Raw genomic sequence first — 57671 nt, forward strand, 5'->3', positions numbered from 1 at the left:
AGCGACCACAACCTGCGCCTTGATACGCAGCGCCTGGCTGGCCGCATTTTAGAGGTTGTTCAAAAAAATAATATTTTCTTAAAGGTATATAATGAAGCCTACAAAAATAATTTAGAATATATTCAGGAACTCCATGGCAACAGGGGCCCGCCAACCAAAGTAGAGAAACGCTTTGCCCGCACTAACCCCATTGCCCGCGGCCTTACCCCCGATGGAGATATTAACTGGCTCATCTCCGCTAAATTCAGAAAGTTCTCGCCCAAAGTGCTCGCCTCCATTAAAGAACACGAATCCGGACGCACGGAACTACAAGGTTTAATCAGGCAGTATAATCAATCCCGGCAGAAAAAAATTTCTCCTATAACGAAAGCCTTTTCTAAAGTATTTAATCCGCAAAGCCTAATTATCTCATCATCCGTTATTTTTATCTTAGCTTGTTTAGGTATAATAATCGGCAAACTTAATGCTATGGGATTATTTGTTATCTCAATATTAATGGTGGGGATGGTTACGACAGCCCCCTTGATGCCTTCCCGCGATTGGATGGAATGTTCCCGGCAAATTGAAGCATGGGTAGGTATCAATACCGCTGAAACTAGAAGTTTGATTATATCCATGTTCAATGACCCTGACCGTACGGTAAGATTAGCGGCAGTTAACGCCTTTAATAAAATTAAAGACGAGCGGGCTGGCTTTGGGTTGTGTCAAATTATAAAAGACACCGATGAATATTTTCAAGTGAGGGCAGCGGCTATATGTGCATTGGGCAATAATGCCCAAAAAATAGACGGCCGGGCCAAAGAAGCACTTGAGGCAGCAGTATTGGGCGGTTCTTTAATCGCAGAAAAGATTGCTATTGCCCTTAGGCAGATAGGCGACCCGGAGGGTTTAGTTATACTTAAAAAAATATCTATACCAGCAAATGAAGATAGATTAAAAAGGCTGGTTAAATTCGCCAGAGATAAATTGGAAGGGAAGTCTATTGAGGATAAGCTTATAGCTTTTGCCCAAAAGTGCACAGGTAAAGATTTGGTTACTACCACAGCCAGCGAGTTATTAGGAGAAGATTCCAACGACCTCTATATATTTCCGGGAGATTTTATTATACCCGGGTTGAATATAACTCCAGAGGGGGGTTATGATCCTGACTTGTATGTCGGTAGGCGCCAAATTAGTGATGGCCTAAAGATTGTTTATGAGATGATTCTCGCAGCAAAAGAAGGCAAGATTGTCGGGCAACGTTATTATCAATTCGAGTTTGCTGGTGATGGGCAGCCACCCTTGGTAAGGTTTAATTTTATAGTTGTGGATGAGGCTTATAGGCGCCAAGGCATAGGGAGAATACTGATGGATTTGTCCGTTGAGAAGGCGCTTGCATTAGGATGCACAGAAGAAGCGGATTCTGGCGTGGCTAATACGTCATCAGCCGAGGGTCTTCATAAGAAATTGTATGGTATGAATTCAATTCCTTTGGGAGAATTTACCTTTCCTTTAAAGTTAATTCAAAACAATATAAGAAAAAATTTTAGGGAGGTAGCGGCGAGAGAATGGCAGATGAGTGGTAATCCCGCACTTTTTATCCTCGAGAGTATGCCTAAGGTAGAGGAATTCGTCAAAGAATACCCGGATAAGGTACTTAAGATATCCAAGGCATTTTCGCAGCGATTGGGCATAAGCGGCTTAGACGTCGAATGCGCCATAGCCAATTTTCTACGGTATTTCGTGTTTACGTGCCGGTTTACCGATATCTATAAGGGTTCTTTGGAAGGGGTGCTTGATGCCCTTATTGCTTATTCGGATCCGGTATTGCGAGAAATGGTAGATATATTCGGCGAGCACTTTAATTGGCAGCAACACCATGTGGAGAGTTATTTCCTAAGATTCATCGAAACCGAGCAGGCGCGAGATTTTATCGCGAAGATCAAAGAGATAATCGCGCAAAAAAGGAAAAATAAAGAGGCGACCATAAACATCCTTATTCCCGCTTGTGCTTTCGGCCAGGAGATGATTACTTGGGCCTGGTACCTCAAGCAGAATATCGACCCTTCGGTTTTGAAAGAATTTACCTTTATATTCATCGGAATAGATAAGGAAGAAGTAGTGAAAGTAGCTAAAAGGAAAATGGAGTCAGGGTTCGATATTCTTTCGGCGTTGAAGGTCGATATGAGGGTAGACCAGTCAAAAAAACAGATAAAGAAAATCCTGGATTTAAAGGACGAGGTTAACAGTAATCTTGCCTATTACCGCAAGAAGATAGATTTTGTTGCGGACACACTTCCTTCCGATAAGTTCAAGAGGATGCTTCAGGGCGCGGATCTGGTGATCATCAATAATCTGTGGGAATATCTGAATTACGAACAGAAATGGGAGTTCGCAAAGATGCTACGCGCAGCGTTAAAACCTCGCGGGCATTTGCGTATTGTAGGCAACGACCTTGCAGAAGGCAGTTTCCGGTGGTTAGTCACTATTCCTGCTCAAAGCGTTGAGTCCAAGCAGGGGCCTCCGGTTTTTTGTTTTACCGGAGGTATTGTTGAGTTGGGAATTTTAACTTTATTAGCGCAGTCATTGGAGTTACCTTGGACACTTACCGTTAGCGCTGGTATTCTTGTAGTAATAGGAGGCTTATTCGCCTTCAAAAATAGGCATCGGATAATGGCTAAATTGAGAGAAAAATTCAAACGCCAAAAATCTTCTCCCCCAACGAAAGCGGTTGTTAGGCAAGAAAGAGAAGATTACTTCCCCAGCGAAACTCTTGCTCTAATTAATAAAGGTTTGCGAGACCCATCGGTTCGCAGGGAATTAAAAGAGGCTTTAAAGAAAAAGGATGCTCGTCAGAATTGTATTTATCCGGGCGACAGATGGGAGGCTTATTTAAATGGAGTTAAAGGCAGGATAATCAGTTTTCAAGTAATTTATCCTCTGCAGGGATTACCTCAGGTAATTATAGGGGAAGACAAATATATTATAGCCGGCCCTTCAGAATTAGAACAAGCAATAATTGCCGAAGCGAAAGGAGAAACTACGCTCCGGTTTACTTCCAAGGTTCCTTTAGGCGGCCCTTTAAACCTTAAAGACATTTCAGTTTATAATACAGCCTCAAAGGAGGTTTTGGATTTGGCTTCTTTCCTTAATACATTCGCTCCCGCGCCGAGTGCCGCAAAGGGTGAACTGAGCCCTATAGAGAGCATAATGAATGCCAAGCCGCGCGGTGTAATAACGAGAGATAGAGTAGGCGAATTCTATCCTCGCCGCTTAAACATTTATTCGTATTGCATTAATCAGCGCTGGTTGATTACAGGTTATAACGGGAAATATTTTCCCGGGGAAGAGCCCCTGGTTTTTTATAAGGTTATTTCAGGGGACGTATCAGACATATTTTCTTTCCATAAACTCGCAGAATTAATTTCTAACTGCGCATATAGTGAACCAAAAAGAGACGGGGAGAGGGTTGCGCAACTATACCTTACAGAAAGAAACGATGGATTGTTGTTTATCCCTAGAAAAGAAATCGATTGGCTTAATGCCCGCGGAGCCCTTTTAGAAGGATATTTACTCCTTCAGGAAGCACATCCACTTAAGCAGGGACCAATAAGAGAATCATTCGGGCACTATTTTATTATTAAAGGAGCCAAGAATTATAAAATTGAAAAAGATAGGAAAAAGAAGGTTATCTCGCGGTACGAGCGGAAGGCACCCATAGAAAATAATCCCACTATGACCCATAAAGGCGCTATGGTTTCGGCCATAGTTACTATAATTCTTGCAGCGTTTGGTTTCCGCTTAGGCCTGCCGCAGAAATTTATTTTATCCGGGGAAATAGTGGGCGCATTATTTTATGCTACAAGCTGCATAGTTAAGGTATATGAGCTCGCCTTAGGTGCGCATCCAACCCGGGCCGGGCCGGAAGGAGTTATCGCTACACCGGAAGAATTCTATGTGTTAGAGGCAATAAAAGCACGCATCAAAGAATCCGGTTCTTCCTTGACTAAAGCCTTGTTCTGTTTCTCCGCTTTACCTTTATATATTCTTTGTCCTTTTATCTCTATCCACGAAATTATCGGGCACAAAATCCTAAGGATCTCAAAGAACCAAGACTGCTTTGCCTATATTCTTCAGTGGTTATTGAGTTTTGCCCTTATCTTCCTATTCATCAGTGAGTTACCTTTAGCGATTGGGGCGGGCGTGGGCTTTATATTTGTAGGAATGGCTTACTCCGGGCTATTCGGGCTGCCCCGCCACAAAGAATTATTAGGGCATTTATCCCAGATTAAGGGATTCAGGAATAAGGATTTCTCTTATGACAGATTACGGGAGAAAGTGCGCTTCCTGCTTTTATATAAAGGTAAATCAGAAAATATAGTCCATACCTTTGTTTTTGAAGCAACAAAAACGATGGCAGGCGCTGTATTACGGGGCGAGAAATGCCGAAGCCAGGTTTTAGGGCTGGCAGGCGCGATATCCGGCCTTTATGAAATAGTTATAAAAAGAGGGACTACTCTTGAGAGCGTCAACTTAGGAAGGCTTTTGGCAGTGCCGGAGTTTGTATGCGATAACGGCGTGGTTTTAAAAGAGTTTGACGCAATGAGCAGCAATACGGCCTTTGAATTTAAATTCCATCTTAGTTTGCGTAAACTTTATCAGCAGGTAATAGGCGTGGATTCGGCGTGCCTGCCCCATCTGAAAGTATTGACTGTTTATCCCAGATTCAGCGGAATAAGAAATTTAGTGTATTTCGGAGAAGCTGATAACGGCTATGTAGTTAGGGCAATAAATGATTTTGTTAAAGCCAGGCCTCAGTTCGCGCGAAAGCTAACGGTTACCCAAAAAGGAGGCGTGTCTATAAAATTAAGCTTGCCTGAGATAAAAGAATTCCTCTTTTGCGAATCTACCTTGGCGCTCGCCCGGCGAGAGGAGAAAGCATACAAACAAAAATTATTTACGGATAATTTTAAGATGTATCGCCAGGAGATGGAAAAAATAATAGATGACAAAAAAGGACAACTCCAAGGGAAAAAGTTTGATGTGATTATTGCGGTAAGCAATTCTAGAATAAGCAGAGCTTCTCTAAATACTGTTTTACCCGAGGAAAGAATAATTTCTCTTAGAGACATCCTAATAAAAGAACTTGGGCAAGGTATCCGCCAGGGCCTAAGATTTATGGATTTAGGAACCGGTGATGGAGGATTTTGCTGTGAATTTAAGCTTTTTCTTCACCATAAACTTGGTATACCTCTTAATAGTATAGCCGGTATCGGCGTTAATGATAATACTAAAGATGGTATTGACCCGGGGTTTAAAGATGATGGCGCAAACTTGTTATTTATTATCAGTAAGGTAGAAGATTTGCCGGAACAGGCTCCGTATCTGCAAGATAAGTCCATAGACATTATTACTATCAATGCGCCGTGCTTAACCAACAATAGCATCAACTTTCCTCTTTGGTTAGAGGCGGCAAAGCGTTATTTAAAAGATAGCGGCCTGGTTCTTATAAGGCTTTGTTTGTGGTTACCTGGCTCCGACCAGGATGTTCCTGAAGAAGCCGGGCTTGGGCTAGCTCTGGAAGAATTAAAAATCTTAGAAAGCGCTTTAAATAAAGATTCCGGGCTTATTTACCAAAAATTCGCACAACTTGATTCGCCGGATTACCCGCGGGGCCAATATTGGTTAGGCCCGCTTGTGCTGGTTAAAAAAGCTTCAGCGCCTTTTAAAGAATGGTATCCAACGGGAAGCATTCAAAACTGCACCCCGAAGGATTTGATTAAATACGGCTCTAAATTAATCCTAAAAGGCTTAATCAGAAAAGGCAATATAAGGGGCGGTTTGTTCTTGGAATATCTTGCGATGCGGATTATTCTTGCTTTTATCAAGGAATACGGCTTGATTAACGGCCCTCCTTTTTGGATGTTCACCCGGTCTGTTGCTAATAAGGAGATTGCCAGTATTAAGGAATTAGAAGAATTTGAACCTGCCGCAAAACACCTGCCCATAGAACTCCAAAATTCCATTGTTTTTGACCACGAAGAAGCCCATCGCCAGGGGAAAAATGAAGAAGAGGCATGCTTAGCCCAAACCCAGAGATGGCGGCAGGCAGGTATAGAGGTTATAAAGCTTTCATTCCCGTCGTTAGATAAACCTGTGTTGGCTATTTTTGATGTGCATGGAGTCTTACTTCAGCCGACATGGAGGCAAGAATATGCCTTGGCTTATTGCCGGCTTACGGGAAGAACTGAAGATAAAGGGGGGATTAGGTGGGTTAATCAAAATGTGATTCATGCCTCAGGGGAAGAGGTTATTCGTTTGTTATCTCAAGCATCCGGGAGAATAGAGAAAGAGGCTTTGGAGTGCCTTGCTCAAGCACGAATAGATTCAAGGAGAACTAGTGTCCCTCTGGCTATGCCCGGTGTCTTGGAACTTATTAGGGCGCTTTATGAGAGAGGCATACCCATTGTGATTACGAGCGGCTCAGAACATTCTCTGGTTATTCGTCAGCTTAAAGAGCGCGGTTTCCTTGAGTTTATTCCTGAAGAGATGGTTATCTGCGCAGACGATATTTCGCTTTCTACGCCAAGCAGAAATGGCAAATCGCGATACCGGGATTTGGTTATAGAAAGCCTTAGGCACCATTTCCCGGGATATACATTTTTGTTTTTTAACGATTGGGTTGAGGGCATTAAGGCAGTGAAGGAATCAGGCGGCATAATTTTAGGTTTGCCTCAAGGAAAAGGCCGAGAGAGAACGTTTAATCGCGAGGCGTTAATTAAAGAAGGAGCTGACATTATTCTTGATGGCTGGCGCAACTGGCAGGGCCTTTTAGAGATATTGCGCCTTCAAGGAGAAGCCCAGAAGCCTTTTAGGCAAAAGGATAGGATAGAGGCCAGGATTTATTCTGATACCCCAGCGCTTTTAGAAAGGTTTAATTCGCTTTTAAATATTAAGAAAAGCCTCTCAGAACAGAGCTTAAGACGGATGTTTCCTGAGATCTACGGTTATTTATACCAGCGCTCTGAAGAGATGAATTTTGATGCCGAGAAAGCGCCCTTTGCAGGGGAAAGGAATCTTTCGCTAACGAAGCATATTCTTGAACGTGGTTTTGGCAGAAAACTTTTAGGCTTAGAAACAAAAGACATAAAACTCTTCCAGGATGAACCCGGTATTTCCAAGGAAGAGTTTAAAAAACTTTGCAGCATAGTCAGGTTTCTTAAAGAAAATAATCTTCTTGCTCATCTACGCGCGGCCTTCCTCTACCATGATGCGGCTAAAGCCGGCCTTCCTGAATTGAGGAAGGAATGGCAGAAAATCGAAGGGATAGATTTTAGGATTCCCAATAAAGCAGCCGGCCTTATCTTGCGCAATAAAGTTTCTTCCGGCAGTTGGCAGAAAGGCCTTTTTGAAAATATTGAGTTGTTTAGACAGCATCCTTACAGCCAAATTCTCAATGAGTTCTTTTACCGTCTCATTGAGATGCGCGGATTCCCCGGGCAATGGGTAAGAGGAGAGGTATCTTACGATGTTTTTGTTGATTTTACAAATTGGGTCCGGGCAAATTTATCCGCTTTGTCCGAGGCAATTGGCTGTAAAGATCAAATAAGCGCTGCCGGAATAATAGCCGGTATCGTTTATCTCTTTAATTTCCTGGATACCGCTAGCCTTCGTGAAGGATTGATGACCACTCGTCTCAACAGGCAATTTGAGGAATTCTTTATGGATATGTACCGGGTGATTAAGCCCGAAGGAACAGAGTTTAAAACAAACTGGCAGGATATTCTTATTGCGCGCTGGGGGGACCTTGCTTCTGTTGAGGCACAAAAGAAATATCTAAAGGACCGCTTAGGGCGTTTCCGCCAGGAAAGAAGAGATTTGGGCGAGCCTCTGCATGAGATAGGGCGGGTTATAGATAATTTGAGCCTTGATGCCGCCAGTGTTCTCTTTAGCGACTTACAACATTTCCAAGGTTGGTATGTGGAAAGCGCCACTTTTGGATTACGGGCTGAGACTCAAGTAAAGGTTATTGCGCTTGCTTTAAATATGGCTAAGAGAAACAAAGTGAATATAAACGAACCTTTCCACATTAGTTTCTTTGATTTTATGCATATACTCTCCAGCGGCCGGCACCAATTTGATTTATATAAAATCAGGATTATTGAGTTCCTATTACGCGATATAAAGTTAGAAGACTTAATTTTAAATCCGCAGGCCTGCGCGGCTTTTGACCCGGAAACTTTAACCCAAGGCCAGGAACCTACATTTGGGTGCGTAGAAATGGCCATAGAGGGCAGGAAAGCTATTTCTTTTGATTTTAACTTTAGCGAGGAAACAACCAGCCTCTTGGCCCTGGTGCATAAATATGAATTAAGGGACTCTATTAAATTCCAGCAGGCGCTAAAAATGCTGTTAGACCTGTATGGAATTCGTATAGACGGGTTTGACCGGGTTAGTAACGAACTTCTTTATTTACAGGCAATGGAATCTGCCATGCCTGATAAGGCTCGGCTTTTAAATCACGGTAAAGGTAAAGTTTGGGTTGATGTTGGCCCCGGAGCTGGAGGGACGCTGGAGATAGCCGAAGGGTTAAAGAAATCCAGAGGGATAGAAAGAATAGTGGCGATAGAGAAGTCCCAGGCAGCATTTGAGAAGTTACAGCAACAAATAGCCACGAAACATCTTTCTGCCCAGGCGGTAAAAGACGAAGCAGCTAATCTTTCTCGCATCCTAAGGGAAATGGATATTCCGGCAGTAGATACAATTATATTCTGCTCGATACTGCATGAAATATTTAGTTATCCGGGCAAAGACGGTAGAAACTTTAATATTGAGTCGGTAAAGGATGCTTTACGGGCAGCCCTTTTGTCTTTGTCCAGTGGTGGGCGCATTCTTATCCGGGATTGGCCTATGCCGGAAGATGGCGAGGGAATACAGATAGTTGAGTTAAGAGGTAAAAATAATAAAGAAGCATTTGATTACTTTATTCAGAATTTTAAAGGTAGGGATTTATCAGGGGCCTATGAAATTATTGAGGAAAATTTAAAGAATGAGATATGGAAGATAAAAATGTTGCGTAAAGACGCGATGGAGTTTCTCTTTAAGTTAAGCTGGTGCTATCGCCCCGAATACAGCCCCATCAGTTTAACATATGAGGTAAGAGAGCAATACGGTGTGTTTACTCGAAGCGGGTATATTAAATTGTTTAATGATATAGCCCAAGAGCTAGGAATTACCGTAAAAGAAGTCCCCCTGGCTTTAGAAGAAGAGTCTTATTTACAGCGGGGTTACGTTGATAACTTGAAAGGCAAGGCGCGGCTTTTGAATCTGGAAGGAAAAGAAGTCCCGCTTCCTGACAGCAATATGATGATTGTCATAGAGAAAGTTACCGCGGTAGAACCCTCCGGCGCGCGGGAGGATAGAGCACAGAATGAGGAAGGTTTAATCAATAGAGTAAGTAATTTTATCCGGGGCATAAACCCCGCCTTGCAGAAGATTCTAAGAGAACACGAAGCTGGGTATGACGGCAGAATTCCAGAAACTAAATTATACAAATACCCCTTTGTCTGTGAGTTTGCTTCACAAGTTGAGAAAGAACTATTGATTAAGAAGTTTGGCAATTTAATAAAAGTTAGGGTAGTACAGGGAGAAAAAAGAACTCTTTCTCAATCTCACCCTTTCGATCCTCACTGGTGGATTGAGATAGATTTCAGTAATGTAACATATTACCTAAGTTTTACAGATACCCAGTATTATCCTTTTGAGGACGGAATCAAATGTTTTTCTTCTAAGGAGTTTGATTTTTACACTAATCCTGTATTCTTAGAGAAAATTGACAATATACTCATAGAAAATCTGGTGAGATTTGAAGCAATCGGCGAAGATTTCTATACAAGGGAGATGCTCGATATAAAAAATAGAGATATTCCTGGTTATCAGATACCCATTTTACCAGAAATTTTAGAGCAGCTTAAGGCAGGCGGTTATGATATTGACGATGAAAATAATGGGGAAAATAATAGTGGCAAGTCCACTTTTAGTGACGGCAACGCTATGTGTATTCTTCTTCCTATTTTAGCAGGGCTGGGTGCGGGTGGCGTTGTGGGGGCTGCGGTTTTTGCAGTTTCCTCGTGGGTAATGCCGGTAATTCTAGTTGGAATTGCTGCTTTAGCTATAACATGGATATTTGGTCACAAAAATGAGGAGAATAACAACCTTCTTATACTTTTTAGCCTTCCTATAATTTCACTTTTGCTTTTATATTTAACCGGGCATATTCTTAGTAATCACCTAGATTTACAGGTTTTTATTACTCCTTTTGCCTCCGGAGCGCCCATATTATTAAGTTTGGCCTTGCCCATTATTCTACCCGAAGATAATAATAAGGAGAATACCCTGAAGCGCCAAATCCTTACTTTAGCGGCTCAAGGATACGGGAATAAAAAGATTGCCCAAGAAATAGGGTTATCTGCGGTAGAAGTAAATAAGGCAATGCATGCTTGGTATTTAGAATATAATATTCCCAGCAGAAAGAAGGAAAATCGGAAAAAATTAGTTTTAGCGGTAAAGAAGGCAGGTGAATTATCAGACGACTTGGAATTTAACCCGCTTACTCAACGTGAGACCCTGGTATTAAAACTTGTTGCTCAAGGTAAATCTAATCAGGGAATCTCCGAGGTCCTAACTATTTCCAAAACAGCTGTGCACGGGCATATATCATGTATTTATAGCGCATTACGCAAAATAGGCTTTGATGCCAGAGGCCAGTTTAAGCGGCTACTGATGGTAAAGTTCGCCCAAGACAAAGGGTTTATTCCCCCCGGTATAGACATTACCAAATTAATAATAGATAGCTACGGTAAACGTAAAGTTCGTGTTGTTGAGTTAATTGCTGAAGGTAAGAACTATAAGGAGATCAGTATTAAACTAACAATGCCGATAGGCCAAGTGAGAAGCGAGGTATCGAAGCTATACCAACTATCTGGTGTTCGCGGCCCATTAGAGCTGGTAGAATGGGCAATAAAAGAAGGAATAATCTCTTCCCAGAAGTATAACCTGGAAGCTATTAAGCGTAAATTTAGGAATCCCCTTAAGCCGCGAGAAATAGACACATTGAATCTAATGGCTCAAGGTAAAACTAACTCCGAGATTGCCGAAGGTTTACAGATTGGCCTTGCTACAATTGAAGATTATGTAGGCACTATTTTTGGTAAACTCAAAGTCGATGGCAAATCCCCTGATGCCCGGCTCATAGCTGTAAGAAAGGCTATGCAAAAAGGCTTCATTACTTTACAGGACACGTTTGAATTAGAAATAGGATTAAAGAACCCTTTAACAAATCGGGAAATGGAAGTGTTAATTTCGGCTGCCGACGGCCTTTCAGAGGAAGAGATTTCTGAAAAGATCGGAATCCAGAAGCGTAAGGTGCGCGAATACCTAAAGAGTGCAAGGCGCGCATTAGGTTTAACAGACGAAACCCCCAATCTTAGGGTAATTGCGATAATCCTATTCTTAGCTATCAGTAATCCGGGATTAAAACCGCAGGAGATAACACAATTCCTGATTACAGGCCAGCCAAAATTGAGTTTAGGAAGAATTTGGTTTACCAAGCCCGAAGTGCAATTATATACTTTTGAAGGCCGAAGAGTTATGCTCCGTATTCCAAAGGAGGCTGTTAATAAGGATGTCAATCTGGAATTATTTAAATTTAACGGAGATTTCCGGGGTTTCTTAATCCGGGAATTAAACAAAGGCAAACCCGGAAAGCTTTTAGATAGCTGTGTCTTATTCAAAGGGGCATTCCTGAAGACACCCGAGCGAATCCCTACTGTTTTACTCGGTAAGTTTCAAGAAGCTCAATTGATTGCTTTTGACTACAGAGAATTACTAAAAAAGCTGCAGGCTATTCAGAAAATCCCCTATCCTGAACGGGATAATATCGCAGAGATTTTGTTTTATGCCGGGAAGCTGTATCCGCGAGAGATGGCAGAGCGCCTTAGTATGTTAGAAAAAAAAGTCGATCCAGCTAAAAGGTATAGCCCCGGGGTAAACAGGATACTTAAGCAACTCAGCGAAAGTGTTAAAACAGAGCTATTTGCAATAGATTCAGAACAGATTCGTCAGGCTTTGAAGGCTTATGCTAGCGGCGTAAAATCTACTAAAGATGAGCAATTAGTATACTTATTATTTAAAGCTGTAAATAGCAATGATAATGTTGTAACTCTTGCCAGGACCATTAAGAGAATTATTCGAAAGGATAGAGATTTTCGGCAAGAATTCGCTCAATTTACATGCAGAAAAGGATTAGACAATCCTAACGTCCGCAGGTTATTAAGTTTGATATATCCAGAAAATTCTTTGCTTGGGGTTAAGAATGGGTTTAAATCCTGCGGCAATGCGTTAGGAGTCGGCACTATTTTTTGCCTGGCTTTTGCTATCCTGGGTTCAGCCCTGCTTGTTTTACATTCCCTGCCTGCCGCAGAGGCAGGCATGGCTGGCGGGGGGCAAATATTTAAATGTATTGCCGGGGCTTCTACCTTGGGTCTTATATTGTCAGTTGATGGGGACACGGGATGGGCCTATAGCGGGGCCAGATGGCTTGAGGGCACACTCGAAAAGAGGCTCGGAATCAAATATTCATCCGGGCTCAGAAAAATAGGGGAGTGCCTTAGGCGTTGGAAAGATAATACTTTATCTCTTGAAGAATCAGAGCTGCTTATAGAGTTTTACGAAATATTTAAGCAAGATATGCAATCCCTCACTGGAATTACTGAAAACGAAAGGAAAAACAAGGGGATAAGAAGCAATGATGCGCAACACCAATTAGATATTATAGCCTTGCTTTTACAGGGGATGCCGGTTGCTCAAATAAAAGATGCAAGAGGCATTTGGTATGCCCGCTCGCGCCCGACAGTCTATAAACTTAGAGATGAAGCCTTGGCGAGGCTGTTCTACGGAAAAAGATTAAACAGGACAAGGGAATTTTTAATCAGGATAGGAAAGCTGCGCCAGGCGTCTTCCATGTCTTCGGAGGAGTTTCTCAGCGAGGCTGTTAGAGCAATAAAGATGGATAAAATCGCTTTGGCCGATGGTATCTCTTTATCAGAAATAAGCCTGCCTGATAATTGGGATTGGAAGAAAAAGAGTATTTTAGAGTTAGGCTCTGGCTTAGGTTACAATGCCTTTTATGCCTATTATCAAGGCGCTAAAGAAATACGCGGATTGGATATCTCGATACGGGCAATAAGATTAGCCGGGGAGTTATCTAAATATCTTGATGATGCAGAGGTTAAAAGGGCTATTTTTAGCGATTCTCCCGACGACATCGTCCAAAGGGCCAGCGATATAAAAAGGGAGGCAGAAAAACAAACGGCTAATATAACTTTACACCGGCCAGAAAATTTGGCCTTTCGGCAGCACGATATCACCACGCGCCTGCCCTATGGGAATAACTCATTTGATATGGTTAACGCAACATTCATATTACATCGCTTAAGTAAAGAAGGGCAGGAATTTGCCATTGAGGAGATGTTGAGAGTTATTAAAGCCAATGGCCTTGTGCACGCTACTCTTTTGACAAGCCGCGAGATAAAAGAATTGTTTGTAAAGGCAGCAGAGATTTTACAGCAGGAAGAAAAAATGCCTGTCTCTTATGATATTAGTATTTCTGGCAAAGGCACAGGATGGTTGGTTAAGGTAAAAAAGGCAGAAGTAGGATTAACAGAGGAAAGCAGGGAAGGCACGCTTGCCGAGGCGTTACGGGATCTTGTTGATATGCCCCTAACCAGCGCTGAGTTACGGGAAAAAAGAGGCGTACACAAGAAAACCGGGAAATTCTTCCACATCAGCGTATTCCACAAAGAGCTCAATGGCTTAATGAAGTTTGGCTTGGTGGAGTTAAAAGACGGAGAGTATTTCTTGACTGAAGTCATAGCGCGGGCTCCGCCGGAAGCAAGAAGAAAAATTGTTGAAACCCTCATTAAAGAAATTCCCGAACTCAGCCGCGCAAGCCTTTCTAAATTCTCTCCCGAAGAAATCGAGCGGATAAAAGGCAACATAAAGCAGGCCTTACAAAAATTTTTCATTGCCTGGAAGCTTAGCTTATTTGAGGCTTACCCGGCCCCGCTGACGCCAAAAGGCAATGCTGCCTTGTCAGAGGTAAAACAAAGGCTTAATTCTAAGGCATTAACCCCTGAAGATAAAGAAGAGATTCTTAAGCTTTTGAGTAACCCTCCCTTTGAGTGGTTTGAGGGATATTTTAAAGGAATAGATAAACAAAAAGTGTTGGAGTGCCTTTTTAAATATTTATCGAACTTTAAGGTAAGTGTCACCGAGGGCTGTTCAGTGCAATGCGATTATTGTATGCGGGCAGCAGGAACAAAAGTCTCCTATATGCCTTGGCCTTGGGTTTATGAATTAATAAAGTTTTCGGCAGAATATAGAGAGTTTCTTAAAAATAACCGCGATAATCTGCCCCTTTATCGTAATGAAGAAGAATTAAGTTCGTTTGGCAGCTGGTTTGATAATGACCCTATGCGTGATTACTATGACCCGATTTACGATAAAGATTACGCTGACATTATTTCTGAGGTAATAAAAAATAATGCTGTGTCTTACGAGGGTGTACACGCTCCTACGTCGGGTTGGGAGATCGGTTCAATAGGCGAACGCGCGATGCGCAAGCTCATAGGAATAAAACACGAATATTCTTACCTTATGATTCATATCAGCTTTAACATAAGCGCGGAGAAAGAGTGGTTTAGAAGAATAGGGCGCGAAGAATATATCCGCCATATGAAGGCAGCGTATGATTTGGCACGGGAAGTACGTCTGATATTTGAAGCGAGTTTTGAAGTGGGGGGTTTTGAGTATTGGTCAACCGGCCCTGTGGACGCAGAATTAATACAAGCAATAGTAGGGAAACTCCTTCCGCATCATTTAGAGTTGATATCCCAGGAGTGCAAACCAGAAAGAGTGGGCAGGGCCATCCAATTCCCCGAAGAAAAAACGCGAAAGTATATAAAAGAGAAGCCGGTTATTCTTTTTCGGCCAAACATAGACATCATCGTTTTCGAGCACGACAAAAAAGGCCGAATAAGCAAGGAATCTTTATTGCCGGTTTTGAGCAAACAAAGCCAACCTGAAAGCATGGTATCTAAACGCGTCAATCTAAACCCTGATATTTCCCTGGATGGCCCAGAAACGCAAAAACGGGATAGGGTAAATGAAGAATTTTTGTTGAGGCTATCTCCACACCTAAAAGAGGCGTTAAGAATCCTTGAGGATTTAAGAAGGGAAGGGATTGTGCAGCATTATTATCTTGCCGGCAGTTTAGCCAGAGGAGATTTTAAAATTCCGCCTAAGGATGTTGATTTTGCCATTAGTTTGACGGTGCGCGGGTTTAATGAGTGGCTTACCTATCAAGATAGGGTAATAGAAGGCCTGGAAGACTTAAGAAGGAAAACAGGAATAAATTTTGTAATTTCATCTACTGAGCCGTATGGCCAGCTATATAAAGTTGGCGAATCGGGTATTGAGCCGGAAGATATATTGCGGCCGGATATAATAGAGAAGACAGAGGACGGCAAGGAATGCATTCTTATTGATTTAGGCGGTGCTTATAAGTATATCTTCACTAAAAATGATTTCTTTGTCGAATTGTATCGCAAGATCCGCGATTATAATAAGAAGAGGCAATCTACTCAACCCCAAAAAATAATTGGCCCTGGCGCCCCGCACATCTCAAATATTTTACTAATTCTGGTTTCTGCGGCTATAATCTGGTCGTTTATCAATGGCCATTGGCAGGCAGGTTTAACTGCTGCATTTATTCCATCTTTTATGGGCGGCCTGGGCGCATCTAACCCGCTTGAATACGCAAACAGGGTTAAAGAAAAGGCGGAAGAGCTTTTACAAAAGAAAAACGCCGCAGAATTACCTGAAATGGAAGTAAGGGCGTATGAAGAGATATTAGAATATCTTCAGTTAGCAATCGCGGGAGATGAGTTTGTAGATGGCAGCACAACAGAAGGCTATGAAGATATTATAGAAAGTGGAAAATATGACGATAAATTGAAGGATGAAGCAAGGCGTAATTTAAAATCAGTTTACATGGAGATGATTGAGATTTACCAAAAATTATCCCGCCTGACAGGCGAGGATTATATTGATGCAATACTCGGTTCTTATAATGAGGCAATAAGGTATAATCCCAAAGATTTGGAACTACACGCAGGATTAGCAAAATATTGCTTAAAGAATGGCCTGCTCTCCACTCTATCCGAAGCAATAAAATACCTTTCCCAGACTATTGAGGGGCAATTGAAATTAGCCCGGGTTTATTCAGATTCAGAAATGTATGAAAGCGCAAAAAATGAAGCCTTTGGAGTTTTAAGCCGCGAGCCGGACAATACTGATGCTCTCGCTCGTTTATTATTTCTCTATAATGTCATAGGCGATATGGATAGGGACAGGGTTATTGCTGCGGCAGAGTATATTATAGACAATGCCTCTTTGAAAAAAAAGAAAGATGTTTCTAACGCTCTATGGCGGAGTTTTAATAACGTCCAAGAAGCATTGTTAAGAAGTGAAAAACTGGAAAACATATTAAAGAAGGCAATAGCGGCTTATCCACATCTGGGTGATAGATTTGGGAGGTTCCTGGTAGTATTGGGAATGAACACAAAAGAAGAGATTGGGCAGTTGCAAGAAACCCAACTCGGCATAAATAAAAAAATCACAGCTTATCAACAGAAAATAGCATCTCAGATTAATCTTAAGTCAACCTGGCAGGGAAGGGAAAAATTTGTAATCGGAGTTTATAGGCAGGCCTTAGCCGATGGCATCATAGGCTCTGCCGAGATTCTAATTTATTTTTTCCGCGCCTCTTATTCTATTAACTATCCCCTTTATTTTATTTTGAAGGAAATAGAACCTCGCCTTCAACAAAGGCTTAGCCTCGGCGAAGCGGAAAAAACAAAACTTTTGCGCCAGTTGATAGAAGAAGAAACAAGAAATCATCAGTCTAAATTAAGCAATGAGGAGAAGGATGAGCTATGGGCAATCTCTAGTGTAATAGGAGGGGAATTTGGTGATGCCTGGTTGGAATGGATTGAAAGAATCTTTACCATCGTTTTACCATTTTTATTTTTAGGTTTAACTATTTGGCAGATGTTTCAGGGAGGGGGGATTCCAGGCGCGCCTTTGGTTGCCTTAGGAGTTATTCCTGCTATACGGCCACTTCCTGATTTAGTAAAAAATTTACGTCAAGGCCTTAAACCTTTACCTAACGACAGCACAGTTTATCTGCCTGAGGGGAATATTGCCAAGAAAAAAAGAGGGCATAAGATAGGGATTATAGTTGCCACAGACGGTAAGAAAAAAATTAAATGGCATGCGAAAGAGCGTAACTTGCTTTTAAGAAACGAGGCAAACAAGAAAGAGTTAATGATTACAGTCTTGCTTAAAAGCCTTAAGTTTAGGCCTATAGATACAATCTGGGTTGGCGATACAGAATATGCCTTAATTCAAGATAGGGCTGATAAGAGAAATGTTTTTATGAGAAAGATAAAGAATGAGAGTAAGGACGGCAGCTTAATTTTTGATGGGAAAGAGGCGTATCAGTTAAGAAAAGGCGCGCGGGCAAGACTAATAATTAGCCTTGAGCAATTAAAAGAGAATCCGGATGTAAAGAAATTTTACGGTAACGAACAGCAACAAAAAAATCTCCCGGGAAAAATCACTGAGGATGAGGCGCATTTCAGGGATTATTCCGAGGATTTGCTGGAGAAGAACCTGGAGCTTTTTGTGCTTCTTTCCAAGAGGATGATGTTAGAAGGTAAGGAGAAAGAAGAGACGGCGCAAAGAAGGGAAGAGCTCGTAGGAGAACTCTTAGATTGCGCTATTAAGTACCATATTCAGAGGTTTAAGAATGATAAAACCAAAGTCAGGGTAGCCAAAATAAATAGAATGATTTTAGAAGCAGTGCAGCTGATTAACGCGGATAATGAAGTGGCAGCCCATGCAACTTTATATGGCGCAATAAACAGGATTAATGATATTCGCATAGAGTTGCTGAAAGCGCGGCTTAAGAAGAGAAGAGGGTATGGGCCAAAATTATGGTGGGATAGCAGCGCGGTATGTATTTCTCAACAGAGGTATATCGTCCCAGAGGGCGGTAGGAGGCCTATGTTAGGAATAGCCGTAATAAAGTATAGAACGCTCTGGGAGGCAATTAGGGGGACAGTTGAACAGGTTAATTCCGAGGCAATAGAGAAACGCTGGGCCGCTAAGAGCATAGAATTGGTTTCCGCAGCGCTTAATTTGATGGAGAGAGTCAAATCAATTCAGGATGGTGTTCCTGAAATAAAATTAAGCCAGCAGGAGCGCGAGGAGATAAAAGCAAAACTTAATAGTATGCTTAGCGCAATCGGCCAAGTGCGGGTTGAGGAGAAGAGGGCCGTGAGGCTTCTAATAAAAGCGGCCCTGGAGATAATATCATTGGGAGACAGGCATAATCTGACTGCCGAAGCATTTTTAATCATAGCTAGATACTATCTGCAAGAGAGGGAGGAAGATACCGAGGCAATGATTAAATCGCTTAAGACTGTAAGCACCGAAGGATTAAGAGGCATGGCAAGGACCAGAGACAATTATGTATTAGAGGCTAGTGGAGAAATTATTGATTTAATAAATAAGGATAAGTTAGGGGCTGCCTGCAACGAAATTAATAAAATGATGCGGCAATACGGCCTTACCCAAGAGCCCGAATATTTAATCCATAAGATACTCAATCCCGCCTTAAGGTTTCTTAACGCCAAGAAAAAAGCCGAAGCAATTTCTTTAATGGGATCCGTTAAGAAGAAAGCCAAACTTTCGGTAATCCTACAAACGATATTAGCTGAATACCGCAAGAGGTTAACCGATATTCTACTGGACAGAGAAATTTCCGCAGAGGAGAGAGATGTTTTATTAAAGGAGGTATTTTCGGCGGTTCTCGAAGATATTCGTTCTTCTGGCAAGGAGTTATCTGAAGAAGGAGTTGCTATATTATGGGCAAGGGCATATCAGGCCGTAAATATAGCTCCTCGGGTTCCTGGCGCCAGGAATAGAACCGAGAAAGTAACTAACAAAACCTTTGAAGCTGCCCAAAGATATATCCGCCTCTTAGGGCTCCTGGGAGATGATTCTATAGAAGAAATCCTTAAGAAAGGATGGATTTATAAGCCAGAGTTTAAAAATATGAGAGTATTTTTAAAAAGAGTGCAGATACAGATAAAGGAAAGAATGAAAATAAGTCCCGAGACCGCGGCAGAGGTTAGTTTGAGAATACGCTTGATACCAGATGATTTCTTGTGTTTAGCTGAAATATTAGCCAAAGAAAAAGAACTTAAGCTTGATGTTGAGCAAATGGAGCTACTTAGGGGTTGTGTTTGGGTTGATACAAATTGTCCTTCCAAAAATACCGGCACTCATACGGGCGCAGAAAGGGCTTTTAAGTCTGACCCTAAGGAGAGTTTACCGGAATCATATTCAAGCCGTAGCACACACGCACATTTTCCGCAGGATCCTCTTGACAGCCCCTTTACTTATAGCAGAGGTGCACATTATTTTACCGGAAGTATAGTTGGCAGTGCAGGCGTTATGGTTGACTCTACTAACAACATAGGGAGTCCCCAAGGTGAATTTGATCTCGCGATAAAAAAGGCAGGCTTGTCTAAGACAGCCAAGGGTAGGTTTAAGCCTGTATTGTTTATAACGAGAAAAAGGCATAGGCTTATCTTTTATCAGAAAGGGCAGAGGCTCCCTATCCAGGATATTATTGTTTTATTTAGAGGTTGCCGGGCTAAAGAAGGCAATAATAGGTCATTCGGCTGGAAAAATATTAAAGAGAATATTCGGGCGCGTTGGGAGAAAAAAGGAAAGGCGATATTCGGCGCTAAATTCTCAGGCAGCCAGCTCATAAATGAGCAAGAGGTCCTGGAGAAGATCGCTAAGACATTGGAAGCGGGTGAACAGATCAGGGAGAATTTCTCAGAAGAGAGGGCATGCACCCATTATATATTAAAGGACGCAGAAGAGGGGAAGTTATATGATGTTATTACCGGTACTTTAGGCGATGTGGTAAGAATTGACGAACTTCGGATTGACTACTATCCAGCGTATATTTTCTATATTCAGTCCGGTATTGGTGATTTCTGGTTAGCCAAGTATTTAATAGGTATCCTTCAAGAAGGCAAATTAAAGATTGGCCCAAAATATTATCCCCGTCCAGGTTACCAAAGAATAAGAGTTAATGACTTGGCCCGAGGCAAGGCGCTCAAAGGCGTAAAGATAGAGAGAAAAATCTTCTTTGAAAAAGCAAAGGGACTAATATACATCATAGATGCAAAAGAAGGCGATTGTTTAGTAGTTGACGTAAAGGGGCATTACTATGCTTATTGGTACAGGATAAAAACCGGGGATTTTATAGACAGAGACGAATATTTGGAGATAACAGAAATTGTTAATTCCGGCGCAACGCAGCGCCAAAATACCGGCACTCATTTTGGCGACGAGGAGACTTATGACCCTGATTTCAGGCCGTTTATTATTAAGGGTAAGAGGATGAATTTCGATGAAGCGCATAAGGCATTTGTTAAACAATATATACACAGCCCGGATACCTTAGTAATCAGGCTGCAAAACGGCATCTTAACGCAAATCAACCCTAACGCTCCGCCTCAGGAAATACCCGCAATAATTAGCAAACCCATTCTAAAACTAGAAAAACCCCTCGTTTCCGGTAGATTGATTCGTTTCTGTATATTTCAAGGAAAAGCCAAAGACTACATATACGGGATTAATCCCTATTCTTTATTAGATGCGCAAGGCAGGGCAGTCTACGCCGAGGCAGGAAGCGGAGGCAAAAATGAAATAGGCCAATACCACAATATCATTTCTATATACCTCAGCCGGGAACTCTTCATGATTTTATCTACTGAAGCCATGGTGGAAAGGCTTTCTGAAGAGCTAAGACACGCCATAAAAAAGGTTGAGCAGAATAACCATACTCAGGAGAAATTTGATAATGACCCGGGGAGGCAAAAGAAATTAGACTCTATACAGTCTCGAATGAAAGGCATAGGCCCGATTTCGCCTTTCTCAAGGGAAGAATTAATCAAGAGAATGGAAATCACACCTACAAAATCAGATAGGTTGTATGATTTGCGAAAGTATAGCACAGCCGTAGATTATTTAAGGAGAGATGAAGAGCAAATCAGAGGTTTCTTAAAAGCTAAACATTCATTAGAACCCTGCACTTTGGCAGGGATTATTCAGGCGTTATCTTCAGATTTCGCCATCATTCAGAATGAGGCGGAATTAGAAGAGGCAATCAAGAGGCTTATTTTAAAAGGTAATCAGATAAGCTGGGTTGAAGGCAAAAGAGTAATCTGGAATGAGCCTTATGGCCAGCCTGTCAGCGCTAAAGAGAAAGCTAAGAAAAATTCAGCGGATGAAAGTACAGGAAGTGACGTAGAACCTAAAATACCAAAAAAGAGCTACGTTTTTGAAATAGGAGAGAAGGGGGCTATTACCCTATCTTTACCTGGTGCAAGGGAAAGGGTAACTTTCTCATCCCAAGAAAGAGCCATATTAATTGCTTACGGATATACTGATGGAGAATTAATGAACGAAACCGATATTAATAACTCTAACTGGGTTAAATCCTACATAGGAAGTATTATTAGTAAAATAGAGGCGATCGCTGAGTTGAAATTCAAAGCGCCAAAAGGAGATATACCAGGTGCATTAAAGGAAGCAAGGCGCCTCTATCGTGAAACAATAGAGGGCGACTTAATAAATGAAGGATATCCAGAGCCCATCGCTATTGTGGCAGCCAGGGAGAAGAGCCCGCGGGGATTAGCAGAAAGCCTGAAAAGCCAGATGCAAAGGGAGTCAACGCCTTACGGCGTGATTTTAGATAAGGCGCCTCAACAGGCAAAGGGTGCCTTGCGCGAATTTTTACTCGCGTTCTTAGAGAATAAGAATCCTGACTACATCCAATTTTTTGAAGGTTTGACAAAAACAGCCACTCCTAAAGCTATGACTGATGAGGTACGCAAAATTTATTCGACCGATTCGGAAATATTGAAAGAGTTTTTAGAAAAAGAAACCACAGGCCAATTTAGAGAATTAGTTAAAAATGTTGTTCGCCCGAATCTTCCTCAAGGGTTAATTTCATTAGTCCTGATACTCTTTCTTTCTGTAAGCCTCTTCTTTAGCGCTTGCAAGCCAGTCGGCCCACCAGCAGTTTCTAATAATCCTACCTCAACGCCTCCTGTTGTATCTACGCCCAACGAGCCGGAAATATCTTTAACTGATGCCCAGGAATGCAATAGTAAAGGTGTTGATTTGGTTGAGGCCAGAGATTATAAGAATGCAAAGAGATATTTTGAGAAGGCCATTGAACTCGACCCTAATTTTGCCGAGGCATACGCAAATATAGGAACGCTCTACGGTGAATCAACGGAATATGAGATGGCTATTGAATATCTCAATAAAGCAGTTTATCTGGATCCTAATTCAGCCGTTGCCTACGCAAACTTGGGCAAGGCCTGGCTAAACTTAGCGAAATTTCCGGGAGATGTCAATCATGCGGTAAAATATCTTACCAGGGCCATAGAATTAGACCCTCGATATAAGGATGCCTATTACGATTTAGCTATTGCTTATAGGATAATAAAAGATTATGACCGGGCAGAGGGAGTTTTGCTTAAGTTAATTGAGAATAGGCCCGATGATGCCAATGCCTACAAGAATTTGGGCGCGGTATATGTTAAGAAAGGCGATTTTCAGCGTATCGAAGTAGGCGATTTTATTCAGGCAGTAGAAGATTATAAAAAGGCAATAGAGTATTTCCAGAAGGCAGCGGACCTCGATCCAAATTTACGGGATATTGTAGAATATAATATCAAGCAAATTAGGGAATCGATAAATTTAATGTGCCCCCAGGCGCATAATCCGATAGACTCATTACCGCTTGCCTTGATGGCGGCTGGCGTTGTTCCTCTGGGAGTAAGAGGAGGGAAAAAGAAAAGAAAAGAAAAAATCATTGGCGAGAGAGAAGAAAGATTCTTTGTTTTTCAAGGCGAACTTAGCAGATTTATCCGAATAAGCGCCGAGAAATTTAAGGCGATAATCTTGGAATTACAGCCATATAAGCCACTGGTTGAAGAACAAAGAAAAGAAATCGGGGAATTCTTAGAAGCCTTAGGAGAAATTGGCAGTTTAAGAGAAGATTATTTGATGGAGGAAGATTATCCTTATATCTGCGATGGTTATGCGAAGAGAATGGTAGGGATTCTAAGAAGATACGGGCTGAGTGCTGAAGAGGAAGCCCGGCAATGGCCGGAATTAAAGCCGATTATGGAAGAGTTTGTAAAGAAGTTTGGAGAAAAGATTGAAGTTTATTCTGAACACCATTTTGTCCGGTGCAGAATTGCCGGGTACGATTTCATTCTTGATATTACTGCTGACCAGTTTGAAATAAGAGACCTGACAGGTAGATACCAGCAATTAGGCATTGTGGTTTTGCCATCGGTCATTGCTCAGAGAAATCCTGCAAGATTCTGGATGTATAATTGCAAGTTATCTGAATCATTTGCCGAAGTTCTTGAAAAAGACAGGCCGATTATGCTTGAAGCGTTTTGTGATATCCTAAGAGTCCTTAACGAAGGGGCAAAAGCGAGGTTATCTACAATTTTGTGGCCTGCAGTTAGAGCTTCAATTAATAAATTAAATCAGAGGGAATTACCCAATGAAAAGGAAATTTTTCCGAACCAAGTTAGAGAATATCCAGGTGACCCATGGGGCATCCTGCCTAATAAAGGCTCGACAGCGGATTTCTTGAAGGATTTATGGAAATTTAGAGATATCCTGAAAGATTATCCGATAATTCCTGCTCAGCGGGGTCAAATAGAAATTGCCAATAGCGAAACAATAATATGGAGGCGGTTGCATAAAACAAGAGGGGCTCCGCAAGGCTTGCCTTTTAGCCGCGAAACTTTAAGGCAAGAAATACTCGCCGCCCAAATATTAGGTTTTCTCGACGAAAACCATAAAATTACCCCTAAGCTCCTGAATCTCACCCATGAGCAGTTAAATGAAATCTGCAATATTCCCAAATTAACCCAGTCTCCTATTAGGGTAATCAACTTAAGGAGAAGGCCAAAAAGACTTCTGATAGAAATTGATTTCGCCATTTTTGGGTTTGGCAAGATAAATCCAAGAGTGAGGCAGTTAGCCATCCAAGTCATTGCCGCAGGAAAAGAGTTAAGCCGGATTACGGATGAGGAGGCCAGGCAGGATGTTGAGGATTTAGTTCGGCTTTATCAGGGGATGAAAATAGATGAATTCCTGCAAAATAGTTTTGACAAATTATCTGCAGAAGAAAAATTGGCGTGGTTAAGAGCGCTTATAGAAAAGAGGAAAACAGAAATAGAATCATTGGATTTTCGCAGGCTTGCATCTGGTGGGGTTGATTTGGCAATCTCTGCGTTATTCCGGGCCTATAGGGATAAGGAAGTGAAGGAGCCTGTAAAAGGGATGCTTAAAGATATTCTTTTTTATAAATGCAGGGGCCCGATTGAGCCAATTACTGCAAATAATGTTGCAATCTACCTTGAAGAATTATCTAAAATGTATGAGATTTACCAGCCGTATAAAATCACGAAAGAGACGTTAAAAGGCACAGCCACAGTTTTGACGAGTTTCTTATTTTATTGGGGAGGCAATATTTATGTCTTCAGCTACGAGAAGGACGGCGAGATAATGCATACTCTCATTGATTCAGGCGATAGGCAGCATAGGCCACGCATATTAAGATTATTGAGAGAAAACGGAGTTGAGCCGGCCAATATTGAGAAGATTATTTTGACCCACCACCATTTCGACCATAGCGGTTTGGTTAATGTTCTCTGTTTGGTTTCTGGTGCGAGGGCCTTGGTTCATCCTAATTTTAAAGACATAGTTGAAGGCAGAATAGTTGATTATGAGGTTACGGCGAAAGCGGCAAGTAGGCTTAAGGTAGAATATTTGTTTTCCGCTGGCTACCAAAGAAATATAGGCGGGGTTGACTTCCCTGCTTTTAAGGCGGTTGATATCGGAGAAGGGGTAACTTTAGAGATAATCGGCCTTCCTAAAGCTGAATTGTTCCATACCCTTAACCAACTCTGCTGTATATTTACACCTAATGCCCCTTTTAAGCCCGCGGATGAGATGATTTTTTCCGGAGACCTCTGGTTGAAGGAGCCCCCGGGTATTCCAAAAAATATTTCATTTTATTCACCGCACATTTTTGAATGGATAAAAGAACTCAGGCGTGGCTTTGATTTTCGCCCGCAGGACCGAAGAGCAAAGGATGCGCTTAAGAAAGGTTTTAGCCTTATCGAAGTAAAGCCCGGCCACGGCGGACCATTTTTAGGCACTACAATAATCGGCACGCTGCTTGCCCGCCGCGACATCTTAGTAAAATTGGGTTTTGGCGAAAATGCGGATAAAGCCATATTGGATAAAGAAGATATGGTTCTCAAGATAAAGGAATTAAAAGAAAAGGCCTACCAGGGTTTTATTAAAGAATTAAAATTCTGGCAGAGGCCTCTTATAGAAACAGGATGGTCCGGTTATAGCGTTGAGGAGATATCCGGCTTTTTACTGCGGGTATACCAGGAGCAAAGCGGCGGGGGAGAATTAGTCGGAGAAGACAGAAAGGAAAGGAGAATTGACCTTAAGGATAAATTATGGAGATTAAAAAGCGATGAGCAGCAGCTAGTAGAGTTACGCCAAATAGCCGAATCCTCATTAGCAAAAATTGAGGGGCTATTAACGCCGCGCAAACCTGATTTTAAATCCGATGAGGTTGCAGAAGATTGTAATCCCTTTAATTCGCTGGGTGGTAGAGCACATACACACCATCCGGAAAATAGTTTGTTTCCTGACCCAGTTGGCTTTGACCGCTGGGGTAATCCTTCGCTGCGCTATCGGGATGGAGCAAGAAAAAGAGGGCCAAGGCAGGATGATATGGAGCCATGTCTTGAAGTAACAATTAGAATTGACGAGGAATTTCGAAAGAAGGCGCAGGAGATCCTTGGCGAGGGTTATAAGAGAAGGGCTAAGCAACCGCTTAACCTTAACCCCCCTGAATTAGAGATGCTCAGATTTATTATCGATGGCGACAAGGCCAAAACCAAAGAAATCCAGTCTAAATCAGATAGTTCTCTTTCAAGATACCTGAAAGGCATATTGGAAGATTTGAGAACAAATAACCGTATCCACGCAGTAATATTAGGTATAGCTTTAGGCGCAACCGGAGCCGAGGAAATCAAGTTTTTCATTAAAAAAGAGCCTCAGCGGGAATTGACTAAGCATGAGCAAGAGATACTGATACTGATTGCCAGAGGATACAGCAGGAAAATGATAGCCGCTAAATTAGGTATCCGCCAGCATAGAGTTAAAATAGAAATTAGAAAAATATGCGATGATTTTGGTATTTATATTAAAGCAGACAGCTCTGCGTCGCAAATGCAAGCAGTATTAATTGCGCTCTGGAAGGGACTGTTTAAAGATAAGGATTTAATTAAAGAGATAGGCTCAGAAGAAAAACCGGAGCAGCCATCGGTGAATGAGCCGCAGTTGGAAGAGGAATTTAAAAGAAAAATCTCGCCTGAATTAGCCGAATCACTTTACGCACTGACAGGCAGGGGAAACAATATCTGGGAGGGCGCAATAAACAAATTGACGCACGGACAAGTTGTTCAATTAAACAAGATACTCAGTTCACCCGGCCTGGTTGATCCTTTATTAATTCATCTTTATTTAGTCAGCTATTTTAAAAGAAATCGCAATACTAACGATCAGGGCTTGGCATTAATATTATTGGAATATCTCGTTGATAATTTTAATAACGAAGAGGAATTATTAGGACAGGCCGGAGTAAATAAGGAATATTTCCAGCAACTAAAGAAGCTATCCCGGTTTGAGCAATGGTCAAGAATGATATGCGGCAGCGGTAAAAAGCGTTATAGCCTTGATGAAATCGCCACCAGAAGCGGGGTGGATAAAGATTTTATTGAAGCCAATAAAGATATTATTCAAAGGCATATCTTATGGATGCAGAAGCTTGACTGGGTAGCTGCATGCAGAGAAAGGATCCAAGACGATGGTAAAGCCAAGGGATGGACTAAAGAGCAGCTGCGTCAAAAACTAGGGGTTCCTTATGATAGGGTTATAGGGTTGGCATGGACAGGGGGGATATGGGCCGTTAATGTGCGCAAGGCCGCTGACATATTTGAACGAGAAGCAGCTTTCTTTATGTACGGTGGCGCAGAAAATAACCTGCTGGAAAGGTTGCCCTTTAACAGGCGGATCGAGTTCTTTAGGTATAAGGAAGGCTGGAGCCAGGAAGAGCTCGCATCGCAATGCCGGGTTGCCACTATGGAAGTAAAGCGCTGGGAGAATGGCGTATTCATCCCTGCGCCTGAAATGATGTTGCGCTTAGCCGAGATATTCAACGTAGAAGTAAGCGAGCTTATGTATGGTTTAAAACATGCCGAAGCGCTGAAAGGATTACCTTTCTGCAAACAGATTGAATTGTTAAGGTATGAAAAGGGATGGACCCAGAAGGAGTTAGCGTTAAAGTGCGCAGTTGGCACTACGACCGTAAGATATTGGGAATATGGAATGAGTTCCCCTAATCTTCAGTACAGGCAAAGGTTAGTGAATATTTTAGGGGAAGAAATCATCGATGGCGAAGAATTCAATAGCGACGGAACGCGTAAAATGCCCGATAAAGATACGGGGAGGGATGAGATTGAAGAAATCATTAAGTTAGGCGAGAAGGGGATAATCGCTTTACATAAAATGCTCAGGCCCGAAAGCAAAGGCGGTATCAGCCAAAATCAGGCAGGGCTTAGAAAATACATTTGGGAGAAGATAATCGCTTATTCTTTCGGGGGCGCGAAAAATATCCGTTTTATCAATAAAGATAAATTGCCTCGCGGTGCCGCATATGAGCGCTATAAAGGCTTAGGGCATATAGTTTTAAAAGGCCGCCTTCCGCCTCGTAGCGGCAGTTTAGACGCAGGGAGGCATTGGGTTGAATTTGAGGAATACGCGGATGTCGGCGCCGGAGCAGATTATTTATTAGAAATGAACGACGGAATTCCGGTTAGGATATTCTTTTCTAAAGATTGCTCTGCCTTTGAGCTCTTACCTATTATTGACAATAAGGCAGGGCAGGTTATCAGGGCCCACCGCGGAAAAATAATGAGGGTTGAATTCGCTAAATATGGATATGTCACTACATATACATACTCAACCCGCCTAGAAGGTCTCGTTGAAATTGGCGGGGGCAGGCCGATGTATAACGGCCAGATGCCTAAGAAAAATAGGCCCTGGACAAAATTCAAGGATCATCCTGATGAAAAGATAAGGTTAACAGTCAAAGGAGGTTTAGTTGTAAGATGCACTTCCTTAGAATCAGATTTGGATGAAGAGTTCTTTTTAATCTGGCATAAACCAACGCAGCGTTATACGACTATCTTTACGCGGTCAAATGCGGACGAATTTAACCAATTAGGCCCGGATTACGAAGTTTATCGTAGTTTAAACAAGAATGGTTCTTTATATGCAGGGGCCGAAGAACCGGTAATGAAATTTAACCCCAAATACGCTTATAAAACGGCCAGAGCGTATGATATCCGTAATCCCACAGGTAAAAAGGCCTTTGTTGTAGGAGCAGAGGTGGTAGAAGGAGACAAGGTTTTAGCCAGAAAGAGCCTTCATTTGATTTATGAGGTCCCTGAGAATAGGCCCGAAAAATCTTTTGCCAAAGCAGATATATTCGCTGCCTTTGAAAAGTGGAGTGAGGATAAATTATTACGTCCGGATGGAACAAAATTAGGCACTTATATTATTGCTGAGATTAAAACTGATAAGAAAGGTTTTTTAAGGGCAGATGGGTATTGGAGCGTGTTTAGCCATTATCCCGAGGCAGAAGTTGAGGCAAAGGTTATAAACGGGGACAAGTGTTTTGTAAAGTTTATCAAAGATAAACAAGGCAATCCTATTTTGAATATAGAAGGTAAACCATTAATTATAGATATCAGGCAGGATATAAAAAGTCAGATGAAAGGCATACGCATTAAGCCCGTTATTGAGCCAGGAAAACAAATGCCGGATAAATCAGCGAAAAGAGAAGATACGCCGGAAGAGAAGGGAAGCCCATCGTCTGAAGAAGTGAAAATCCGGATGCAGAGGATCCCTGAGTTAAAAGCCTATCCAAGTCTGATGGTAAAATATGCATTACAAAGAGATGGGACTTCTGATGAGGTATTGTTAAAAATAATAAGGCTGCTTAATAGTATAAGGGGGGCCTTAATTAAAGAACAAGGCTGTGAGGAGCAGTTGGCTACTATATTGGCATGTTGTTGCGATGAAGACCCCAAGAAAGCAATTGCAATGTTTATTAACGGGATTACTTTTGAAGAGGCGTATAAATTAGCCGAAACTAAAATTATGCCCGCTCTCGGTTCTGCAGGCGTAGGAACTGGCAGCCAATTAACGAGCCATAAAGTTGTGAGAGAAGAGCTTAAAGCCGGTAGGCCCCATAATCCTGCGCAACCAGTAGAGAGTAAGCCGGCCGCGAAAGAAGAGCCCAAAGTGCCTGTTTCTGGTAGCGTTGTTCAGTTAGAAGAAGAAAAAAGCTCGCCAAGGCAGCCAAAGATTGGTGATACGGTTAGCTACAATGGTTACGGCAGAGGAGTAGTTACCAGAATTGGAAATGATGAACAATACGGGCTCTCAGTCAGGGTTGAATTTGAGAATGTAAATGTAGGAGTAAAAAATTTAATCTGGGAAATTGCTGCAAGAAAAATTACCTTTGAACATACGGAGGTAAAAGCCGCGGATAACACAGGGAATGTAAGTAATGGCGGTAAAATCCCTCCTGGGCCTCATCCGGCGAGTCCGTCAAGTGTGGCATCCCTGGAAAGATTGAAAGACGATATCGCGCGCATAAATGCCGCATACGCGCAAGGCACCGAAAAACCGGAAGAAGAGGAAGAGGAAATCGCCTTGCAGGAAGATGATGAGGATAATAAAGCGCCAAAAGATAAGCCAGTAGCTGATAAAACGCTAATCGAAGATTGCGTCCAATCTTTTTCTGAATTAACCGGCATCAAATCGGAAACATGGCGAAGAGCGATAGGATGGCTCACGCCCAAAGACATAACTGAATTAAATAAAATTATGCTTGGCTCAGTTGTAGTTTTTGGCCATCTGAAGGTTTCTTTCTTACTTTTTCAATTCCTCCAGGACATAGAAAATGATGATTGGAGTTCGTGCCTCATGGCCTTACGTTATCTTGCTGTGGGGGCATTAAAGGAGGGGCTTATTGAAGAGGAAGACCGGCAGGATTTTGAAATGTTCAAGAAGCTATGCTTATGGGAAAAAAATGAGAAAATAATCAGCACAGAGAAAAGCAAAAGGTATACTACTACCCAAATTGCCCAGATGAGCGGGGTTAATGAAAATTATGTAAACCGGTATAAGGACGCGGCCCGCAGGTTTATCTTGTGGATGCAGCGGATGGGTTTGGATAAGGTTTCCGGGATAACAGCAGGAACAGGGGCAGGATTAGCATTATTATCTAAGAGTGAATTAGATGCATTAAAATTAGTTGCCCAAGGCTATGCTACTTTAGATATTGCAAGATCTTTAGGCTTAACGAAGAAAACTGTCCAGGGTTACTTGAGTAGAGCATTGGAAAAGTTACAAGTTCATAGCCGTAAAGAGGCAGTAAAAATATTCTTGGCAGGAGAGGCATCCTTAGGGAAAGAGGGCCTACCGGCCGCATCCGAAATCAAGCCCGGAGTAGCAGAGAATAAGGAACTCGGAGTCAACTTCCTTACCGATGGCACAGATATGATAAGTTCGGGAATTGGAATCGAACGCCCGTCATCGTGGCCGCCTTGGGGTATGGTCACGAGAAAATTAGAAAGCGGAATCGAGCCGTTAGGCGGGGCAGGGCAGAAAGATTTTAGTAGCTTTAAGATTGACCCCAGGCCGGTAGAATACGGGTTAAGGCACCCTATATTTGTTGCCTATGATATGGCGCAAAAGGAAGTGGTGAATCCTAACAACGAAGAGAAAGTCGCCCTTTATGGTTGCTCCGGGGCTGACTACTCAAGCATAATGCTCTCCACTAATGCCACCGAGATTTATTTGGTTGATAGGACACCTATTAATATACCAAGGCTGCGGGAATTATTTGCTTATTGGGATGAGTTAAAGCAAGGCGATAAAGTTAAGGATTACCTTCAATTTGAACAAACTCGGAATTATGCAAGAGGCAGCGAAGGCGGAATGGCAAACCTCGAGCTGAAATTAGTTCTTCAGTTACAGGCTATGGGGGTAAAAAAAGAAGATATGGAGGAGCCCATTGATAATTTGGATGGTGCAGTTACGCTCAAATTTAAATGGGCATATTTCGGGCAAAAAATAAAGCCCTATGTTATTACTTATATAGAAGCGGACATTATTAATCCTGATAATTATCCGCAAAGGCCGAACGAAGTTTTAAGAAAAGGAATTGATATTTATTATCAGAAAGCAGCTTGCGAGATGACAGGAAGATACTACAGGTATTTAGTATCTATTGCCTCAAGCATTAAAGAAGGCGGCTTGCTGATGACAGATGATATTAGCCTTGAAGAGCTGAAAGCTGTAAATCCCGAGCCATTGCTTAAATTAAACAACTTATATTTTACGGCTGAAAATGAAATAATTTCAGAAGAGATGAAGCGTTGTGAGGCTGCTATCATGAAATTAATCATGGAACAGAACGGGACTCTTTCTGATTGGGAGGTTTTTTATTATTACGGTTGGTATATGCGGATAAGGAAGAAGTCAGCAGCGGCGAGCAGATTTAGCGGTTCATCTTTAAGAGGTCTCCCAAATATTGTTTTGGCGCTCGGCACAGGATTTATCGCCGCAATGCTTTTAAGAGCAAATGGCCATTCCGGTATTAATTGGTTGAATATTAGCGCTGGTTTACTATTAGCCGGATTGCCCGTTTATATCATGATAAGAGGTCTTAGAAAAATTTCCATTAACGATTTATCCCAATCCCTAAAAAAACTTACCCGCGATGATATAATAGGATTTATAATCTTGGTTGGTTACCTTATTGTATATGCTGCCATTGTTTACGCGGCATTTTGGCTTATGCAACTGACGGCTGCTCCTTCTTTAGCCCCGCACTCAATGTTGCCCAATATGCCGTTTGGCCAGGCCTTACCCTTCACTATTTCAGATTTAACTGGTTTCTTCATTAGCGCCGCTTTTTTGGTTGGGATGGCACGGGGTTCGATAGGCGGCGCAGGCCAGCGTAATATTATAAGGGAAAGTGGCAATGCCAAAAAGATAATGCCCGAAGACGAAATAAGGGCCTCTGTGACGAATTTATATGTATGGTTTGACATTCTTAAAGGAACGGATCCTAAGATATCAGCGGCTTTAAGTAAGATTTATTCTGCTTATCAAGAATTAGATTTTAGTCAGAATAATCGGGCTAAATTAAATGAGTTAACAGAAGCAAAAGCGAGGCTTAAGGAAGGATTAGAGCAGCTCCGAGGGATTCTTCTGGGGAGAGAAAATGAGCTTACAGGAGTTATGGCTAAACTACTGGAGAAACAGCGGGTAGCAAGTAAAGACGCACCAACAAGAATAGGAGAAATGAAGAGGGAGATTAAAGCAGCGCTTGCAAAACTGGAGAGCAAAAGCACTAATGCGCTTAGCCTCAATCCCTATGCATTTTCACTTATATTTTCCATTCTTGCGCCTTTTATGCCGGTTTTAGGCCCGCTTGTTAGCATTGCCGTGAACCAGATGTACTCTCTGCCGGCTTGTATATTTGTGATTGAGGCAATATTGAATAAAACTCAAGCCAAACGCAAGCCCAAAGAAGATATGGTTAAAGAAACAGAAGATGAAAAATCCGAAAGGCTCAGGCAGGCAAAAATATATTATAAAGAAGGGCTTTATTATGCTCAGGCAGGGCTTACTGATTTCGAAAAGGGAAATGTAAAAGCAGCAAGGAGAAACTGGTTTACGGCGATACGAAACTTTAAGGAGGCAACTGACTCAAGCTGGGAATATACCGAAGCTTATTATAATTGGGCATTAGTTTATTACAGATACTATAATACGTTTGTTAAGCAGCCATCGCCACGGGGGGTCTTCGCTAAAATTGCAGCAGCAATAAGAGGAGACGAAGAGCATAAAAAGGAAGTTTGGGAGGAATATTTATATGAGATTAAGTTTATCTTAGGATTGTTTCCAGAATTGCGGAAGAAGCTAGAGGGTAAGATTATTATACCGGATTTAGATTCAGGAGACATTTCACCGAGCCCATCTGGAGGTAATAATTCTCTAGCCCATGGTGGCGATGTTGGCAAGGCACAATTTAGCTTAGGGAGCGGTTCTGAAGCATCAGGAATAGAGTTGGTTACCGGTCGTGAACCTCGGGAGCAATATTACGGACCAGTTCCTGACGGGGATCTATTTAGGGGCAGCACAAGAGCCAAGCATAAATTTGAGGATGGAATAACAAGAAGCAGCGGCAGAGCGCCAGGCAAGAAAATCTATAAAAGCCAGATTATTAGAGATGCAATTAGAGATAGAATTCCTTGTTTCTTCCTGATGCTAGTGAAAAACATTGATTTTGCGGTACCGATAAAAAGGATAATCGTCCCCAGAGATATTGCGAATTTGGAATTAGAAGGGAAAACCCCTTTTGAAAAGAAAGTTATCAGGTTAAGCCATGATTTACTGAACCAACTAAAGAATCAACATAATATTGAGGTCTTGATTAAAGAAGGCGATGATTCTATTCTAGAACATGAAACTGAAGACTTTGGAATTACTTTAAACGGCGCAGAAGGAAGGTTAAGCCCGGAGAATTTTAAGGAGATCTCAAGAAAAACCGGAAGCCTTCTAGCTGGACTACATAAGGCAGGCGTAATCGCTTCGGATTCGCACCCCGCAAATTTTATCGTTAATACTGAAACGATGGAAGTAAGAAGAATAGATTTTGAGTGGGTTGACATATTTGATAAAGAGTTAGCCCGTGAGTTAACGCAAAAATATGAATTTTCCGAAGCAGAATTAAGAGGATTAGGTATCCATTCAACCAGAATACCCAGCAGTGAAATGACTAAAGAAATTCTTACTCTTATTTGGACTGAAAAGGACAAGTCGAAAAATTTGCATAATAGTTTATTTATCTGGCCATTTGCCGGGGGGTATTTATCAGTCAAGCATGAGTTTGATGAATGGGAAGAAGACCTTGAGAGAATGCTGTATTATTTACTCTCATTTAGAGACAAGGAAGAAGGCAATTTGGGAGGCAAAGCAAATACAGAAGCCGAGCAGTATGGCAAAACAGTTCCTGAAAGTGAGCAGCCGGTAAAGGAAACAAGGCCTAATCCTGCCAGCTCAATAGAGGTGATAGAGGCAACCCCTAAATACCGCCAAGATATAATCTCTCTCATACATAGCTCTTTCCCCGAGCTTGACAATGAAATGGAGAGGATCCTTCGGGATAATCGGGTGTTTGTGGCTTTGGTTAAAGTTAGGGAAGAATGGGAATTCGCCGGAGCGGTCCTGACCGCAATAAAGAGGGTTATCAATGAAAAAGGAGAAATTGTTCTTCCGGCTACTTATATTGATGCCTCAAAGCACGAGAGTAATTTCACAGCGCAGCCCCATAGCTTTTGGTTGATTGATTTTGCTATCGCTGTTTCTCCGGAAATTAAAGTAAAAGGCATATCTGATGCTTTAATCCAGGCTACGGATAAGTATACCGATGAGCAGGGATTAATGAGGCCAGATGCTGCCAGCCGCGCACGGGATGCAGGAAAGTTTAAAGATGCCCTTCTGCAGGAGCGGGCAAAGGCCCTTCCTGAAGCTAAAGCAAAAAACCTTTCTGGCCTTAACATAATGATACGTTACCTTATGACTACAACGCTAAACCCCAAAGGAGTGGTTAAAGATTCATTCGCAAAATATGCAGCAATGCCCAACGGTATGAGCCCGTTTTTGCTCTGGCTTAAGGAATCCAAACGCCTGGCAAGGTCAGATGGCGTGGATGATAGCCCTTATGCCAATTTTGTTAACGTTATTTCCCCCCTCTTAGAAGAAATTGACAAACACTCCCCTAAAGACCTCGAAGGCTTCCTGAAAACTTATGATGATTTTGATTATTCCCGCCTTGCCCAGCCGGACGTGATTGAAGAATTTGGAAAACTTCTGCGTGACTTCATCAATGGTTCCTCCAGATATGAAGACCAGATAATAGCCGGCCTGCATATGCGCCTGGGAGCCCATATCGGAAGGATAACCAAAAACAGCCTCCCCGGCCACCCCGAGACTTTAGATATGAACATCCATATGTTTTATCCAGAAAAAGTAAATGACAATATTCCACCGGCAGATAATCCGGTTTTGCCTGTACAAGGGGTGTCCCCAAATGGGACGTCCTCAGAAGCGCATGCAAGGAATATGATTCCTCCGCTTGTGTTGACTCTTTATTTTGCCAGGATGGCTGGTTTTGCTATGCCTTCTTTAGAATTATCTGCGAGCGAGATCGATCCGGTGATAGTTATACTTTTGCTTATGTTTTTATTTGTGATAAAAAAGGTAGTGGTGGAAGAGATTGATAAAAGGAGTGAAAAATTGAATAGGGCCAGGATTGACAAGATACTCAATAGTAACGAAATAAAGGCAGATGATACAGTGGCAAAGCCCGTTATTAAAAACTATAATTATCCGGAAAGAATTACTCCGCATAATGCTCCTATAGCAAAGGTCTTTAAAGAACCCTTGCCGCCTTCAGCCCGGTTTTATCCAAAGACAGAACCTTCATTAAGATTGATGGACTCTAAATATCAGAATATCGCAAGGGAGTTTAAAGAAGCCATTCAGAATAAACCTTTCCCAACTGAAGGTATGTTCCTTGAAATAGGCCACGGCGGGAATCTATCTTCCCCGGGTTTTGCTATTAAATTTGGGCTTGAGCCTTGGGGCATAGATTTAGATAGGCATGCTAATGCCGATACGATAAATGATATTGTCGGACAGGCTGAAAATATCCTGCCTTTGATAAAAGATAATTCTTTTGATGTGATAGCTGTTATTGATACCTTTGGAATTATGACCAGAGAAAATAGTTTTTATAAAGCTCAACCCATAGATCCGGTATGGTTAATAATGCAAATAGCCCGGATATTGAAACCCGATGGTTATTTGGTTATCGCAGATTTTTCCGCAGATTTAGAAGATTTGAAGTTAAAGTATGGGATGGAACTTAATAAATTAGCTGAAGGCGCAGGCCTTAAAGTTTTGAGATATCGCATTGAAGGCAGTAGGGCAATCTCTATTATCTATAAGCCATCAGAATTATCTCCATTAGCCCCCCGCGTAGGAGCCGCTGGTTTGGAGATAGCGGAATTTAAAAAGCCGACAGAAATAGGGTTAGGTCAAAGGCCAAGTACTGCTGTTACCCTAGATGATGTTCAACTACCTTCTGTTATAGAAAAAGACCGTAAGGATGCAGCGTTAAGCAGCCGCTCAAGGATAGAAATAGAAGAAGTGCCTATTCCTGATGCTATGGCAGAAGACGCCAGCAAGGACTCCTTTAGTTTTAAGGAATATATGGACGCTGCGTTATATAATCCTGGCTGGGGATTTTATGGCTCAGGAAGGGTGCAGTTTACGCGAGGCAAAGATTTCGAGACCTACCCTAAAATACTTTCTCCTGTATTCGGAGAGTTAGTCTGCGAACAGGCTTTTAAGATGTGGAAAGGCATGCTGGCTGCAAAGACTATAAGCGAGGCAGAGGAATTTACAATAGTAGAATCTGGCGCAGGCGAAGCAGATTTATCCTATGATTTATTATCCCACGCCGAAGAGTTGGCAAAATCGGATGAGCTTTGGAATATTTTCTACCGGCAGCTCGTATATATTAGTTTAGAGCGTTCGCCGAAATTAGTAAAAAGGCAGAAAGAGAAAAACGCAAAATTCAGTCCGAAATTTCGGGTTATAGAAGGGGATGCCCGCGATGTAGCTAAGCTTATCAAAAAACCTATTAAAGGATTAATCCTTTCTAATGAACTGATGGATAATTTCGCTGTTTATAAGGTTAGATTTGAACCAGACGGCGCAACAAAGACTCCCTTAGCCATTCCTTTAATCAGCGTTGAGCTCGCCAAGGAATTAAGCAAAAGAGGCATAATCCGAGAATTGGATTTAGCAATGAGAAACGAACAATTGAAGAAGGATTTTTATCTCCCTAACAAGAAAGGGAAACTTTATATATCTAAAAGCGATTTCTTAAAGATTAAGGCAGAATTAAGCAAGCAAGAATATAGACAGTTGGAAGATAGCTTTGATACCCAGATAGATTTTGTTGAGGCGTATTTGGATATTAAATACTTCCCTGAATTATTCGATTATGTCCATAAGAACAGAAGGGAGCTATCTTTTGCTATAGCCAAGGAAGCAAAAGCAGTTACTGCTTATCTTAGCCCGGATGCGGTTAGGTTTATTCAGTCCGCAGCAGGAATTTTAGATAAAGGTTATATCCTGACTATAGATTACGGAGCAAGTACGCAGGGACTCTTGAATCCAGAATACATAAAGCATCCGATAATGATGTATGGCCCTGTATCTGTACGCGATATCTTCGATGCCAATCCTTATCATTTACCGGGAAAATGCGATATTACCGTAGGTGTAGATTTTACCTCTTTGGTAGAAACCGGCGAAAATGCGGGATTGAAATTAAAATTCTATGGTGTTCAGGGGAATCTTGAGTCAGGGATAACCAATTTGTCTCATGATGAGGAATCGAAGAGCAGGATAGTAGCCCGCCGCCTTAAAAGAGAGTACCCTCAGGCGAAGGCTCCTGAAGGTTTGCAAGAGGGAATAAGAGGCCAGGTCGAAGATGACATAAGGAGTTTTAAAAAAGATTTTCTTGGTGGCAATAGCGTTAAAATGCTAATACAGCAGAAAGAAGGCACTGATGAACAGTATGAATACAAGATACCTTCCGTAGTATCTCTTGAAGAAATGAGTTTATTCGCCAGGAGAAAAATCCCGGCCAAGCAAAGGCCTTTATTCCTTGAGCCGCGGATTAACGCCGCGATATTTATCGATGATTTTTGTAATTTAGGTTTACCAGAAAAAATAGACGCAGACGTTTTAGTTAAAGCTATCCGCGCATCCGGCATATTGCTGATGCCAGATAATAAAGACAATAAAAAATTTATTAAGAAAGAACGCTTTGAACCTTACGAGTTTGCTTCAAATTCCTATCCAGCTTATCACTGGTTAGTTTTTGGAGGGCAATTGGAAGCTTGCATTGCAAATCAGGCGAGAGAGATTATATCAGGGGTTAGCGAATGCCCTGCTAACACTAAAATGTGGATTACATTACCATTGAATGCCATCGGATGTTTTTCTGGTAGAGACGAAAGAAAGTATGGTTTACCGAGATATTTAGCAAAGTACCTTGTAAAGGAATATAGTTCATTTGCCGAAGGCTTACGGCCAATAAAGGAACCTTATACGCAAATTGATACTAAAGACGTAGAAATTAATTTCGGGGATTGGGCAATAGTAGAATTTGATCCATACTCTAATGCGTCGATTTTTCAAGAGAATATAGGGTTAACCATATTAGAGAACGGCCGAGAACTGTGTTGTATTAAACCTGATGGCCGAAGAATGGTAGTACTTAATTTTATCTCTAAAAAACCAGAAAATGTATTCAGTTTATTGCAACAGAGTAGCGCAATCAAACAAGCCGGACAAAAAGAGAGCATATCAGGAAATAACACCCTGCCGCAAGGCACGATTAACAAAAAAACCCTTAACCCTGCCTTAGGCCCCGGAACATATGATCCTCGAGATCTGGCAACTCTTCAGGGGCAAAACAGTAATTCTGGAAAAACAGGGTCAGATTCAATTTTTTCCTATATTCTCGCCCATGATTTTATGAGCCCTAATAAAGTGGGGTATATTCAGGCAATAAGAGCTATGTTACCGGTAAAGAATCAAAGGAGGAGGTGCCTTTATATTGCCTTAGGCGGAGATTATTCAACCAGCCAAATGGTATCGCAGGCCCTAGAAACTATTTGTGTGGATAGGCTTCCTTTTGAGCCTTTAATAACACTATCTAAAGAAGAGGCGGATTTATATAAAGCCGTGTATATCAAAGACAGGTATTATGCGAATTTTGCTTCTTCAGTCCAATCAGTTGAAGGCGCAGTATTAAGGCGCGTAGGCGCTAAAGAATATTTTCTTTGGGAATTGGAAATGATGGGAGCCCAAGATATAGAAATAAGTTTTGATACCGCCCTTAATGCCAATAAGATTAGTTTTATCCTCCCGGGCGAATCGATGCAAAAAAGCATAATTTATTTTAGTTTTGACGCCAGGAATATAGAAGCCTACCCTCAGGCTCTGCTCAACCTTATAAAAGAAGGATTAGATTCTTTTATTTTTAAAGCCAGCGACGGCGTGGTTTTACCTCTTCAGATCAAAGACATAATTACCAACTCCTTTGATCCGGAAGCTATGCTGTTTCTGGATAGCGAAGCTTCATTTAGCCACACTTATCTTGAAGAGATAGATGAGGCAAAAATGGGGCAAATCAGGAATTTTGAAAAAATGGGTTATGCCTTTGGATATGAAAAAGTTCGTTTATTAAGGCCTAAAAAGCCCGAAATCCCCTCCCTCCCCGCAGGTGGGATAGAGGTTGAGAAAAGAAAGACACGGCAGCATCATTCGAATGACATATATCAGGAACCGTCCCCGCTGCCGTCTCTGCTAGCTAAGAATAGAATAGAGGTTTACCTAGATGATATTGCCCCCAGATTTTTTAAATTAATGAGAGCTGAATTTTCAGATGATAACAGGCTTTGTCTTATTTCTTCCAGAATTACGGGTTTAGTCCTGGCAGATAAATTTGGGATTCCTATAGATAACAAGAGCGCCAATAGGATGGAGGTAAGGTTATGCCCTTATTTTGATGATGGCGGGAAACGTTACCATCAGATGCTTATAATTTATCGCAATAATAACCCATGGCTTTTTGTTTATCCTGTCCTGGGATTGTTCTATAGCGGCTTAGAAGGCAGGATAATCTGCAGGGATTATCAGAAATTAAGCGAGTACAATTTTATGGACCAGGGAAGGACAAGCTGGGTTCTCGATGAGCAGTTACAACAAAGAATAGAAAGGGTAGCCCAAGAGATTGTAGGGGATGGAAATTTAGGCTATGGCAGCATAGCGACAACACAGCTGGCACCTTTTGAGAAGATATCCAGGGCATTAAAAATAGAAAAACTGCTTAATGAAAACTTACGGCAGGAAGGATTAAATACTCCCATTAAACATGAAGGAACAAAGGGGCTTTTCTACGAATCGGATATTTCTGATGTGGTCAAGGCCTGTCAGGTAATAGGCCTTGAGGGTAAAAGAGGCATTGATTTAGGCGCAGGCGTTGGCCACGCAGTGTTTGCTATGGCAGTAGCCGGCCTTCGGGGAGTAGGCATAGAATGGGAAAACCATTTAATTGGTATTGGTAATGGCCTCTTAGATAACAAAGAATTGAAGAAACTCGTTGATACCAGCCGCGTTGACTTAAGGCAGGGCGATTTTATGCAGGAAGATTTAAGCCAATACGACATAATTTACTATTATTGGAATGGCGCAGGTTATGGCAATGAAAATAAAGCCCAGGATGCGCTTATGCAAAAGATTAAGCAAGAAATGAGGCCGGATACCCTGTTGATTATTTACAGAGGGCTTGATACGCTTTCCCTCCCGGGATTTGAAAGAAAAGATTACCCCGGAATTCCCGAGACGGTGAGAGTATTTAGGAAAGCCGAGGATATACGCAGCGATTTAGATAGCCCTGATGCAGAAATTAGAAGCAAAGCCATAAGTACTTTGCTGCGCTCAGACGAATACACGGATAAAGAAAAGACACTTTTATTATTAAAAAGAGTTATGCAGGACGATGATAAATCAGTACGCACAGAAGCAAGAAGGGCGCTTACTATTCTCTGGTATGTAATTGAAGGAAGGCCGAATAATAATTTTGCTGAAGTCCTGCAAGATGTGGGGCAGGGGCTTGCAAAACCAGAACGCGAAACTTTATTAGATATTCTGGTAAATTCATTCCTTAACCGGGAAAGCCGCTATGCGCTTAACCGCTTTTGTTTGGATACATTTATGAAAGAGAATCCTAAAGTAAAGATTAATATCGACGAACGAATTCTGGAAGCAGACAATGTTGCCCCATATCTTATAACCATTGCCGGGCAGCTTTCCGGAATAAATCAGGAGAGCCTGAATTTAGAAATTATATTTTTGGATAACGTAAATGCAATTGAGAACAGGATTATGGAATCAGAGATTACCTTGCGTAAATATGGGGAGAACGGGCCAAGGGAGATGTTGATTAATATAGCCGCATTTAAAGAAAAAGCAGGCTATTCTTCGCAGGAGAACGTTATTTTCGCCAAAAAGATTTCCGAGGTATTGAATCAGTGCATTAATAAAGATAGCTGTGATTTCGCTCCGATTGACAATACCAAAGCGGCATTGGAGGGTTTTGTGCCTTTGGATGAAAGCTTTCTCTGGAAGATAAGCAATTTATATTGGCAGTTAATGGGGAAGGATTCTTTTAAAGACCCGTACGCAGATACTTCGTTTTTCCCTGAATTACCCACGCACTTGAGAAAGGTACCCAACGGTTTATATGTTTATCACAGTTTTGCTTCTGCCTGCGCGGATAAATTCTCTAAGTATCTTTGCGAATTAGAAAATAGAGGCGATTTACCCGGGAGGATTATTGTTCAAGAATGGGGCGTGGGGAATGCCGATTTTCCGGAAAAGTTCCTGGGCGCCCTAAAACGGCTAAGCGCAGAAAAAGTAAAACAGCAGGGAGGGACGGATTTTTACGGGAGGGTAACTTATGTAATAGGCGATATATCCCTTAAGATGTTAGAGAATATACGGCAGGCAGAATGGTACCCCCAGCATAAAGAGAAGATAGAATTTTCCGTAATGGATGCCGTAAACCCTCCCCAGGCTTATCGGGGCAGGACTCTATTATTGATAAATAGCTATCTCTATTGCGTATTGCCGGCAAAAGTGATTGCGAAGAAAGAGGGCCGTTTTTACGAGATGTGCGTAAGGGCGTATCTGAATAAAGACATACGTATTAAAACCCGGGAGGGAAAGGACGTTTCAGCCGAAGAATTCACAGAGATGCTGGTAAAAAATGATATACAGGCGCTTTCAAAACTCAACCCGTCTTTCTGGTATGCGTTGAATTATGAAGAGGTATATAAAGAATTTGATCCTCGGAGTAATAGCTGGGGTGATTACATAGCATGGATAACGCAAGGTAAAGATAATTGCCGGTTCATAATTAATAATCAGGCGTTAGAGAGCTTAACAAAGTCGCTTGATTTATTAGATGAAAAAAGAGGGATGATTTGGATATTTGAATTGACTTCGCCGGATGCATTAAATAACCCCCTTGCCGGCCCGATGAGTTTTGGCCCTACGCTGGCTACACCTGTAAATACATCCTTATTGGAATACGCAATTAATAAAAACCGCGGTTGGAAAATCTCGGTTTCTCCTTCAACTATGTTTTTGCCGGAAGATACGAAGCGCGCCCAAAAATATACCTATATTGAAGTAGAAAAGAACAAATCCCCGCATATAGATACAAAAAATACGGCCTTATGTTTCAATCCCTTCATATTTTCGCTTCTTATCCCTTCCCTTATGCCCCTTATTATATTTTTGGGCGTGGCGGTATTTCCCTCTGCTCCTTTCATACCCGCGTGGCTGCCTGTAATCAAAACAATGGTTACTAGCGCTGTAGTAAAGATTCAAAATATAGTTAGTAAGATAAAGGATAGATTCATACAAATAAAGCCAGTCCTTTATTTAGATATATTAATATTCTTTTTTACAATCGGCATATTTATTCCTCTCTATTTCTTCCGAGATAAGATAGGAGAATTAGGAGCCTATGGCTATTTTGTGGCGTTCTGTATCTCAATACTCACTAACCTGACGGTATTTTTCCCTGTTCCAGGCATTGTAGCAACAGGTGCTTTAGCAACTGTGTTTAACCCTTTTTGGATTGGTATCGTGGTTGGCATAGGGGCGACTATCGGACAGATTACAAGTTATGGTTTTGGTTATAGCGGTAAATCCATAATTAATGGAAATCGTATCTACCAAAAACTGATGAATTGGATACAGGGTTTGCTAATATACAAAAAAATAAATAACTGGGTAGAGAAACGGCCAAACCTGTCTATTTTTATTAGTTACTTTTTTCCTATTCCGGGTGTATCTGATACTGTCGGAGCAATAGCCGGTAGCGCAAAGTACCCTTTTTGGAAATACTTTATCTTTTGTATGTTAGGCAATATCCCTAAACATATCTTTTATGCTTATTTTAGCGCCTGGGGATTAAATTTATTTTTCCCGGATATTTTTAAATTGGGTATCTCCGGAAATCCTTTAATCTCTTTACCTCTTCTGGCAATAGCAAACTTACCTATAATGGGATATGATGATTTTGAAGGAGAAGAAGGAGAAAACCACAGAAAGAGGCCAAAGAATAAAAAAAGAAGAGAGGAAGACGATATCGAAGCCCGGCTTAAGAATGTGGTGAGATTTACAGATGTGCAAGAAGCTGTTTCTAAAGCGCCAGTTAAAGAAAGATCTGTATCTGCGCAGGCAGTGGTTGTAGAGAATTCAGCAGAGGGAAGAAAAATTACTCCCAAGCAAGCCAAACCGGTTACAAAAATCAAGGCCACGGGAGTTGATAGGTTAAGGCAGATTTCCGTTTTGCTTGAAAGAGGATTGGCGTCCGATGGGTTTACGGGATTTCAAAGAGAGGCTTATGAGATTAGCGAAGAAATGGCAGCAGAGCAAGGCAATGTTGCCTTAAAACAACTCTACGATTTAATTACAAGGCCGGATTTACACCAAGGCGTAAACAGGTGGATAATCGGAGGAATAAGTAATTATTTTAAGCGTCCGAGCGTGAGCTTAAAGGATATTATGCTTTTACTTGCCGACGAATTTTGGCAAGATAACGCGGGAACAGGAAATATGATAACCGGCGTAATGATAACGGCGGTTAAAAGGCGATTACCCGAATATAAGGGCGCTGCAGGGATCGTCGAATTACACGTCCTGCTCCACGATAAGAATATTCGTAAGTATAAAGGCCTGCGCGCCTTGTTGTACAATCAAATCAGGGGCGATTTAAATAATATAATTTCCCTCAACGAATTAATTGAATTATATTTAAGCCAGAGATGGTTCGAGGGCGTGGGCAGGAATATGGTATTTCCCAGAATAGAAGAATTGATCGGTAAAGGCGCGTTAGCGCGGGTTGATTTTTTTAAGCTGGCTAACTGGTATATGGACCCTTTTCTTGATTCGGAAAGAAATGAAAAATCATTTTGTGAAGAACTGAATAGAAGGATTAGGGGCTTAGATTTAAATACAATAGATTCATACCTCGTTGATTCCGGCATCCCTAGAGAAGTAAAAGAATTAATACGGAAAATAAGAGGTGATGAACTTAAGGGTTTCTACGAAGAAAAAGAAAGGGAAAAGAAAGAGGCAGATAGAAAACAAAAGATAGGGGGTCATTTGGCTTGCGTAGAGAGATTAAGCGCGGAGGGTAAATTAGAGGAATCGTCGGCAGAATTACGGGTACTACTTGAAGTTGAGCCTGAAGATGAAGGAGCGTTGTTAGAGTTTATGCTGCAACGGTGCAGCAACGCACAAGTCTTAAATAATTATATCCGTATCAGGAAAGATTTTATAATAGATAAAATTCTGGAGGCCAAAGAAGGCAGGCCAGATTATTTCTATTGTTTGCTTGAAGTCATGCAAAAAGTTTACGGCCGGCAGGATATAGACAAAAAGGTCGCAGAGGAATTTAAAGCTCAGGCGCAAGAAATAATAAAATCCATAATTGACAGGGACATCAAAAAAATAAACCATATCTTTACGCTTCCTGCCAGCAGAGAGGTAAAACTTGGCATGCGCGATGAGATTCTGGGAGGCCTTTTTCTAAAGACGGATGATTTAGTAAAACGATTCCTGGATACCTTATCTGAAAATGAAATCCCTGTGTTTCTGGAGTCAATGTCAGGAGCCGTCGCTTTTTATGATTTATGCGCGCGCAAGGATATAAGTAATGCCATAAGGGCGCAGCTTAGGCAGATAGTAGATTCAGCCATTGATTTTATATACTTTAACCGTTCGTTTGACTTGCCGCGCAATACTATGCTGTTTATTAAATGCCTGCTTAGTAAGGAAGAGTTTTCTCAGACTGTATTCAGCGTTCAGGCAGAGTTGATGCCTTATTTACAAGAAGACAATCAGGATAAACTGATGGGATTTGTGATGGATAAAAATATTTCTTATAAGGAAAAGAAGGCAATTTTATTCCGGTTAGCGATGTTGTGGACAGAGTTTTTGAATAAAGACGGAAGCCCAGGGCAGATAGCTAATCTGTGCGATAATGCTGACCCGCTGGTTAGGGCGTATCTTTATTATGCCTTGTCTTTGATACGCAGCCCTAAATATGACGAGGCGAAGGCGATACAACAAGAGCTTGCGCGTAAAATAGCGGGTCTGGTTAAGGCAGGACAGATAAATAGAAAAGCGTTGATGGATATTCTTTATGAACTTCAGCCGGTAGATAGTCGTAACAGGTTGTTCTTAATCTACTGTATAGTGGCATCTTTAGCGGTTGAGAGAAAGATTTCCGCGTTCATTCCCAAGGAAAATCCGGGCGGTAAGATGTTAACAAAAGATAGCAGTAAGTTGATAAAAGAAGCGTTGGCCGAAGCAGCAGAGAGCGATTTTGTAAAGAGCGATAGCTGGCATCAAGAATTGATTGAAGACGCGTTATGGTTGCTTGAGCAGGATGATAATTTAAAGAAACATGCCCTGAGGAATATAATTGAATTGATTACAGCTGCGGGGAGCTCAAGTAATATTTGGGCACTCTATAGGCGTAAGATTGACGCTTTGAAGAAGAAAAGAAAGGGCACTCTTGGCAATGTAGTTACTATTCCGGGCAAACAGGAACCGTTTACAAGGCAACAGCGTTCGCCTGGATGGGATGGTTTTATTTATAAGTAGTTGGTAAAAACTATGCAGAAGAACGGGGACGTTTCCCGACGGGGATACCCCGTTTAATTAAAGGGCAGAAAAAGGTGAAAGATAGAAGACGCAGTATCCGCTGGCAGATAAATCAACAGGCAAAGGTGAAATTAGAGGGCGCCTATGCCTTTATCCAATGTTTTATTAAGGATATCAATTTTACGGGCCTGCAGATTTCTCTCCGTATGAAGTTGCCGGAAGATACATTTTTAAAGTTTAACCTGGTTTTATCTGAAGAGGCTACTTTAGATATAGAGGCATGGGTAGTTTGGCATAAAAGGAGAGATGATTTTAATGTCTACGGCCTTCGTTTTACTCAGATAAATGAAGAAAACAGGGGGGAAATCTATAAATTTCTCTATAAATATTTCCCTGAGGAGGTGGTTAAAAGATGGGGACAAAAAACAGCAGTTAATACAGGAGGCGAGACTATGCAAGACAAGAGGATTTTTGAGAGGTTTCCCGCGAGTTTACCTTTAAGATTCATCGACTTAAGCGTAAATAAAGAGAGCCAGGCGCAGACACAGGATATCAGCGCTAAAGGGATTGGGCTAATGACAGATAAAGAGCTTAGCCCGCAAACGCCTTTAGAGATGTGGCTGGATATCCCTGACCACCGCGAGCCGCTTTATACCCGGGGAGAAGTGGCCTGGTCTAAGCTATTGGGGCCCGATAAATACAGGGTAGGAGTTAATTTAGAAAGGGCGGACTTAATGGGTATAGCGCGGATATTAAGGTCATAATTTTTAGGGCTCTGGCTATGTTAAGAGAAGAAAAGCCAGTTTTTTAACTTGACAGAACTTTAATTATATTATATACTTATGACAAAGATAACAAGAAAACGTTTTTTTCATAAGAGTTTTTTAAAAGATTTAAAAATCAGGGCCACGGTTGAAATTGGACTTGAAAAGATCCAAAGAAACGCGGCCTTTTTATTTATTGTATAAATTTAGGGTTTGTGTTAAAATAAATTTTTAAAGGAATAAAGCCACGGAGAAAGGAAGGAGAGAAATATGGAGGACCGCAGGGTGTTCGCCCGGATAAATACCAGTTTTCCTGTAAGATTCTTAGACCCCACTCGCGGGATAGAGGGCCGGGCAGAGACGGTGGACATTAGCGCTAATGGCTTGGGTTTAGTTACTCAAGAAAACTTATCGTCCAGGACGCCTTTAGAGATTTGGTTGGACATTCCTGACCAACATGAGCCGCTGTATACCCGGGGGAATGTGGTCTGGTCACAGGCCTCTTCCGATGCAGGGCAGCAGCGCGTAGGCATACGTTTGGAAAAAGCCGAACTCATGGGCCTGGCGCGCGTATTATGGATGCGGAAACAAGCAGAGGATAGGTTTAATTGAGTTTGTTAATGAAAAGGATTTGTTGCGCGTTTTTATTTGTTTTTTGTTCTTTTTTATGCCTCGCCGGTTGCGTGCCGCAGCAGTCGGATAAATACCAAACCACCTTGACTGTCTGGCATTGGATGACCGACAGAGAAGAAGCCTTCCAGGAGTTGGCCAAAAGATATGAGGCTTCTTCCGGCGTAAAAGTAAATTTTGAACTCTACGCGCCATCGGATGCCTACGCGCAGAAGGTGCGCGCTGCTGCCCAGGGGCAAAACCTTCCTGATATTTTTGGCGTGCTGGGCGAGACGCGGGATTTCGCGTCCTTTATAAAGGCGGGCCATGTCTTGGGCCTGACCTCCTATATGGATGCAGACAGCGCTAAATGGCGTAATACTTTTTTCAGTAAGGCCCTGGCAGTAAACGGATTCTCCGACGGTAACAGCTACGGCATCAAACCCGGCATTTACGGCGTACCCATAGATATTATGACCATCCAGATGGTCTATAACAAGGATTTATTCAAGAAATTAGGGCTTAACCCCAATGCGCCTCCGGAAACTTTTGCGCAATTCCTGGAGATAGGAAAAAAGATATCCGCCACAAATCGTGGCGGATCGGGCGGAAAAGAGGCAAAGATGCAGGGCCTGGTTTCCGGGTGGGGAGAGATATGGATGATAGATTGTTTAGCAAACAATTACGCTTTTAATATCATGGGCGAGGACAAGGTATTGGCCACCATAAAAGGTGAGATTCCCTATACCGATCCCGATTGGGTCAGGGTATTAACGCTTTTTAAGGAGATGCAGGATTCGGGGGTTTTATATAACGGATTGGTGACCATGGCCAATAAGAACGCGGAGCAGTTATTTGCTAACGGAAGGGCGGTCTTTGCCTTTAACGGTTCATGGTGCGTAAATGTATATAAGTCCATGAATCCGCGCCTGGATTACGCCGCAATGCTCCTGCCAAAGGCCTCGGAAAAATTTCCGGTGAGTATCTGGGGAGGCGCCGGTTCTTCATTTATGGTAAGCGCTAAATCAAAAAATAAAGAAGAGGCAGTAAATTTTTTAAAATGGCTTACTGACCGCAGCCAACAGGCATATTTAGCGCAAACTACTTCCAACCCCCCGGCAAATAAAGAGGCGTTAAGTGAGATTCCTCCTGTCCTGGCGCAGTTTGCCGATGATATGGAGTACGCCACGCATCCGAATACTTGGGGCGTATCCGAGTCACCCCAGGTTATAGAAACCTTTAATAGAGGGATACAGTCAATAATTATCGGCGAGAAGAGCCCCGAACAGGTAGCGCAGGAAACGCAGAAGATTAAAGAAAAAGAATTAGCAAAAAAGAAACGATGATTTCGTTATTGGGTTACTTGCGTTTTTGCGTTATAGCGTTCGAACGCAATAACGCTATAACCCTATAACGCTATAACGATGAGAATTAAGTCCACATTAGAAAATTATCTATTTGTTTTGCCCGCGGTATTAATCTTCGTTATTTTTTACATTATTCCTTTTATCTGGGTCTTTCAACTGGGGATGTATGAATGGGACGGTATACTCCCCACCAAGGTCTTTGTGGGCCTGGCGAATTTTAAGGAGATATTCTTTGAAGATAAGATCTGGTGGCAGTCCATGCTTAACGCCGGATGGATTACTTTTATTGCTTTAACTTTTCAAAATGCCCTGGCATTTCTTTTAGCCTTAGCCTGTGACCGCGAGATAAAACTAAAGCATTTTTACCGGCTCATCTTTTTTATCCCGCCGGTTTTATCCGAGGTAGTGGTAGGCCTGGTCTGGCAGTGGATGCTCGACGGGAACTATGGGTTGTTAAATCATTGGCTTACGCAATTAGGCCTGGGGAATTTAGCCAGGAATTGGCTCTCTGACCCCCGAACCGCACTTACTACCGTGGCTATTGTGCATTCCTGGAAGGGGTTTGGCTGGGGATTTTTGATATTTTTAGCCGGCCTGCAGACGATACCGCGCGAACTCTATGAGGCGGCGCGCTTAGACGGAGCAAATGCCTGGCATTGTTTTAAAAAGATTACCCTTCCTTTAATGGTGCCTGTGGCAGTATTGGTAGGGATACTCACGGTCTTAGGCACCATGCAGGCTTTTGTCCTGATTACGGCCATGACCGACGGCGGCCCGGCATATCATACGCAGGTGCCGGTGCTAAGGATCCTGTGGGCAATGCGCGGTTCATCGCGTTTCGGTTATGCCTGTGCCCAGGGGATTAGTTTCGGTTTGATTCTGGTGGCAATTTCTTTTATTCAGTACCGTTTTTCGCGCAAGGCGCGCCAAGCATAAACTCGCACCTGGTGCGAAACTGAGATTGTACCGTTTCTGAATTTAAGCTTGTACCTGGTACCCGATTGGTTTCGCAGACGGTATAAGATTGGATCTGCACCTGGTGCCAAAATGAAATGAAGACGATAGCGTATTATAAGACTAAGAAGGTAATGATAAATTTATTCATCCATCTTTTTTTAATTACCATTGCCGCAAGCTGCATATTTCCCTTGTTATGGATGGTTTCCTCAAGCCTGAAGACCCAGGAGACGGTATTTAAAGACATGTCTTTAATCCCGCATCAGTTTCATTTTGAAAATTATCTCCTTGCCTGGAAAGAAGGGGGGTTCGGCAGGTATGCCTTAAACAGCATAATTTACACTGCCTCGGTGGTAATCGGCATAATTATTATCGCCTCTTTAGCCGCTTACGCGTTTAGCCGCTTGCGTTTCCCGGGAAGGAATATTCTTTTCTTCATGTTTATGGCGGCGATGATGATACCCATACCCGGAAGTTTTGTTCCCCTATACGTCCTCTTGAGTAAATTGCACTTAAGGAATACCGCCTTGGGCTATATCCTGTGCATGGTGAGCGTGGGGTTATCCACAAGTATCTTCCTTTTAAAGACCTTTTTTGATAAACTTCCGCGCGAATTAGAAGACGCGGCCAGGATAGACGGGTGCTCCAAATTCGGCATCTGGTGGCACGTGGCTTTACCTTTGGCAAAACCGGTATTGGCAGTAGTCGTGGTCTTTAACGCCCTGAATGTCTGGAACGAATACGTGCTGGCCCTGATAATATTTGAGAATAAAAACCTGATGCCCCTGCAACGGGCGTTGATGATGTTTCGGGGAGAGTTCTTGACTGATTACCCGCTTTTGATGGCTGGCTTGACTATAACGGCCCTGCCTATAATCATAGTGTACCTCCTGATGCAGAAGTATATTGTTAAGGGAGTAACTTCCGGCGCGTTATTTGAATGAAAAAATTGTTTAATGCGCGAGGCATATTTGTTATAATGCCCATACTTATCGTCACTAATTAGGTAAAACCTAATAAAGGAGAGAGGTTATCAATGGAACAATCAACTAGTCAGCCAAAACACCATGTTACGGCCCGCGAAGACCGCATCCCTGTTTTTCAAAAAGCCATATACAGCATAGGAGGGCTGGTTAATAGTATTCAGTCCGCAGCTATTGGGGCGATGGTCATTGTTTTAAACATCGGATTAGGCGTGAACCCCGCTTTAGTGGGCCTGGTGGGGGCCATCCCTCGCCTTATCGACGCCATATCAGATCCCATTACCGGCTACTTTTCAGATAATTTCCGAAGCCGATGGGGACGCCGCAGGCCTGTTATATTCTTCGGAGCGATTATCGGGGGAATCCTTTTCGCATTGATGTTCCAGCTATATAAGGGGCATAGCGAGAGTTTCTATTTCTGGTATTTCGCGGCATTCCAGAGCCTTTATTTTCTTGGATTTACCTGTTTTTCCATCCCCTGGATCGCCTTAGGGTATGAAATGACGCCTGATTATCATGAACGCACACGCTTGCAGGCGGCCAGCAATTTTATCGGCCAATTTGCCTGGATAATCGCTCCCTGGTTCTTCAAGATTATGGACAATAAGAGTATGTTTGTAGATATTGTCCATGGGGCGCGAGTCCTCTCAATAATCCTTGGTGCCTTTATCGTGGTTGGCGGCATACTTCCGGCAATTTTTATCAAAGAGCGTTTCGCTGACATACCGAAACCTAAAAGAGGAGAGGGCCCTTGGAATATTACCAAAGACTTCTTCCGCGGTTCTGTGATTGCTTTCCAATGCCGCCCGTTTGTTAAACTGTGCGCGGTAACATTCTTGATCTTTAACGGATTTATGCTTGCCTCCGCCTTCTCAGCCTATGTTATTTTCTTCTATGTGTATCATGGCGATTATTCCAAAGGCGGCACACTGCTTGGTTGGTTTGGCTCGCTTAGTTCCGTTTGTACTTTCTGCGTCATTTACTTGGCCACATGGCTCTCCACAAAGATCGGCAAGCGAAAAACCTTTTTAATCACCATTTCCATTTCCATCATCGGTTACGCTTTGAAATGGATAGGGTATAACCCCGACCATCCATACTTACTGCTGATCGCAGCCCCCTTTATTGCCTTCGGCCTGGGATCGCTCTTCACATTGGTCAGTTCCATGGTTGCCGATGTTTGTGATTTTGACGAACTTTTGACCGGCACGCGCAGAGAAGGTTTGTTTGGCGCTATTTACTGGTGGATGGTAAAACTGGGACTTGCGATTTCATCGCTTCTCTCCGGGATCCTCCTGAATGTAACCGGCTTCAATATCGCATTAGGCGCTAACCAGACGGTCAGCGCTTTATTCTGGATGAGGATATGCGATATCGGAATTCCAATTGTGACCTCTTTAGTTGCTATTTTCATTATTATGACTTTTGAAATTTCAGAAGCTAAGGCATGTGAAATTCGTGCGCAGGTAGAGCGGCGAAGAGGGGAAAGACGAAGCGAAGAAATGCGGGTAGAAGAAGAAAGGCGTAGAGGCGAAAGACGGGAACAGGGTTAATATATCCAAGGGAGTAACCATGGGAGCGATTGTAGGATGATAAGTTCAGTTTTAAGCTATAAGCTATCAGTTTTAAGCAAGAAAAAAAATATTTTGTTTCTTTTGTTGCTGTTTCTTACAGCTTACAGCTTACAGCTTACAGCTTACAGTTGTTTTGCTGAAGAGCTAAGTAACCCTTCTTCCGGCGAGCTCATCGTCAAGGCCTGGGAGGCGCACGGTAAAAGAGACACAGAGGCGACTTTTAGATATACGCAGGAGTGTATTGATTTATATAAAGGAGAAGCCGATAAACAACAGGCAGCCTTAGGGGCGCTTCCTAAGAATAAAGAAGAAATCGGGCAGGTAGCGGTTTTAAATGACGTAGCCACCGCTTATTTTATTCAGGCAGAAAGCCTGATGCGCCAGGAAAAGATTGGAGAAGCCAAGAAGATTTTTCAATTAATTATTGATAAATATTCTTATGCCCAGGCGTGGGATCAGCGCGGCTGGTACTGGCAGGTCGCGCAGGCAGCAGGCCAGAGCATAAAGAAGATAGAGATCGGCTCCATTGAGATAGATAAAAAAATCAAAATAAGCCAAATCTCTACTACTATAACCCTATACGATACGGGTAAGGAAGACTTCGTAGATTACGCCAAATACGGCGAGTTTAAAAATATCGGGACAAAGGATTACGCCTATGTAATAAAAGACCAGGAAGGTTTGAGCCAAGCAGTAGGCGAAGGCATCTATCCGAATACTAGTTCAGTCAGGTGGGACCCGGAATTTAAAAAGGCGCGCGAGGAAAAAAGGCTGGAAGGCAACCACTGGGATTTTTTGCATTCCCCGGATTTGGAAGCTGCTTTTTTAAAATGGGCCACTACTTCTGAGCCGATGGGGATAAAGTTATTTTATACCGGCATTATCTTAGAAAAGGCAGGCCTGATAAAACACGCCATTAAATGCTATTATGCTATTGTGGTGCATTTTCCGGGCAGTACCGGCTGGACTTATTGGCATACGCCCTGGTCAGTGGGGCAGGCGGCAATCTCCAAAATAAATTTTCTCCTGCGCACCCAATCCAATTTAGGCTATAAGCTTGTGGATGCGGATATCCGCATCATTAACGGATACGATAATGATATCTCTAACGATATCGTGATTACCAATCCGGGCAGGTTTGAAAAGGTCAATTTTTTAGAGAAATTCAAACCCAAAACATTGCCCGCAGGGGCAAAGAATATCAAGCGGCGCCTGGGAGAAGGCAAAGTGCACCTGGTCCAATATGAAAACGGAGACTGGCAGCTTATGGTGAATAATAAGCCCTATATAATTAAAGGTATTACCTACGCCCCGACAAAAGTAGGCGAGTCTCCCGATGAAGGGACAATGACCAACTGGATGGAAGACGATTTTAACCAAAACGGCAAAATCGACGGGCCTTATGACGCCTTTGTGGACAAAAACAGGAATAACCTGCAGGATGCAAATGAGCCGAGCGTCGGAGATTTTTATCTCATGAAGGAAATGGGTGTAAATACTATCCGGCTCTACCAGCAGCCTTTTAAGGTAAATAAAGAGCTGCTGCGTGAACTTTATCAGAATTACGGTATTATGGTGATTATGGGAGATTTTTTAGGTAAATATGCCTTAGGTTCCGGGGCGAGCTGGTATCCGGGTACGGATTATAATAACGAAGAACACAGAAAAAATATGTTGGAATCCGTCATCAAGATGGTTTTGGAATTTAAGGATGAACCATACGTTCTGTTCTGGTTATTAGGTAATGAGAATGTCTATGGGTTTGCCTGTAATGCCAATACCGAGCCGGATGCCTTTTTTAAATTTGCCAATGAAGTAGCCAAACAAATCAAGGCGATTGACCCTGAGCATCCGGTAGCTATCTGTAGCGGCGATACCTTATTTTTAGATAAATTCGGCAAGAATTCATGCGATATTGATATCTTCGGCACCAATGCCTACCGGGGCGAATATGGTTTTGGTTTTATCTGGAAACAGGTAAAAGAAGAGGCGGATAAAGCGGTATTTATTACGGAATTCGGCTGCCCGGCTCATGCTGAGAGTAAAGCCTTAGACAAAGCGGAATTTTTGCAGGCGCGATATCATCAGGGGGCCTGGGGCGATATAGAGCATAATATGGCCTTTCAGCATGGCGCGGGAAATGCCTTAGGTGGCGTAGTCTTTGAATGGCTGGATGAATGGTGGAAGGCCTATGAGCCTTTTTTGCATGATACCAAAGGCCTCTTCACCGGCCCTTTTCCCGACGGATTTATGCATGAGGAGTGGCTGGGTTTGAGCGGCCAGGGCGACGGCAAGCTAAGCCCGTTCTTGCGGCAGTTACGCCAGTCATATTATACGTATAAGAAATTATGGAGGCGATAGGGGGGGTGGTAAGAAGCATAAATAGATAAAAGGGACAGGTACAATCTTAATTCCGCACCAGGTGCCCGATTAGATTTGCACCTGGTGTAAACAAAAAATAAAGAGGAGGTGTGGGAGATGAAGAAGTTATTAGTAGTATTATTGGCGTTGGCGCTCTTGGTTCCTGCTTGCATTTACGCAGAAGAGCAACTTAAAGAATTTGTGGTTTACAGCGATAAAAGTTCCAGGGATAACCATTATATTCCCGCAGGCTGGATAGGCGACTATGGCGACATCAAGATAAACGACCAGGCCGCGGCCAATCCGCATTCGGGCAATACCTGTATCCAGTTCGTTTATACGGCCAAGAAATCTCAAGGCCAGGGTTGGGCAGGCATTTACTGGCAGAATCCCGCGAACAACTGGGGAGGCAAAAAGGGCGGTTTTGATTTGACCGGGATGACTAAGCTCACCTTTTGGGCGCGCGGGGAAAAGGGCGGTGAGATCATCCAGAAGTTTGTCGTAGGCGGCATCAAAGGTACATATCCGGATTCAACAGTCGTGGAAATGGGCCCTGTTGAGCTTACGGATACCTGGACAGAATACACCATCAATCTGGCCGGCCGCGACTTATCTTATCTTAACGGCGGTTTCAGCTGGGTGACTACCGCGGATTTAAACCCTAATGGCATGACCTTCTACCTTGATGATATAAAATTTTCGGCAGATACCTCTATGAAACCCGAAGCTAGGAAACAGGATAATATGCCTTTCTATGTCTACGCCGACAGGGGTTCCATAAATAATCACTTCGTCCCTTCTGGATGGGTAGGCGATTATGGCGACTTAAGATACGATAATGCCTCTAAAGAAGACCCTTACTTAGGCGATACCTGCGTAAAGATAATTTATTCAGGCAAGGCCACTCAGGGCGCGCGCTGGGCAGGTATATACTGGCAGAATCCCGCCAACAACTGGGGGACAGTGGATGCAGGTTATGACCTTTCCCGCGCTACCAAGCTTACCTTTTGGGCACGCGGAGAAAAAGGCGGCGAGAGGATAGAAGAATTTAAGTTAGGCGGTATAATGGGAGAGTTTTCCGATTCAGATACTGCTGTGATCGGGCCTGTGATCCTGGATAAAACCTGGACCCAATATACCATTGACTTAAAGGGCAAGGATATGTCTTACATCATCGGCGGTTTCTGCTGGTCAACAAATGTTGACGTTAACCCCGAAGGTGCTACTTTCTATTTAGACGAGATTAAGTACGAATAAAACCCTAGGGACGGTTCTCAAGCCAAAGCAAGAAGTGTCCCCATAAGGGGACACTTCTCCGATTGGACTAAGAACCGTCCCTCTATATGCAGTATGCAGTGAAGAAATTAAACGCTACATTCATTATTGCCGTATTTTTTTTGGTCTTAACGGCTATATCCTGTGCTCCGGCTAATAGGCCGAGCGTCTATATTCAAAAACTCAAAAATAGCCGTTACCAGTTAATGGTAGAGCGTAAGCCCTATGTGGTCAGAGGCGTCTGTTATAATCCTATCCCCATCGGAGCGAACCACGAATACGATTGGTGGTCAGACTCCAATAAACCTTGGCTTATAGACGGAAAATTAATGCAGGAGATGGGCGCGAATACTGTCAGGCTCTATCAGGTCCATGAGAATGCCGAAGAGGTCAAGACGGTCATCCGCGATTTATACGAACGTTACGGTATCCGCACTATTCTCGGGCATTGGCTGGGTTTTTGGGAATATCCCTGCCCGCTTTACGCGGATAAAGGCTTCCAGGATAGGATAAAGGGAGAGGTCCTGGCTATGGTTTCTACATACAAGGATGAGCCGGGCCTGCTCTTATGGATTCTGGGTAATGAAAATAATTATTCCTGTTGGGGCAGGGTTAATCCCTGGTCGGATGATGGAATAGACAAGGAGCCTGACCCGCAGAAAAAATGCCTCATGCGCGCCGATATTTATTATTCTTTTGTGAACGAGTTGGCAAAAGAGATACACAAGATAGACCCAGAGCATCCGGTGGCGCTGGGTAACGGAGAATTAATAGGTTTGGATATTGCCAACAAAGCATGCCCGGATATAGACCTGGTTGCCTGCATTATTTACCGGGGCAAGACCTTTGGTAATCTTTTCCAGTCTTTGAAGTTATCCTTTGATAAGCCGATATTGTTATCGGAGATCGGCGCAGACAGTTACAATGCCCACAAAAATGTAGAGGACCAGAACATGCAGGCCTTCTTCTTAGAATCGCAGTGGCGCCAGATTTATGAAAACTTAGCCCGGAATAAAAAAGGCGCGGGCAATTGTTTAGGAGGCGCAATCTTTGAATGGACAGACGAGTGGTGGAAACATAATGAAGGCGACCCCGAAGGCTGGAAGATGCATAATACCGAAGCCGGCTGGTCCAGCGGCAGTTATTATTTTGATATACAGGCGCCCAATAATATGAATATGAACGAAGAGTATTTCGGTATTGTGGCCCTCTCGCAGGACTTAGAGGGCGGCATCGATAAGCGTATCCCCAAAAAAAGCTATTATGTCATCAGGGAGTTCTGGAAGAATCCCGTTGAGAAGCCAAAAGCCAAAAATAAAAAGCCGTAAGCTATAAGTCCTAAGCTTTAGGCCGAAAAGGAAAAAAGAATGAGAAAAATAAAATATAAACTTATCAAAGCATTTTTGATATTTATTTTTGCTTACAGCTTACAGCTTACAGCTTACAGCTTATTCGCCCAGGACGCCGATAAAACAGCCGCGCTTATGCAACAGA

The 57671-nt window shown here is 42.5% G+C and carries 11 protein-coding genes (2 of these 11 running past the window's edge); all 11 read left to right on the plus strand.

Annotated elements, in window-relative coordinates; genetic code table 11:
* Positions 1 to 46287: the 3' portion of an SAM-dependent methyltransferase gene (locus PHV44_02110; GenBank protein MDD5592077.1), read on the plus strand. 27747 nt of this gene lie to the left of the window's left edge; 46287 of the gene's 74034 nt are visible here — the last part of the coding sequence; its start codon lies off the left edge, out of view; its stop codon occupies positions 46285 to 46287.
* Positions 46288 to 46361: 74 nt separating this feature from the next.
* A complete protein-coding gene (locus PHV44_02115) occupies positions 46362 to 47051 on the plus strand; it encodes a PilZ domain-containing protein (GenBank protein ID MDD5592078.1) in 690 nt (229 codons plus the stop codon).
* A gap of 270 nt (positions 47052 to 47321) precedes the next feature.
* Positions 47322 to 47663: a PilZ domain-containing protein gene (locus tag PHV44_02120; GenBank protein MDD5592079.1), complete on the plus strand. Its 342-nt coding sequence runs from the start codon at positions 47322 to 47324 to the stop codon at positions 47661 to 47663.
* A gap of 8 nt (positions 47664 to 47671) precedes the next feature.
* The gene (locus PHV44_02125; GenBank protein ID MDD5592080.1) at positions 47672 to 49006 is read left to right on the plus strand and encodes an extracellular solute-binding protein; all 1335 of its coding nucleotides are present in this window, start codon (positions 47672 to 47674) and stop codon (positions 49004 to 49006) included.
* Between the two features lie 78 nt (positions 49007 to 49084).
* Positions 49085 to 49963: a sugar ABC transporter permease gene (locus tag PHV44_02130; protein MDD5592081.1), complete on the plus strand. Its 879-nt coding sequence runs from the start codon at positions 49085 to 49087 to the stop codon at positions 49961 to 49963.
* 116 nt (positions 49964 to 50079) lie between these two features.
* The gene (locus tag PHV44_02135) at positions 50080 to 50928 is read left to right on the plus strand and encodes a carbohydrate ABC transporter permease (GenBank protein ID MDD5592082.1); all 849 of its coding nucleotides are present in this window, start codon (positions 50080 to 50082) and stop codon (positions 50926 to 50928) included.
* A 92-nt stretch (positions 50929 to 51020) separates the two neighbouring features.
* Positions 51021 to 52520 carry an MFS transporter gene (locus tag PHV44_02140; GenBank protein ID MDD5592083.1) on the plus strand — a complete coding sequence of 500 codons (1500 nt, stop codon included), beginning with the start codon at positions 51021 to 51023 and terminating at the stop codon, positions 52518 to 52520.
* Positions 52521 to 52556: 36 nt separating this feature from the next.
* Positions 52557 to 54902, plus strand: coding sequence for a glycoside hydrolase family 2 TIM barrel-domain containing protein (locus PHV44_02145; GenBank protein ID MDD5592084.1), 2346 nt, complete (start codon positions 52557 to 52559; stop codon positions 54900 to 54902).
* Positions 54903 to 55019: 117 nt separating this feature from the next.
* Positions 55020 to 56159, plus strand: a complete 1140-nt coding sequence (locus tag PHV44_02150; protein MDD5592085.1) for a hypothetical protein — start codon at positions 55020 to 55022, stop codon at positions 56157 to 56159.
* A gap of 98 nt (positions 56160 to 56257) precedes the next feature.
* On the plus strand, positions 56258 to 57505 hold the full coding sequence (locus PHV44_02155) for a hypothetical protein (protein MDD5592086.1): 1248 nt from the start codon (positions 56258 to 56260) through the stop codon (positions 57503 to 57505).
* 39 nt (positions 57506 to 57544) lie between these two features.
* On the plus strand, positions 57545 to 57671 hold the start of the coding sequence (locus PHV44_02160; protein MDD5592087.1) for a hypothetical protein. The gene runs 1496 nt beyond the window's last position; only the first 127 of its 1623 coding nucleotides appear in the window; it begins with the start codon at positions 57545 to 57547; the stop codon falls past the right edge of the window.

Source organism: Candidatus Omnitrophota bacterium (genome assembly GCA_028717245.1).
GTDB lineage: Bacteria > Omnitrophota > Gorgyraeia > Gygaellales > Profunditerraquicolaceae > JAGUYA01.

What these genes read in the sequence shown, in the direction of transcription:
- PHV44_02150 (MDD5592085.1), top strand. Translation starts at nt 55,020, where the DNA reads ATGAAGAAGTTATTAGTAGTATTATTGGCGTTGGCGCTCTTGGTTCCT.
- PHV44_02135 (MDD5592082.1), top strand. Translation starts at nt 50,080, where the DNA reads ATGAAGACGATAGCGTATTATAAGACTAAGAAGGTAATGATAAATTTA.
- PHV44_02130 (MDD5592081.1), top strand. Translation starts at nt 49,085, where the DNA reads ATGAGAATTAAGTCCACATTAGAAAATTATCTATTTGTTTTGCCCGCG.
- PHV44_02140 (MDD5592083.1), top strand. Translation starts at nt 51,021, where the DNA reads ATGGAACAATCAACTAGTCAGCCAAAACACCATGTTACGGCCCGCGAA.
- PHV44_02145 (MDD5592084.1), top strand. Translation starts at nt 52,557, where the DNA reads ATGATAAGTTCAGTTTTAAGCTATAAGCTATCAGTTTTAAGCAAGAAA.
- PHV44_02125 (MDD5592080.1), top strand. Translation starts at nt 47,672, where the DNA reads ATGAAAAGGATTTGTTGCGCGTTTTTATTTGTTTTTTGTTCTTTTTTA.
- PHV44_02120 (MDD5592079.1), top strand. Translation starts at nt 47,322, where the DNA reads ATGGAGGACCGCAGGGTGTTCGCCCGGATAAATACCAGTTTTCCTGTA.